A 57671-nucleotide genomic window follows, 5' to 3' on the forward strand; every position below is an offset into this window, starting at 1 on the left:
AGTTCGTCATGTACCTGCGCCTGCTGGACGCGTCGCTCAGCGAGCAGGCGGGGCAGGATTACGTGCGCACCGCCATCGCCCAGGGGCAGCGCCGCTCGACGGTGCTCTTCACTCGCATGCTGCCGAACGCGGCCCTGCCGGTGCTCGGCATGGCCGGCCTGAACCTGGGCGGGCTGCTCGGCGGCACCGTGGTGGTCGAGGTCGTGTTCGCGTGGCCGGGACTCGGCCAGCTCCTGACCGCTGCCGTGAGCCAGCGCGACTTCCCGATCGTCCAAGCGGGCCTCGTCTTCGTCGCGCTCGCCTTTGTCATCGTCAACACCGCGGTGGACGTGCTCGTCCGCCGAATCGACACGAGGACGGCCGCCGCATGACCGCTCAGGTAACCCCGATCACCCAACTCCCGACCGTCACCCCTGTACCCCGCCGCCCGCGACTGCGACCCGGCGCCGTGGTCGGGGCGATCATGATCGGCTCGGTGCTGCTCCTCACGGCCGCCGTGCCCCTGCTGCCCGGGTTCGACCCGATGGGGCAGGACCTGCGGGCAGCGATGCTGCCTCCCTTCACCGATTCCGCGCACCCCCTCGGCACGGACGCCCTCGGCCGAGACCTCCTCGACCGCATCGCGCTCGCTTCGGCGGTGACGCTCGGCATGACCGCGCTCATCGTGGTGATGAACGCGCTCATCGGCAGCACCATCGGCATCCTCGCGGGCTACTTCAGTGGGCGCCTCGAGGCGCTCGTGACCCTGCTCAGCAACGTGACGCTGGCCATGCCGGTCGTGCTGCTGCTCATCGCCATCTGCGCGGTCCTGCGTCCGAGCGCCGGGCTCACGATACTGGTGCTCGGCTGCACCTGGTGGGTCGGGTACGCACGGGTCACGCGCAACGTCGCCGCGTCGCTGCGTCGACAGGACTTCGTCGTCTCGCCGCTCACCCAGGGCGGTGACACCCTCTGGGTGCTGACCCGGCACATCGTGCCGAACATCTGGCCGCACACGCTCATCATCGCGGCCACCGACCTCGCGACGATCGTGCTCATCACCTCTTCCCTCGAGTACCTCGGGCTCGGCGTGCAGCCACCGGTGCCGAGCTGGGGCGGCATGATCTTCGACGGCCAGCGGCACCTCGGCAGCGACCCGTGGCTGTCGCTCCTGCCTGGCATCGTCATGCTGCTCGCCGTCGGCGGCGCGCAGTTCCTCAGCCAGCAGTTCACAGCGGAGACCCGCGGCTCGCTGCTGCGGAAGGGAGGCATGCGATGAAGTCGGTCCTGCGCATCGAGGATCTGCGGATCGAGACCACGGACGAGGCGCCACGCGCGCTGGTCGACGGCGTCTCACTCCAGGTCGACCGGGGCGAGTCGCTCGGGGTGGTGGGGGAGTCTGGCTCTGGCAAGAGCCTGACAGTGCTCGCCGCACTCGGGCTCCTCCCCGCCGGCACCCGAATCGCGGCCGGCCGCATCCTGCTCGACGACAAGGTCCTCGTCGACACGCAGGCCGACGTCTGGATGGGCGAGCGGGAGCTCCGAGGACTGCGCGGACGGACCGCCGCCATGGTGTTCCAAGACCCCATGTCGTCGCTCGACCCGCTGCGCGCGGTCGGCGCACAGGTCGCCGCCGCCGTGCGGGTCCACCAGCCCATGAGCCGCCGCGCGGCCCGCGAGCGCGCCGTGGAGCTGCTGACCGCCGTCGGCGTCCGGGATGCGGCGGGGCGTGCGGCCACCAGGCCCCACCAGTGGTCTGGCGGAATGCGACAGCGGGCCATGATCGCGATGGCGATCGCCCACGATCCGCTCCTCCTGATCGCCGACGAGCCCACCACGGCGCTCGACGTGACCGTGCAGGCGCAGGTCATGGACCTGCTCGCCGAAGTGCGTGAGCGCACGGGTTCCGCGCTCGTGCTGATCACCCACGACCTCGGCCTGGTCGCCGAGAACAGCGACCGGCTCGCCGTCATGCACCACGGCCGCGTCGTCGAGACCGGGGCGACGCGGTCGGTGCTCGACCACCCCGCCGAGGACTACACCAAGCGCCTCATGTCGGCCATCCCCGCCGAGAGCGAGCGCGCTGAGAGCGCCGTTCGTCCCGGTGAGCCGGACGCGCTGGTCGCCGACCGAGTCGTCGTCGAGTACCGCGTGCACGGCCGTCGGCAGCCCGTCCGAGCCGTCGACGGGGTCTCCCTGCGCATCGCCGCGGGCGAGACCGTCGCCGTCGTCGGGGAATCGGGATGCGGGAAGTCGTCGCTGGCCAAGGCCGTGCTCGGCGTGCAACCCGCCTCGGAGGGCACCATCGAGCTCGGCGGCGTCGCCGTCCACAACGAGCTCGCGGCGCGCAGCGCGGCGGAGCGCGAACGCGCGCAGATCGTCTTCCAGGACCCGTACTCAGCCCTCGACCCTCGACTCACCGTGCACGACCTGGTGGCCGAGCCCCTGCGCATCCGGCACGCCTACGACCGCAGCACAGTGAGCCGTCTGCTCGCCGACGTCGGCCTCGACGAACAGCACGCCGGACGCCTCCCCGCTCAGCTCTCCGGCGGCCAGCGCCAGCGCGTCGGCATCGCGCGCGCTCTGGCCCTGCGCCCACGGCTGCTGGTGCTCGACGAACCGGTCTCGGCGCTCGACGTGTCGATCCAGGCGCAGGTGCTCGAGCTGCTCGACGGACTGCAGCGCGAGCACGGACTGGGCTACCTCTTCATCTCGCACGACCTCGGCGTCGTGCGCAGCATCGCAGACCGTGTGGTCGTCATGCAGGAGGGGCGTGTGGTCGAAGAGGCCTCGACCGTCGAGATCTTCACCTCCCCGAAGCATCCGTTCACTCGCCAGCTCCTCGACGCTGTGCCTCGCCTCGACGGTGCGCGCCGTGGCGCGCACCCGCTCCCCGTCTCCTGACCTCTCCGCCTGACCCCTCCGCACCGCACCCCTTCCCCCCGAATCAGAGGAACCTCATGCCCAAGCACGCCCGCCGACGTCGCCTGCTCGCGACCGGTGCACTCGCCGCCACCGGCACCCTCCTGCTCACCAGCTGCGCCGGCGGCTTCGACGAAGCCAGCGCAGAAGGCGAGACGCCCACCAGGATCGTCGCCGCCATCCCCACCGACCCGACCTCGATGGACCCGATCCGCTCCGGCGCCCTCGTCGTGCTCTCCGTGTTCTTCCACACCTTCGACCAGCTCGTGGCGATCACCGCCGACGGCGAGCTGGCACCGAAGCTCGCCACCGAGTGGACACCCAACGACGACCTCACGCAGTGGGACTTCACCCTGCGCGAAGGGGTCACGGCAAGCAACGGCGAGGCGATCACCGCCGAGGACGTGGCCTTCTCCTACCAGACGATCCTCGATGACCCGACCGGTGAGAACTTCGCGTACCTCAGCTCCGTCTCGTCGGTCGAGGCCGTCGACGAGCTCACCGTGCGCTTCACCCTCAATTCCCCGTTCTCGGCGTTCCCGCGAAACACGTCGCTGATCTCGGTCGTACCCGCCGACACGTACCAGGAAGTCGGTGCCGACGCCTTCGCCCAGGATCCCATCGGGTCAGGCCCGTACGTGTTCGAGAGCATCCAGACCGGGGTCACCTACGACCTGGCGCGCAACGACGACTACTGGGGAGAGGCACCCGCCATCGAGCAGATCTCACTGCAGCCCGTCTCCTCGGACGAGTCGCGCGTCAACGGCGTGCTCTCCGGCAGCCTCGACGTCGCGCCCATCGGACCCACCCAGGTCTCCTCGGTCGATGGGCAGGGGGCGGCGCAGGTGTTCTCTGCCCTGTCGAACGGCGTCGTCTTCCTCGGCGTCAACTCCACGAGCGGCGTGCTCACCGACGTGCGCATCCGGGAGGCCATCGCCCTGGCCATCGACAAGGACGCCATCACCGGGGGCCTCCTCGGGGGCCTCGCTGAGCCAGCAAGCGCCATGCTCGCGCCCGCCGTCGAGGGCTACAGTGACGACGTGACCGACCCGGGCTTCAACCAGGAGCGGGCCCGCGAGCTGCTCGCGGAGGCCGGCTACGCCGGCGAGTCGATCCCCTTCGACTACGCGACCGACGGCCGCATCCCCCTCTCGTCAGAGGTCGCGCAGACCATTCAGGCGTCACTCGCCGAGGTCGGCATCACTGTCGAGCTGCGCGGCGCCGACCAGCAGGCCCACACGCTCAAGATCCGCAGCAAGGAGATGCAGGGCATCTACCTCAACACCTGGGCGCCCTCGACGGTCGACGGCGACCTGCCGCTGACCGACTTCTACGAGACCGCGGGCAACAACAACTACGCGCAGGACCCGCGCACGGCCGAGCTCGCGGCCGAACAGCGCGCGGTCACCGGTGATGAGCGCCTGGACGTCTTCGCCGAGCTCCTCAACTACAGCAACGAACAGGGATACTTCGTGCCGCTCTACGTGCCCATGAACAACTACGCCGCCGACCCCGACCTCGAGTGGACGCCCCGCGCCGACGGCCTCTTCGACTTCACGCAGACGAGCTTCCGTTGAGCGCCGCGCTGCTCCGAGACGTCCGCCCCTGGGGTGGGGAACCGGCCGACGTCCGGCTGAAGGAAGGGAAGATCGCCGCCATCCTGCCGACCGGCACGACGCCGGAGGCGGGCGAGACGGTGATCGACGGTCGCGGTCGCATCCTGCTCCCCTCCTTCGCTGACGTGCACGTGCACCTCGACTCCACCCGAATCGGCCTCCCGTTCCGGCCGCACACGGGCCGCCCCGGGGTGTGGGGCATGATGCTCAACGACCGAGTCAACTGGCGCGAGGCCGAAGTGCCCATGGAGGAGCGCACGAGCGGCACCCTGGCGCGCATGATCGCCCACGGCACCACAAGCGCACGGAGCTACGCGCAGGTGGATGTGGATGCGCGGCTCGAGCGGCTCGAGGCGGTGCTCGCCGCCAAGGAGCGGCACCGTGAACGCGCCACCGTCGAGGTGATCGCCTTCCCCCAGGCCGGTCTGCTTCGCGAGGAGGGCTCGTTCGAGCTCCTCGAGGAAGCCATGCGCTCCGGGGCGGACGTGGTCGGCGGCATCGATCCGTGCCAGCTCGACCGCGACCCGGCCAGGCACCTCGACCTGGTCTTCGGGCTCGCCGAGCGCTACGACGCGCCTATCGACATCCACCTGCACGAGCCCGACCAGCTGGCCCGGTTCTCGGCCGAGCTCATCGTGGAACGCACCCGCGCGCTCGGCATGACCGGGCGGGTGACCATCTCGCACGGATACGGGCTCGCCGAGCTGCCCCGCGAGCAGCTTCTTCCCCTGGTCGAGCAGTTCGCTGAGCTCGACATCGCCTGGGCGACGATCGCGCCGGCCAAGCCGCTGCCGACGCTGCTGCTGGCCGAGCACGGCATCCGGGTCGGCCTCGGCGAGGACGGCCAGCGCGACTACTGGTCGCCGTACGGCAACGCCGACATGCTGGATCGCACCTGGCAGCTGGCCTTCACGAACGGCTTCCGGCGTGACGAGGACATCGAGCACTGCATGGCCATCGCGACGGTCGGCGGCCGCTCCGTGCTGGGTACCTCCCCGGCGCTGCAGGGGTCCCTCGACCGCCCCGGCGTCTCGGTCGGCGACCGCGCAGACCTCCAGCTCATCGCGGGCGAGACCGTGACCAGTGCGGTCATGGACCGACTCCCGGACCGCACCGTCGTCTTCGGCGGGGTTGTCGTCGCCGACGCCCTCGAGCTCGTGGGTCCCGCGTGATCGTGCTGACCGCGTCGCAACTCGAGGAGCTGATCGACAGGTCGGCAACTGAGCTCGCGGTGGCGCGGATCTTCGCGGAGATCGCCCGCGGGGCCGCAGACCAGCCGCCACCCACCTCCATGAAGACGGATGCTGGCACCGGCCGCTACGTGCTCATGTCTGCGCTCTCGGAGGCCACCGGTACTGCCGCGGTGAAGCTGCTCGCCGACGTGCCCGACAACTTGGCCAGGGGGCTGCCCACGCAGCGTTCGATGATCACCGTGCTCGACCGGGAGATCGGCGCCCCGGTCGCGCTGCTGCACGGAGGGGTCCCCACTCGTGTGCGGACGGCCGCCGCGAGTGCGGTGGCGACTCGCGCGCTGGCCCGCGACGACAGCCGCGTCCTCGGCCTCGTGGGCGCGGGCGGGCTCGCTCGGGAGCACGTCGAGGCGCTTCGCGGCCTACGAGACTGGGATCGCCTCGTCATCTGGTCGCGGACCAGCGAGCGGGCCGTCGCGCTCGCGGAGACGCTCGACTGGCCGGGTGCCATCGAGGTCGTCGACGCGTGCGACAGGGTCTTCGAACAGGCGGACACGGTGTGCACGCTCACGCCATCGGTCAGCCCGATCGTGCGGGGCGAGTGGTTGCGCCCCGGGCAGCACCTCAACGTGGTCGGTGCCAGGCCGCGACCCGACGAGCGCGAGGTGGATGCGCTGACCATGTCGCGCGCGTCCGTGTGGGTGGATGACCTGGCGACCGCACGCACGAAGTCGGGAGACCTCATGCTCGCGGTGGCCGAGGGTGCGCTCACCCTCGACGACGTCGTCGGGACGCTCGGCGAGGTGCTGGCTGGGCTGCGACCGGGTCGGACGAGCGCCGAGCAGATCACGCTGTTCGACTCCGTCGGCATCGGCGCTCAGGACCTGGCGATCGCGGACCTCCTGGTGCGCGAGGCGCGCTCGCGGGGCGTGGGGATCGAGCTCGATCTCAACGCCTGAAGGCTGAGGCGGCTGGCTGGCTGTCAGCCGGTCGCCATCACGCCAGCGTGCCAGGCGTCCAGGAGGCGCGCGACCGTGCGCGTCTGCTCCCACGGCATGGCGCGTGACTCGAGGCGACCCTCGCTGAGGGCGCGCGAGACCGCATCCGCCTCGGCCGCGAAGGGGTGCACCTGCGCCACCTCGATGCGGTGCCTCTGCCCCTCGTGGATGTGGCTGAGCACGTTCGGCGACAGGTCGCGGTCGCCGAAGGCGTTCTCGAGGGTGATCCAGCCGCCATCTCCGACGATGTCGGCTCGCTTCGTGAGCTGGGTGTCGATGGAGCATTCGACGAAGGCGGCGAAACCGTGCGCCTCGATGCTGGCTGAGGAGTAGACGTCGACGTCGCCCTCGATGCGCCCGTGCGGGTTCGCGAGGTGCAGCTCCGGAAGCGCGATGCCGGCCGACGCTGCGGCGCCGACGGCGAAGGAGACGGGGTAGCCGCCCACGTCGAAGATCGCTCCGCCCGCGAGCTGCGGGTCGAAGAGGCGGCCGTCTCTGCTGCCAGCCGCGAAGCCGAACTGGGCGTGCACGTGCAGGGGCGCGGTGACCTGCCTCCACTTCAGTCGGCGGTCGATGGCACGGGCAAGCGGGCTGAAGCGGTGCTTGTAGGCCTCCACGACGGGCAGGCCGGCGCGTTCGGCAGCGGCGAGGACCCGCTCCGTCTCGGCGGCGCTCGGGGCCAGTGGCTTCTCGCACAGCACCGCCTTGCCGGCTTCGAGGGCGGCGATCGCGAGCTCCGCGTGGGTCGTGTGCACGGTGGCCACGTAGACGGCGTCGATGTCGTCGCGGGCCAGGACCTCGGCGTAGGTGCCCGAGACCGCCGCCCCGTAACGGGCAGCGAAGGCGGACGCCCGCTCGGCGTCGCGGCTCGCGACGGCCCGCAGCTCGCCGTGTTCCGAGCTGGGCAGCCAGGTCGCGAACGACTCCGCGATAGCGCCCGGCCCGAGGATGGCCCACCTGGTCTTCTGCATGACGCGAACCTACCCGAGCCGGTGCATCGCGGTGCGGTTCTGGATCGACCGGCCCGAGCGGGGCGGCATCGATCCCGCACTCGATGCCGCCGTTCTGGTGCAGGCGGGCCCGCACCTGCGCGTCACCCGCGCGGAAGAGTTGCGCTCGATGCCGGTGTCACCAGCACGTCCACACGGCAGAAGCATCTTCCTTGCGCCACGAACCGGCAGTTCTCGTGTGGATGGGGCGGTCGTTCAGGGAGGAGGACCGGCCTGTCACGCACGCGCTCACAACGTCGCGGCGAGGGCCAGCGTCGCGAGGGGCACGATGATCGCGACCCCCACGAGCCCGAGCGCCACGAAGCGCATCCAGGAGATCGTCACGCCGAGCGACACGAGACGCTCGTGCCAGAGCAGCGTCGCGAGCGAGGCCCATGGCGTGACGAGGGGGCCGAGGTTGACGCCGATGAGCAGCGCGACCAATCGAGCAGGACTGTCGGCGACTGGTTCGAGGGCGAGGTAGGCGGGCAGGTTGTTGATGCCGTTGGCGCTCGCGGCGCCGATCGCGGCCAGCTGCAGGAGGCTGAGCGGGTCGTCGCCGCGTCCCGAGACGGCGGCGAGTAGCTCGCTCAGCCCGTGCGCGTGGGCGGCCTCGACGAGCACGAACAGCGACCCGGCGATGCCGAGCGCCTGCCACGGCACGAGGCCGAAGCGCAGCGCATCCCGCCGACGCGTCGCGAACGCGGCGATGAGCAGCAGAGCGGCCGCGCCCGCGGGGATCGCCACCTCGACACCGGAGACGAGCAGCGGCAGCAGCAGGGCCGTGATGATCGACGAGAAGATGAGCAGCGGCCGATCCGGGATGCTCGCGGGCGTCGGCATGCGGTACCGGCGGTCGAGCTGGCGGCGGAAGACGAACGAGAGAATGGCGGCGCTCGCGACCACGCCGACGAGTGCCGGAGCCCATGTCAGCGCGAGGAACTGGAGCGGCCCGCCGTCGAACGACCGAGCGGCGAGCAGGCTCGTGAGGTTCGAGACGGGCAGGAAGAGGGATGCGGTGTTCGCGAGCCACACGGTCGCGAGCGCGAATGGGATGGGCGAGACTCCGACGTGCACGGCGAGCAGCACGACCACCGGGGTGACGAGCACCGCGGTCGTGTCGAGAGAGAGGAAGGCGGTGCTCACGACGGCGAGCAGGAGCACGAGCATCCACAGCATCCACAGACGCCCACGTCCGAGCCTCGCGAGCCGGTCGGCGAGCGCCGAGAAGACTCCGGCCTCGCTCGCCAGCTCCGCCACGATCGTGATGGCGACGACGAACGCGAGCACGGGCACCACCCGCTCGCCGAGCTCCAGCAGCTCTGGCGCCGGCAGCAGGCCGGTGGCCGCGACGACGACCGCCGCGATGACGAGCACGGCGGTGGCGATGAGAGGGACGACGCGGGACGCGGGGGACTCGGCCATGGCTGAGCAAGTTTAGGCCCGCGGCGCGGTGCGAATGTCGGCGCTCGCTCCTCGCGGACACCACCCGCCGGAGCTCTTCCGCGAGACGGGCGTTCGCGGTCGGCGCGCTGATCCTGGGCTCGCTCACCCTTCGCCGCCGAACCGGGTAGCAGCTACTTGGCGGCGACGCTGTCCAGGTGCTCGCGGAGCGCGATGATGATGTCGTCGCGTGTCGTGTCGCGGGCGTGGGCGAGCTCCTCGATGAGCCAGTCGAGGGTCATGTAGTTGGCGTGCAGCAGGTTCGACAGCTCGATGTTGACCTTCACCTGGTTGGGGCCGCCGTCAGCGGGAGGCTCGGCATCCGGGTCGCCGTCGGAGTCCAGCCCTTGCCCCTGCTCGACCTGCACGACAAAAGCGCCGACTTCGACGAGTCGCTCGTAGGCGAGCGCCGCTGCATCGGGCGACACCTCCGTGACGGAGACGGCGTCGAGCAGCACGTGCGCTGCCTCTCGGCTGGTAGCTGGAGTGGACATGCAACGAGGATAAGCGTGCACTTCGAACAGACAGTCAGGGTCCATCCATGCAAGGCACAATCGGGGACATGAGCAGCAAACCCACAGCGAAGGCCCGCCCCACCTCAGACGCGCCCGTTGTGGTCATCGGCGACGCCATCGTCACGGAACTGCAGGAGACGGAGGCGCGCGGCGGCCTCACGCGCCGCAGCTACGTGAGCGGTTCGGCGCTCAACGTCACCATGGCTCTCGCGCGGCTGCGCGTGCCAGTCGCCCTCATCGCGAGCATCGGCGACGACCCGGACGGGCTCCGCATCCGCGACCACCTGCGGAAGCGGGGCATCCAGTTCGCGCCGTCCGTGTCGCTCGCGGGCACGGGGCGAGCGATCGGCGAACCGGCTGACGGGGAGCCCCTCTACACATTCGACGACGCGGCCCGGGCCCGACGCATCCGCTTCGACGACGAGCAGGTTGCGCTCATCCGCGCGGCGCCGTTCGTCGCGATCTCCGGCTTCGCGTTCGACGACAAGAAGCAGCACAGGCGCCTCCTCGAGGCCGTGATCCGCCCACAGGAGCGCCTGCTCCTCGACCCGAACCCGCGCCTCGGGCTCGTCGAGGACCCAGCCGCGTTCCTCGACAACTTCGAGCGGCACGTGTCCAGCGCCCTCTTCGCGCACCTCTCCGACAACGACGCCGACCTGCTCTTCGAAGCGCCCCTCGACGAGGCGACCAGCGACATGCTCGACCTCGGAGCCACCCACGTGCTCGCCACCGAGGGCACGCGCGGCGGGAGATGGGTCAACCGGGCCGGCATCGACGTGGCCGAGCCGATCGTCGAGCTGCCAGGTGAGATCGTCGACACGATGGGGGCCGGTGACGCGGTCTTCGCGACCGCGGTCGCCTCCATCGCCCAGGGCGGGGTGCCGCACGAGGCGGCGGATGCGCGCCGAGTGCTGCAGCGGGCGATGACCGTCGCGGCCGCCACGGTGCGCGTCACGGGAAGCTTCCTCGCCGCGGACGACGACCTGCCGCCCGCCGTCGACGCGTAGCTCGGCCTCCCGGCGGCCTCGGGATGGAAAAGTCGCTTCGTGCTGGGGAACTTCCCGCAACGAAGCGACTATTCCATCCCGAGTCGCAAGAACCACGCGGCGGGCCGTTCCGGCCAATCCGGGCCGACCGCGTCGACTCGGGATGGGTTTCTCGCTTCGGGATGCCTAGCAACCCATCCCGAAGCGAGGAACCCATCCGGAAACCGGGGAGGGGGAGAAAACTACTTCGTCGAGGGTGTCGAAGTCGGATCGGAGCCGGGGGCCGGGGCCGTGGAAACCGTGCCCGTGCCCGTGCCCGTGCCCGTGCCTGACGCGGGAGCCACGGCCGCCGCCGCGCGCTCGCGCTTCTGCTTGCGCTGCACGACCACACCCGCGACGATCGAGATCCCCGCGATGATGAAGCTCGTCGTGACCTCGATGAGGCGCGTCTCGCCCGCGAAGAACATGTAGATGAGCAGCGCTGACAGGGCGACGATGACCACCCAGGTGAGCCACGGGAAGCCCCACATGCGGATGGCGCCCTTCGTGGTCGCGTTCGGGTCCTCGCCGGCGGCGACGGCGTCTTCCGCGAGGATGCGGCGCGAGCGCAGCTGGGAGACGGCGATGACGATCCACACGAAGATCGCGACGGCGCCGGTCGAGTTGACGAGGAACGAGAACACGTACTCGGGGGTCGTGTAGTTGAGCACGACCGAGAGCAGGCCGACGACGGCGGATGCGAGGATCGCGACGTACGGGGTGCCGCGCTTCGAGACCTTCCGGAACGCCTTCGGCGCCTCACCGCGGCGCGACAGGGAGAAGGCCATGCGGGACGCGGTGTAGAGCGACGCGTTGAGAGTGGAGAGCAGCGCGGAGAGCACGATGATGTCCATCGCAAGGGCTGCCCAGCCGATGCCGGCGGCGTTCAGCATCGTGACGAACGGGCTCACGCCTGCCGTGATCTGGTCCCAGGGCAGCACGATGAGGACCACGAGGATCGAGCCGATGTAGAAGAGCAGGATGCGCCACACGACCGAGTTCACGGCCTTGCGCACCGCCTGGGCTGGCTGCTCGGACTCGCCGGCCGCGATGGTCGCGACCTCGGCGCCGAACATCGAGAAGATGACGGGGAGGAGCGCGGCGAGGATGCCGGCGACGCCGAACGGGGCGAAGCCGCCGTCGGCAGGCGCGAGGTTGCCGAACGTGGCCGTGTTGTTGGGGATGACGTGCGCGATGAGGAGCGCGCCGACGATGATGAAGATGATGATCGAGACGATCTTGATCGACGCGAACCAGAACTCGAACTCGCCGAACGACTTCACGCTGATGAGGTTCGCGATGAGGAACACGAGGGTGATGATGAGCGCCGGGATCCACTGGGGAACCTCGGGCAGCCAGCCGCTGATGATGACGGCGGCGGCGGTGGCTTCGATGCCGACGACGACCACCCAGAACCACCAGTACAGCCAGCCGATGGAGAGGCCGGCCCATGGCCCGATGAAGCGCGTCGCGTAGGCGGAGAACGAGCCGGTCTCGGGCGAGATGGAGGCCATCTCGCCGAGCATCCGCATGACGAGCACGACGACGACCCCGGCGAGGGCGTAGGCGAGGATGACGGCGGGGCCTGCCGCGAGGATCGCGGTGCTTGAGGCGACGAGCAGGCCGGCGCCGATGACGCCGCCGAGGGCGATCATCGACAGGTGGCGCGGCTTGAGCGTGTTGGCGAGGGCCTCGCCCTGCTCGACGGCTGGGCCGCGGCGGGACTGGTGGCCGCGTTCGCTCAGGTCGCGGCCCTTCTCGGTGAAGACGGCCTCGGTGTGGGGTGCGGCGGCACCCTCTGGAATCTGGCCGTCAGCGCTTGGGGACGTCATGGATCACGTTTCTCCTGGTGAAGGGAACCCCGGGCGTCGCGCGTTCGCTGAAGAGTCAGCACGTGAGGGAGGAACGCGCTGGGCGCCTCGAGGTCGGTACCGAGCAAGGGTAGGGGGCGCCGCGGGTCCCGTTCGCCTTGTGTTCATAAGTGACACGGGACTGATGCGCTCAGCTTGCGGGGGAGTCTCCTGGGACGGTGTCCGGGTCGCTCGGTTCGACGCTGCCGCGCACATCCCGCTCGGCTGTCGTCTCGGTTTCGGCCGCGCTGCCGATGTCGACCGTGAACCAGCGGATCGTGACGCCGCAGAGGGGGCCGATGAGCAGCGCGAACGCGACGGTGCCGATGCCGACGTCGCCGCCGAGCATCCACCCGATGGCGAGCACGATGACTTCGAGGCTCGTGCGCACGATCCAGATGCGCCAGCCCGTGACGCGGTGCAGGCCCGTCATGAGGCCGTCGCGCGGCCCCGGCCCGAAGAGCGCGCCGATGTAGAGGCCCGTCGCGAGGCCCAGCGTCAGGATGCCCCCGGCCAGCAGGAGGATGCGCCACCAGAGATCGAGGCCCTCTGGAATGAGCCAGAGGCCCAGGTCGGCGCAGGGCCCGACGAAGAGCGCGTTGAAGAGCGTGCCGAACCCCGGCCGCTGACGGAGGGGGATCCAGATGAGGAGCACGACGACGCTGATGAGCACCGTGATGAGCCCGAACGGCAGCCCCGACTGCACCTGGATGCCGAGCGTCAGCACGTCCCAGGGGGAGACTCCGAGCTCGCCCCGCACGATCATCGCGATGGCGAGGCCGTAGAGGACGATGCCGACGACGAGCTGCGTGGCGCGACGGGGCAGGCGGACGATGGAGCGCATCCGCTTATCTAAGCCCTTCGCGTGCGGGGGCATCGCGGTCCACTCGGGAACAGTGGATGGGTGCGGCCGCGCCCGCGTTGCTCGCGGCTGGCGAAGCGGTTCTAGCTGACGGAGCGCACCGTCGAGCGGATCTCCTCGGCGGACGCGAGGAACTTCTCGAGCTCGCTCGGTGACATCGGGGTGTCGAGGATGCGCTCGACGCCGTTGGCGCCCACGATCACGGGCGTCGAGATGGCGACGTCGTCGATGCCCCACTGCCCCTGCAGGAGTGTGGAGACGGGCATGATGGCGTGCTCGTCGTTGACGATGGCCTCGGCGATGCGGGCTCCGGAGAGGCCGATCGCGTAGTTCGTGGCGCCCTTGCCCTCGATGACCTTGTAGGCGGCCGTGCGCACGTCGTTGGTGATGCTCTCGAGGGTCTCCTCGGTGAAGGGGCGCTCGCCGTCGCGCTCCCAGTCGAGGATGGGGATGGGGCCGATCGTGGCCTGCGACCACAGCGCGAACTCGCTGTCGCCGTGCTCGCCGACGATGGTGGCGTGCACGCTCGTCGGCGCGAGACCGCCCGCGAGCTTCGCGATGATCCAGCGCAGGCGGGAGGTGTCGAGCACCGTTCCGGAGGAGATGACGCGGCCGGGCGGGAGGCCGGAGATGCGCTGGGCGACGACCGTGAGCACGTCGCACGGGTTGGTGACGAGCACGAACACGGCGTTGGGGGCGAGCTCCACGAGCTGCGGCATGAGCGACTCGAGGATGCCGACGTTCACGCCGACCAGGTCGAGGCGGGTCTGCCCCGGCTTCTGCTTGGCGCCCGCCGTGATGATGACGACGTCGGCGCCCGCGACGGTCGTGATGTCGCTGGAGCCGGTCATGATGCTCGAACCCGTGAACTGGGTGCCGTGCGCGAGGTCGAGCACCTCCGCTTCGACCTTCTTCGTGTCGATGTCGTAGAGAGTGATCTCTCGGGCGACGCCACGGATGAGGCACGCGTACGCCAGCGAGGTGCCGACGCTGCCAGCCCCCACGATCGCGACCTTCGACTGCTTCTGCACGGGCATGGTGCTTCCTTTCGGGAAGATCAGCAACCCTCTGATCGTATGGGCGCTGGCCTGATCGCTGCGGCGTGTCGCGGCGCGGCTCGGGTTGCGCTGAAGGTGCGCTGGTTACGCTCGTTCGCATGCGCATCCCGTCGGAATCAAGTGAAGAATCACGGCACGACGGCGCGACTCCTCCAGCGAGCGGATCGGCCGGCGGCGCCGCCTCGACGGCTGGGGGCGCGGCTGGTGGCCGCGGTGGCACCGATCGGCGCGCGCGCGGACTCGAGGAGGTCGACGCGAGGCGAGTGCAGCGCGCTGACTTCGTGAAGCAGGTGCTCGCGAAGCGCGACGGCGGCGCGGATGCTGGCGATGCGGCAGACGATGCTGGCGATGCGACGGTCGACGGTGCTGCTGGCGACTCGGCTGCTGACGAAGCTGTTGCCGACGAAGCCGCTGCTGACGACGCTGTTCTCGACGGCTCTGCAGGCGAGATCGATGGCTCGACCGATGACGCTTCCGTCACTGATGCGGCAAACACTGATGCTGCAAACACTGGCGCTTCGGCTGCTGGCATGTCCGCAGATGCGAACGCGGGCGACGTCGAGACGCCGGCGGGCAGTGAGACGTCCCGCGAACCCTCGAACGAGACCGTCGCCGTCGACGACTCGATCGTGAGCGCGCTCCGAGCCGAGGGGCGAACGGCGACGGGAAACCGAGACGCCGGACGGGTCGCCGCCCCGCGTCCAGACCAGACCGTCGCCGTCGACGACTCCATCGTCGCGGCGCTCCGGGCGGAAGGCCGCACGGCGACCGGGGACCGCGACGCCGGGCCCGCCGGTCCTGGTCGCGACGGGGACGGCGCATCCGCACCGCAAGTGACAGCCTCCGGCGCGCAATCCGGCCAGACGACGCCCCGGGCTCCCGCCGACGCGGCCCCGCCGACCGCCGCGATGCCGGTCGTGACGCAGCTGCGGGACGTCCCCGTCTCCGAAGCGCTCCCCGCGGCGCTCGCCCTGCTCCGCGGCTGGCGCGAGCAGGTGGCCGACGCCGACGCGAAGCGGGCCGCCGCGGTCGAGGCCGCCTCGAGCTCCCGCGCGAAGCGGCGCGCCGACACGACCTCCGAACTCGACCGTGTGCTCAGCGGGCCGGACGGCGAGGTGTTCCTCCGCTCCCTCATCGACGAGGTCATCCGCCCGGACGACGCGATCGCGGCCGGCAACGGCCTCGGCGACCTCGCCCCCAAGCTCCCCGCGAGCCTCTCGACCGGCACGAAGCGCGTGTTCCAGCTGGGCGCCTTCGCCGGCCCGGGAGTGCCGTGGCTCGCGGTGCCCCTCATGCGCCGGGCGACGGCAGCGTTCTTCGGTGAGGACACCGTCAGGAACGCGCCAGCCGACATCTCGGCCGCAGTCGAGCGGGCCGCGTCCCGAGGGGCCGTCCCCCGCATCCGCCTGCTCGGCGACGAGGTCCTCGGGGAGCGCGCCTCCAACGCGCGGCTCGAGACCTACACGCAGCTGCTCGCCGCCGGCCAGATCCGCGAGGTCGAGCTGCGCGTCGTCGACATCGAAGCGCAGCCAGCCCTCTGGGACTTCGACGGAACGCTCGAGCGCGTCGTCTTCAAGCTCTCCGCACTCGGCCGGGCGGCCCTCACCGCGCAGACGCCGCCACTGCTCATGCTGCGAGCTCAGTCGTCAACCGACCTCGAGCTTACCGTGCAGGCCTTCATGCGCGCCTTCGAGCAGGAGGAGCTGCGCGGCCTCCACGTCGGCATCTCGCTGCCAGCCCAGTTCCCTGAGACGACCGGCCTGCTCCGCCGCATCGGCGGATGGGCGCACATGCGCCGCGAGGACCTCGGCTCCGACATCACGGTCGCGATCACCCGCGACGCGAACCACGAGCTCGAGCGCGCCGACGCCGTCATCAACGGCTGGCGCCTCGCGACCTACGCATCCGACGCCGACGTCGACGCCAACTTCGCGCGCCTCCTCGACGAGGCGCTCGCGATCGACCACGTCGCCGCGTTCCGGGTCGAGGTCGAGGCGGATGCGCGCCGAGACGTGGCACTCGCCGCCGCCATCGCGAACGCGCGAGGACTGCCGAAACCGGTCAGGGTCGTCGTTCCTCGCTCGGCAGACGACGCGACCCTCGCGCGCATCCGCTCGGCCGGCGTCGAACTCGTCGAACGCACCCCCGTCGTCGACGGAACCACGCAGCGCCACGCGGCCAGCTACCTGCAGCATCGGGTCGACGTGCGGGCCAGGCAGCTCGGCGCGGAGCCGGCCGACGCGGCATCCGCGACGGCCGCCGTCACGCCAGGCGTGGGCGCCGACGCCGTGCATCCAGACGACGAACGACTCCTCAGCGCCACCGCCCGCATGCGGCAGATCGACTCGGGCCCGAACCGCGAGCAGGACCGCGTGCTCGCCGACGACGCCGCCACCGTGACCGCGAGCATCCAGCTCGAGCTCTTCCCCGATGGCCTCTTCGAGGACGAGGAGCCCGCGGCGGAACGGCCGGCGCGCGTGAAGAAGCTGAAGCCGGCCTCGAAGCCCGTCATCGACGACGAAGAAGAGGTCACCGAGAACCCGGCGGACACCGGGCCGAGCCCACGCCTCACCGAAGTCGTGCTCGGGCTGAAGCGCGGCCGCCTGCTGCGCAACACGTTCCGCAACGCGCCAGGCACCGATCCGTCGCTCGCCAGCAACCGCGACTGGCTCCTCTCCATCCAGCGACGAGTGCCTCGCAGCGAACTCGGCATCGACGAGGTCGAGCGGCACCTGCTGCACGAACCGGACGACGTGGACGCGCTGCTCTCGCGCGCCGAGCGCGCAGCCGAACCCTGGGCGCAGAAGCCGGGCTGGGAGCGGGCGGCCGTGCTCGAGAAGGTGGCGAAGGCGCTCGAAGCGAACCGGGCGCGCCTCATCGAGGTGGCCGTCTCCGAGACGGGGACCCCACTCCCCGACGTGGATGCCGACGTGAGCCGCTGCATCGACCTCGCCAACTACTACGCGCACCTCGCTCGCCAGCTCGACCGCATGCAGGGCGCCGACTTCGAACCCGTCGCCGTGACCGTCGTCACCCCATCCTGGGTGCCCGCCGTCGCCGGCAGCGCGGGGCACACGGCGCAGGCGCTCGCGGCCGGCAGCGCGGTCGTCCTGAAGCCCTCCCCCCGAACGCGCCGCACGGCGGCCGTCTTCGCCGAGGTGCTGTGGGATGCGGACATCCCGCGCGACCTCGTGCAGCTCGCGATCTGCGACGAGAGCCTCCTCTCGGACGAGCAGCTCGGACAGATGCTCATCACCGACGACCGCGTGCAGCGGGTGCTGCTCAGCGGCAACTGGGAGACGGCGCGATCGTTCCTGCGGTGGCGCCCCGACCTGCCGCTCATCGCCGCGACGAGCGGCAAGAACTCCATGATCATCACGCCGAGCGCTGATCTCGACCGGGCCGCCCTCGATGTCGCCCGCAGCGCGTTCCTCAGCGCGGGGCAGCGCCCCGGTCACGCCGGCACGGTCATCCTCGTCGGCTCCGTGGCACGCTCGAAGCGCTTCCACGAGCAGCTCGCCGACGCCGTCGCATCGCTGCGCATCGGCTACCCGAGCGACCCGGGTGCCGTCGTCGGCCCGCTCGTGTCCCCGCCCGACTCGCAGCTGCGCTTCGCGCTCACCTCCCTCGGCGAGGGCGAATCGTGGCTCGTCGAGCCGCGCCAGCTTGACGACACCGGTCGCCTCTGGTCGCCCGGCATCCGCGTCGGCGTCAAGCCGGGCAGCTACCAGCACGTCACCGAGTTCTTCGGCCCAGTGCTGAGCGTCATGCACACGCACACCCTCGACGAGGCCATCCGCCTGCAGAACTCGACCCAGTACGGGCTGACAGCTGGCATCCACTCGCTCGACCGCACCGAGATCGCCGAATGGCTGCGGCGCGTCGAGGCCGGCAACCTCTACGTGAACCGGGACATCCTCGGCAACACGCCTCAGCGGCAGCCGTTCGGCGGCTGGCTCCGCTCCATGGTCGGAACTGCCACGAAGTTCGGGGGCCCCAACTCGCTGCTCTCCCTCGGCGCGTGGCGCCCGAACCATGGCGAGCAGTCCCAGACCCTCCACCTGCGCGGCATCGACGAGCAGGCGACGGCGCTCATCGAGTCGGCGGCACCCTTCATGGACTACGAGACCTTCGACCGCCTCCGCCGCGCATCCCTCAGCGACCAGATCGCCTGGAACGAGGAGTTCGGCGAGGTCTCCGACGTCTCCAACCTGAAGTTCGAGCGCAACCTCATGCGGTACATCCCAGCGCGCGCGACGATCCGCGCGGCCGAGGACGCAACGCTCGCCGACCTCATCCGCGTCATCGTCGCCGCCCGCATCGTGCGTTCGAAACCGCTCGTCACCTCAGGCGTCGAGGTGCCGGATGCGGTGCTCGCCGAGCTGCACGCGCAGGGCCTGACCGTGCAGCGTGAGACCGACGCGGAGTTCGCCGAGCGCGCCCGCACCGGCGGCATCGAGACGCTGCGCGTGCGCCTCATCGGCGGCAAGCGGCGCGAGTTCTGCGACGCCCTCCAGGGTGACCCGGACATCTCCATCTGGTCGGACGAGGTCACGCCCGCCGGTCGCATCGAGGCGCTCCCGTTCCTGCGCGAACAGGCGATCTCCATCACCGCACACCGGAACGGGCACCCCGATCCGCGCATGCAGCAGCTCTTCCCGTACGAGCAGACCATCGACCCGGACGCGCCCATCACGCAGGGGCCTATCAAGTCCCGCGGGTAGTGCACTCAGGAGCCCCGGGAGTGCTGTCCAACATCAGTGCGATTTCGAGCAGGAATTGCGGTTGGAAGGTTTCAGCAGAGGATTCTGCACTGATGTTGGTCAGGAGATGGGCGGATGGCGCAGAAGCAGCGCCGAGGCAGCGCTTCGTGTGATGAGGGCACGCCGGCAGTGGCGTGCAGAGCATGTGCGCGCACCGACCGTGCGGACTTCTTGCGAGGCTGATGGGTTTTTACCCGTCACCGGTCAGAGAAACCCAGCACGCGTGTCCGCAGAACCCATCACCGTCGGAGAATCCCCGCACGTGGCGGCACCGCGCGGGGGAGGGGTGCTGCGGCCTCGGTCATCAGGGGGCTGAGCGAGTGGATGCGGGTGTCCTCTGTGCTCCGAGGCCGGTCGCCTACGATCGAGCGCATGACTGTCGACGCCGCCGGAACCCCCGACTCCCCGCGAACGCCTGACCTCGCGCGAGCCTTGGAGGCATTGTCCCGCGAGCTGCCTGGCAGGGTGGTCACCGACCCGGAGGCTCTTGAGCCGCTGCGCGTCGATCGCTCCGGTGTGGTCGCCGCCGGCGTTCCGCTCGTGCTGGTCGAGGCGGAGTCGGTCGAGGATGTGCAGGTGGTGTGCCGCGTCGCGAGCGAGTTCGGCGTCCCCATCGTCACGCGCGGAGCCGGCACTGGCCTAGCGGGAGGTGGCGCGGGCGGCGAGGGTGAGATCGTGCTGTCGACGCTGCGCATGAACCGGGTCCTCGAGATCTCCCCGGCGAACCAGCTCGCGGTCGTGCAGCCGGGAATCCTGAACGGCGCCCTCAACGAGCAGCTCGAGGGGCACGGCTTCTGGTGGGCGCCCGACCCGGCCTCCAAGCACATCTCGACGGTGGGTGGCAACATCGCGACGAACGCCGGTGGCCTGCTGTGCGCGAAGTACGGGGTGACGCGCGAGGCGGTGCTCGGGCTCAAGGTCGTGCTCATCGACGGCTCGGTCATCGAGGTCGGCCACCGCACGGTCAAGGGGGTCACTGGCCTCGACCTGTGCGCGCTCATGGTCGGCTCGGAGGGCACGCTCGGCGTGATCGTCGAGTGCACGCTCAAGCTGCGTCCGCTCGTGGCCGGGGTCGTGCCGACCATCGGCGCGTACTTCACGGATGTGCGGCGGGCGGCCCGTGCATCCGCCGCCGTCACCGCGTCTGGCATCCAGCCGGCGATCATGGAGCTCATGGACAAGGGCGTGCTGGCCGCCGTCTCCGCGTACACGGGCGTCGACCTCGCCTCGCACGGCGACTCGTATCTGCTGATCCAGACCGACGGCGCGAACGCGGTCGCCGAGGCCGAGGGCATCGTCGAGGTGCTGAGCGCGAACGGCGGCACGGTCGAGATGACCACGGATCCGCAGTCGGCGCTGACGCTCGTGGATGTGCGGCGGCAGGCGTACGCGGCGAAGGAGGCGCTCGGGAACGTGCTGGTCGAGGACGTCTCCGTGCCCCGCGACCGGCTGCCGGATATGTTCGCGAAGATCGACGAGGTCGCGGCGCGCACCGGCACGACGATCGTCACGGTCGCGCACGCCGGAGACGGCAACCTGCATCCGACGTTCATCTACGACCGCGCGGAGACCGTCGTGCCGCGGGCGGTGTGGGATGCGGCTGATGAGCTCTTCACGTACGCCATCTCGATCGGCGGCACGCTCACGGGCGAGCACGGCGTGGGCCTGCTCAAGCGCCAATGGCTGGGTGAGGAGCTCGGCGAGCGTCAGTACGAGCTGCAGCGCGGCATCAAGCGACTCTTCGACCCGCAGGGCCTGCTCAACCCGGGCAAGGTCTTCGCCGAGTAGGCCGCGCCGCCGCTCGGTCGCGTTCCCAATTGACGGGAAATTTTGCGGGACGTCGGGCGTGCCGTTCAGGAGGATCGTCCGCGAAACAAGGGCGTCACATTCCGTCCACTAGTCTCGGGACATGGGTGACCTCTTCGACGGCTACAGCCAGGCTCTGACCAGGCAATCCCAAGCGGCGCTGTCGCCGCCATTCGACGAGATGTTCATGGGGGAGGCGCCTGAGGGCGAGCTGGATCCGCGGCGCACGTACCGAGATCTCTACGACGTCCTCTCGGGGATGACGCAGGAGCAGATCCGCCACCGCTCCGATTCGCTCGCCGACTCGTACCTCGCGCAGGGCGTCACGTTCGACTTCGCCGGCGAGGAGCGTCCGTTCCCGCTCGACGTGGTCCCGCGCGTCATCGAGCGCGCCGAGTGGCAGAAGACGGAAGCGGGCATCAAGCAGCGCGTGCGCGCGCTCGAGGCGTTTCTCGACGACGTGTACGGCGACCAGCGGGCCATCGCCGACGGCGTGATCCCGGCGAGCCTCATCGCCTCCTCGGTGCACTACCACCGGGTCGCGAAGGGCATCCGCACGGCGAACGGGGTGCGCATCCACGTCTCCGGCATCGACCTGATCCGGGATGAGCACGGCGAGATGCGCGTGCTGGAAGACAACGTGCGCGTGCCGTCGGGCGTCTCCTACGTCATCTCCAACCGCCGCGCCATGGCGCAGACGCTGCCGGAGCTCTTCTCCCGCATGCGCGTCCGCCCCGTCGGCGACTACCCGAACCGCCTGCTGGGCGCGCTTCGTGCATCCGCGCCGGACGGCATCGAGGACCCGACGGTGGTCGTCCTCACGCCAGGCGTCTACAACTCGGCGTACTTCGAGCACACCCTGCTCGCGCGCCTCATGGGCGTCGAGCTCGTCGAGGGCCGTGACCTGTTCTGCTCCGGCGGCCGGGTGTGGATGCGCACGACGGCTGGCCCCCAGCGCGTGGACGTCATCTACCGCCGCGTCGACGACGACTACCTCGACCCGCTGCAGTTCCGCCGCGACTCGATGCTCGGCTCGCCCGGCCTCATGATGGCGGCGCGTCTCGGCAACGTGACGATCGCGAACGCCGTCGGCAACGGCGTCGCCGACGACAAGCTCGTCTACACGTACATGCCCGACCTCATCCGCTACTACCTGTCGGAAGAGGCGATCCTGCCGAACGTCGACACGTGGCGTCTGGAGGAGCCGGACGCGCTCGAGGAGGTGCTCGACCGCCTCGACGAGCTCGTCGTGAAGCCGGTCGACGGCTCCGGCGGCAAGGGCCTCATGATCGGCCCGAGCGCCAGCAAGCAGGAGCTGGACGAGATGCGGGTGCGGCTGCTCGCCGACCCGCGCGGCTGGATCGCGCAGCCGGTCGTGCAGCTGTCGACGATCCCGACGCTCGTGGACGACGGGATGCGGCCGCGTCACGCCGACCTGCGTCCGTTCGCCATCAACGACGGCCACGACGTGTGGGTGCTGCCTGGCGGCCTCACGCGCGTCGCGCTGCCCGAGGGCCAGCTCGTCGTGAACTCGAGCCAGGGCGGCGGGTCGAAGGACACGTGGGTGGTCGGTGCCGAGCGCAGCTTCTCCAAGCCCGTGCCGCACGGCGTCGAGGAACTGCTCGACGACCAGGCCGACGTGTCGGAGACGCCGCACCCCGTGACGGGTGTGCTGCGCGTCATCCCGCACCGTCAGGACCACATGCCGCAGGATGCCCCGAAGCGCAGCGACCAGCAGCAGACGCAGCAGCAGACGCAGGGTCGGGCCTCGCAGGCCCAGTCGCATTCGCACGCTCAGTCAGAGCAGATCCAGCAACAGCAGCAGGCACGCGGTACAGCGCCGGCTGCGGCTGGAGCAGCCGACACGAACCAGAAGGGAACGGACGCATGCTGAGCCGTATCGCCGAGTCGCTCTTCTGGATCGGCCGCTATGTGGAGCGGGCCGACGGCACCGCCCGCATCCTGGATGTGCACCTGCAGCTGCTGCTCGAAGACCCGTGGGTTGACGAGGCGACGGCCTGCCGCTCGCTCCTGAGCGTCATGGGCGCTGCGGATGTGCAGCCGGACGCCGAGCTGACCCGCTCGGACGTGCTGAACCTCATGGCCGTCGACCGCTCGCAGCCCGCTTCGATCGCCTACTCGGTGAACGCGGCCCGCGAGAACGCCCGCCGCGCTCGCGAGATCGTGTCGACGGAGCTGTGGGAGTGCCTCAACGCCACCTACTCGCGCATGCCGTTCAGCGTGCGCCAGGAGAAGGTGCACGACCTGTTCGCGTGGGTTCGCGAGCGGTCGGCGCTCGCGGTCGGTGTCGTCAACTCGGCGGCGAGCCGCGACGACGCGTACCAGTTCATGATGCTCGGCCGCTCGCTCGAGCGCGCCGACATGACGGCACGCCTCCTCGCGACGCGCTCGCTCACCGAGGCGTCCGGCGCATCCTGGACGACGATCCTCCGCTCGTGCGGCGCGTACGAGTCGTACCTGCGCACGTACCACGGCATGCCGTCCGCAGCGAACGCGGCGGAGTTCCTGCTCCTCGACCGGCTCTTCCCGCGGTCGATCCAGTACTCGGTGTCGACGGCGCTCTCCTGCCTCTACGACATCCAGCCCCGCCACGAGCGCGGCGGCCGCGTGGGAGTCACCGACCAGGCGCAGCGCCTGCTCGGCCAGATCTCCTCCGACCTCGAGTACCGGCCCATCCACGACACCCTCGCTGACCTGCCCCGCTACATGGATGGCGTGCAGGATGCGGTGTCCCGGGCTTCCGAGGCGATCCGCCAGCGCTACTTCCCGTCGATCACAGCCCCGAGCTGGGTGGGAGACAACTCATGAGCCGCATCCGCATCCGCCACTCCACGGGTTTCCGGTACGAGGGCGACGTCACGACCTCGTACAACGAGGCCCGCATGCTGCCGATGGCGAACAACGGCCAGTTCGTGCTGTTCGGGCACCTCGATGTCACGCCGCATTCGTCGACGCACAACTACTCCGACTACTGGGGGACGAAGGTGACGGCGTTCGAGGTGCTGAACCCGCACTCCGAGCTGTCGCTGACGGCGTCGAGCCTCGTGGAGGTGCGGCAGCGGCCCGAGGCCGGGCAGCTGTCGCTGAGCTGGGATGAGCTTGCCCGTGAGCGGCTCCGCAGCGTGGAGCTCGTCGAGCAGACGGCGCAGACGCGCCTCACGATGCCGCCGGAGGATGTGAAGGCGCTCGCGGCCGAGGTGAAGGGCGCGAACACGGGGCCCGCATCGACCGCGATGGAGATCCTGCACCTCGTCTACGAGGCGGTCGCCTACGAGGGCGGCGTGACGGGCGTCCGCACGACGGCCGCCGAGGCGTGGGAGCACAAGCGCGGCGTCTGCCAGGACATCTCCCACATCGCGCTCGGTGCGCTTCGCGCCGCCGGCATTCCTGCCATCTACGTGTCGGGCTACCTGCACCCTCGCCCGAACGCGGAGATCGGTGAGACCGTGAGCGGCGAGTCGCACGCGTGGATCGAGTACTGGGACGGCGAGTGGCGCGGCTGGGATCCGACGAACGACATCCCGATCGGCGAGCGCCACGTGCTCGTCGGCCGGGGCCGCGACTACAACGACGTGCCTCCGCTGCGCGGCGTGTACGCGGGCCCGTTCTCCTCGCAGCTGTTCGTGAAGGTCGACATCACTCGAGAGGCGTAGCCGTGCCGGGGTCGGGTTCCGGGCAGCAAGGCGGGTCTGCCGGCGGTTCGCATGGCGGCTCGCAGGGGCGTGCGGATGCGCGCGGTCCGGCGGGACCGCATCCCGACCCGACCGGTGCGCCTGCGGCGTTCGTGGTCCCGACCGGCCATGGCGTGGACGTGCACGTCTACGAGTGGGCGTGCGCGTCGCCGCGGGGTGTGATCCACCTGTCGCACGGCTCGGGTGAGCACGCGAAGCGCTACGACGCGTACGCGCGCGAACTGGTCGCGGCCGGGTACTCGGTCGTCGCGCACGACCAGCTCGGGCATGGGCAGACCGGGCTCGGCTCGCACGGGCTCTCCGTGCTGCCGGCGACCGAGAATCGGGCGGCGCTCGAGGCGCTCGAGGACATCTCGGCGTGGGTGCGCGACCGCTACCCGAAGCTGCCCCTGATCTTGCAGGGACACTCCTGGGGGGCGTTCCTCGCGCAGCAGCTCCTCGCCCGCGATTCTGCGTTCTTCTCGGCGTGCATCCTGACGGGCACCGCCCTCGCGATGCCCGGTTACACGAACCCGGGGAACCTCAACAAGCGGTTCGAGCCAGACGAATCCGGTCTGCAGTGGATGTCTCGCGATCCCGAACAACGTCGGAGGTTCGCCGACGACGACCTGTGCTTCCGGATCTCCGAGCAGCCGGTGTGGGGTGTGCGGGGCGCGGTGCAGCTGATGCACCTCCCGCCCAGGGCGGCGTCGGGGAAGCTCGACGACATTCCCGTGCTCATCATGGCCGGCTCGGAGGACTCGGTCGGCTACGGCGAGCGCGGGCCGCGTGCCCTCGCGCGGTTGTATCGGAAGCGCTCGAAGCTGAGCGACGTGACCCTCGAGATCTACCAGGGGGCGCGGCACGAGCTGTTCTTCGAGCTGAACCGCGACGAGGTCATCGCCGACATCGTCGCGTGGCTGGATACGCGCATCCCGCCGCTCTTGTAGCGGAGCGCCGTAGAGTGCTTCCATGCACGGTGAGTACAAGGTTCCTGGCGGGAAGCTCGTCACGGTCGACCTCGAGGTGGAGGGCGGTCGGATCGTCGACGCGCACCTCGCGGGCGATTTCTTCCTCGAGCCGGACGAGGCTCTGGATGACATCAACGGCGCGCTGAACGGGTTGCCTGCGGACGCGAGCGCAGAGGAGATCACGGCCGCGGTGCGCGGTGGTCTTCGGGATGATGCGCAGCTGCTCGGCGTCACGCCTGAGGCCGTCGGCGTGGTGGTCCGTCGGGCCGTGCTCGGCGCCCGCGACTGGCGCGCGTACGACTGGCAGATCCTGCATCCGGGGCCCCTGTCGCCTCGCGAGCATGTCGCTCTCGACCAGGTGCTGACCGAGGAGGTCGGCGCGGGCCGACGCCCCGCGACGCTGCGCCTGTGGGAGTGGGACGAGACGGCCGTCGTGCTCGGCTCGTTCCAGTCGGTGAAGAACGAGGTCGACCAGGAGAACCTCGACAAGTACGGGGTGCAGCTCGTGCGGCGCATCACGGGTGGCGGCGCGATGTTCATGGAGGCCGGCTCGGTGGTGACGTACTCGCTGTACGTGCCGAGCGATCTTGTGCACGGCATGTCGTTCGCGGAGTCGTACGCGTTCCTCGACTCGTGGGTGCTGGATGCGCTGCACGGCCTCGGCATCAACGCCAGGTACGAGCCGCTCAACGACATCGCGAGCCCGTCTGGCAAGATCGGCGGGGCCGCGCAGAAGCGCCTCGGCTCCGGCGCGGTGCTGCACCACGCGACGCTCAGCTACGACATCGACGGCGACCGTATGACGGAGGTGCTGCGCATCGGCCGCGAGAAGCTGAGCGACAAGGGCACGCAGTCCGCGAACAAGCGCGTGAGCCCCCTGCGGTCGCAGACGGGGATGGAGCGCTCGGCCATCATCGACCACTTCAAGGCGACGTTCGTGGAGCACTACGGCGGGACGCCAGGCGAGGTGACGGACGAGGAGATGGCGAGGGCCCGCGAGCTGGCGCAGTCGAAGTTCGCGTCGCGGGAATGGACGCACCGGGTTCCATAGGCAGCGGATGCGCGTGGCCGGGGGACACAGCAAGAGGGGAGAAGTACCCATCGCGTGACGCGGGATGCGTGGTTACGCTGGCGATTCATCCGCGAATTCTCCGGAGGATCCCCGTGCCGCACATGTGCAATCCTGCTCCCGTCTCCCAGGAGGCGGCTTCGTGACCGCGTTCATCGACCCGCTCTCCGACGAGCGCGGCCCTGATGGCGCGGGCGGCGGATACACCGTCTACTGGGCATCCGCCGAGCGGGTCTCCCTTTCGAAGCCCCTGCAGCGGTTCCTCATCGACGCGCAGTTCTCGCGCCTCCGCCCGATCCTGGTCACGACAGATCAGGCGCACGTCTCAAGTTTCGTTGCGGATGCGTTCCAGGCGGCAGGCGGGTACTGGGCCGTGTCGCACGGCGGCGCGATGTTCGACGCGTTCCGGGGAACGCGCATCCGCAGCTTCGGCGACTTCTGGGCGCCGAGGTCCGACGCGGTGTCCGAGGCGCATCCCTCGCTGTCGCGCCTGCGCGAGCACACGACGCCGTCGTTCGTCTTCGATGTGTACGTGCGCGACCGCGCCGATGACCGCACCCTCATCGGCGGCACGGCCGACCTCCTCGTAGCGGGCCTGGGCGGGGGCGCCCTCGAGCGCTGGGGTCTCGTCGAGCCGCTCGCACAGCGCTGGTCGCACGCCGCCGTCACCGAGTCGATGCGCCGGCAGATGCCCGTCACCGAACGCCACTTCGCGGCGGGCGGCGACGGTTCGGCCGTCAGCCTTGCGGTCTCGCGGACGAAGTCGGGGATCCTCGAGCACGTGCGCGGTACCGTCCCCGTCCGTGACGCCGAGCTCGCGGCGCTGGCTCGCGATCCCCGCGGTTCTCTCGCCGCACACCCGCGCGTGATCGACACCCTGCGCGAGCTCGCCGAGACGAGCCGCGTCAACGTCGCCCTGCTCTCGTGCGGCGAGGTCGAAGAGCGCCAGGGGTCGTTCGGTCGCCTGCCCGGCGTGCGCCGCCCAGAGCAGCCGCTCGCCGTGCTCCTCGGCGCACGCGCGGTGCGCGACCTCGCGATCGACGTGGACGCGCTCGCCGAGCAGCACGACGTCACCACCGTCGGACTCCGCCGTGCCCCGGCCCTCATCGTCCGGCTCACGGGCGACGACCCGCTCTGGTACCAGCTGCGCGCGTTCGCGACGGACCTCGACCAGGAGCGTCTCGCCTCCGCCCTCGCCGTGGAGTTCGCCACGGGTGACGCACACGTCGGGAGGAGCTGACCGTGCCCATCGAACTGGTCCTGCTGAGCGAGGTCGCACCCAGCGACGAGGCCATCGCGCGCGCCATCGCCGAAACCCACCCCGAGGGGCAGCTCGTCTCCTTCGAAGACGGCGTCGTGCGCCACGCCGTCGACGCGGCGGGAGCGTCCCTGCTGACGGTGTTCGAGAGCCAGCCGATCGCCGACCCGACGAGCGCGGTCGCCGCCATCGCGCATCCACCCACAGCGTTCGGGTTGTGGACAGACATGACCGTGCCGAGGAGCGAGCCGCAGCGTGGCCGTGCCCTGGCCGAGCAGATCGCCGCCGCTGTCGGCGGAACCGTGACAGAGAGGGTGTGACGTGTCGGATTGGAAGATCGACCCCACCGGGGTGCAGACGGTGCTCACGAGCGTGCAGACCACGCAGGGCGAGCTCGCGACCGTCATCACGGAAGCGGGCATGAACGGCGTGATGGCCGGCGTCGCGTGGGGCGGCGGCATCACGGTCGGCGTCTCCGAGGCCCTCGCCGGCCTGCTCACCGAGCAGCAGTCGAACGTCACGGCCGTCGGCAACACCGTCAACGCGAGTGTCACGGGTGTCGCCAACGCCGTCTACGCCTACAACAACGGGCAGGAGCAGATGGCCCTCGAGTTCCAGGGCGCCATCGCGGACGGCTCCGACGGCGACTTCAGCTTCTTCGAGCAGCACGGCTACCGGGGGGACGCATGACCATCGAAGTCTGCACGGGAGACGGTCTCATCGACCCGTCGGCGTTCGTCCTGAAGAGCGCCGATCTGGACACGTCGCTGATCGAGGGATCGGCCACGGCCCTCCAGGGCATGGGGTCTGGTCTCGTCGAGAAGGTGTCGACGATCAGCACGACGTGGTCTGGCATCGGCGCCTCCTACCAGGCACCCGAGCAGGAGTCCGTCTATGCAGCGATCACGCCCGCGACGAACGCGGCCGCGGATGTGGAGACCAGCTTCTCCAGTGCGGCCGGCTACCTGAACACCTACGCCGAGGCGCTGGAAGCGGTGAAACCGACGCTCAAGGACCTCGAGGACCGCGCGGCGGCGTTCCGTCAGGAGGCGCTGGCCGGCTACAACGTGACGGTGTGGGATGCGCACGGCCTGTCGATGGAGTGGATGACCACTTCCTTCAGCGATATGGACAAGAAGTCCGAGCACATCCCTTGGGGTGAGCACGGCCCGGCGAAGGAGAAGAACACCGAGCTGCTCGCCGAGTACGCGGCGATCGTCGAGACCGTCTCACAGGCCGCGACGACGTGCGCGGCTGGCCTCGAGACGCTCAGCACCGCGCAGTACGTGACCGAGGACGAGGCCATCACCGCCGAGGCGATCATGGCGTCGACGGAGCTGCCGTGGGGCTACCCGTCGGAAGAGGACCGCAACTGCTCGGAGTCGGTCGCGCATGGGGCCGGCAACTTCTGGCACGGCACGTGGACGGGCGCGGCGTCGCTCATCGGCCGGGACCCCGTCACCGGCGACTGGGGCTGGGACAATGCGGGGGCCGCGTGGGGCGGGCTCGGCAACTTCGCCCTCTCGACGGCCGTCGTGCTGTCCCCGACAACGTGGGCCGTGAAGCTCGTCGCGCCCGGCTCTGAGGCTGACCAGTGGTTCGACGACCGCGTCAACGTCGCCGCGACCGGCTGGGGCAGCCTCATCGGCTACGACCACCAGGCCGCGCTCGCCGGTGAGAACGGCTTCCACGCGTGGGAGGAGGACGCGGTCGCGACGGGCACCGAGACGCTCGCGAACATCGTCACCTTCTTCATCCCAGGCGCGAACGTCGCGAAGGGCGTCTCGACGGCCGGCAAGGTCGGCTCGATCGTGACGCGTGTCGGCGGGGCCGCCGCTGACTTCGCGATTCCCGGCGGCTCGCTCGCGGTCGGCCTCGCGACCAAGGGCATCAAGTTCTCGCCGGACGGCCTGAAGATCACGCCGTACGTGGGCGCGACCGGGGTCGTGGATGCGCTCTCGCCGTCCGGCGGGGTGCCGCCGGTCTCGAACGCGTTCGGGTTGGAGACGCCCGGGTCGGTGCCGACCGCTCCCGCGGGCGGAGCGCCGGGGGTGCCGACAGGGTCTGGCGCGCCGGGAGCCGCGCCGTCCGGAGCCGGGACTCCAGGGGCTGGGAGCTCCGGAGCCGGGACTCCAGGGGCTGGGACTCCAGGGGCTGGCGGACCTGCCATCACCGCGCCAGAAGCGCCGAGTACGTCGGGTGCGCAGGGCACCTCCGGTGCGCAGGGCACCTCCGGTACGCCGGGCGCGCCCGATGCGCCGGGCGCGCCTCGCACGCCCGATGAGGCGACCGGGCCTACTGGACCGGCCGCGCCTCCAACCTCTCCGACCGGGCCGGCTGCACCGGCCGGGCCTCCAACCTCTCCAGGCGGGCCTGCTGGTGGCGGAGGCGCTGTCGATGGCAACGCCAGCGGGGGAACAGGCGGCAAGCCGGACGGCGACTCCGTCGTCAACCAGAAGGACGCTCCCCGCAAGCCGACCCCCGACGACTACGAGAACGCGTACGACAACGCGCCGAAGAACGCCGACGGCGTGCCGACGGACCCGAGAACGGGTGAACCCCTCCGAGTGGATCCGGAGACGGGGAAGCAGGGCTGGCAGCTCAAGTACGACACGGAGACGGACACGTTCGTTGCTCGGAACCCCGGCCAGGGGTACTTTGCGCCGAACCCGCCGGCAGCGGCGCTGGACTTCGATCCGGCGGTCGGCTCGTCCTACTCGTCCGGCGACGCGCACCTGCCTGGTGGGCACCCGCCGACGACTCCTGAAGCGACCTGGGACCCGAAGTCTGGTGAAGCGGGGTACGCCCACGTCACGCCGACCTCGCCGAAGGGCATCGACTACCAGGCGCAGATCAGCGGCCTCGAGGTGCTCCCGGACGGGCGCCAGCCTGAGTACGTCGTGCCGAGCGACACTCCCAGCGGCGCCGTGAAGTTCGACGGGCACACGATGCGAGGCGACCCGCCCGTCGAGGTCTTCCTTGAAGCGAAGGACGGCTACGGCATCCTGGGCAACGCCCCGTACACGCACAAGGCGATGGAGATGGCCCAGAGCATCGAGGACCAGATCACGAGGCAGCTCGACGCGATGCCGGAGGGCGCCGTCCTAGAGTGGCACGTGTCCGACCCGGTCGGTGCGGCAGCGATCCAGGCGATCGTCGACGCGAAGAAGTTCTCCGACGTGCACGTGTTCTACACCCCGAAGGTATGAGTGGCTATGACGACCTGGCTTGATGGTTCAGAGTTCGCAGTGAGCGCCGTGTGGGCTCGGCTGGGAGCTTCACCCGAGTGGATCGCGCAGCGCACCGATGTGCTCGTTCAGCGCTTGAGCGAGTCGTTGCGCCTGACGGGGTGGCAGGTGGTCGGCGGTGGCGACTGGGAGGGCACCGAGGAGCAGAAGGTGGCCGTCGTCGCGGCTCACGTGAACTCCGGCTCAGGCCAGGCGCAGCTCGGCGACGGCTACTCGTTCTCGCTGTTCGCTTCGAACGCCGCGGTGCACGTGAGGCTGCACACCCAGGCCGGCAGCGACCGGGTGGGGCGTCGGCTGCCGTCGCATTCCTCGATGCTCCACGTCTCGCCGACGGGGCCCGGCGCGGTCTCCGGCGAGCAGGGCGGGGCGATGGTCGAGGCGATGGTCGAGGCCTGGTCCCCGCTGCAGGTCGACCTCTCGATTCCGGACCTCTTCAAGATCGCGCGGCGCGGAGGGTGGAAGATCCCGCCCGCGAACCGACTGTGGCTTGCAGCGGAGGTCGGCGCGGCTGACGAGGCGGCCGAGGGGGTCGCCGTCTCCCGTCTCGGCGACGGGACGCTGTTCTCGGCACCGGATGACTGGGATGCGCAGCGCGTCGTTGACGCCATGGCGGAGACCCGGGAGCGCAACGGCCTCGACGTGCTGCCGCATTGACGCTGCGGATGGCAGCGACCTGGACGAGATGAGAGAAGGAGTCGAGTGAGCGACTACCGCACGCAGATCACGGGTCTGCTGCCGACCGCGGACGGCCGAATTCCGCAGTGGAACGTCCCGGATCCGCTCACCGATGGCGGCTTCGTGCCGTTCGATGGTCGCACGCTGCGAGGTCCGGAGCGTCACGAGGTCCTGCTGCAGGCGTTCGCGGCCGATCGCGTGCCGGAGCTGCGGCAGTGGCCCGACACCGAAGAGGCTGTGGAGACGGGGCGACGCGTCTTGGGGCTCGCTGCGGCCCAGTTGCGCGTGAAGCCCCCTGAATCCATTGTGGAGTGGCATTTCGAAGACGCCCCCACCGGGGACGCGGTGAACCGCCTCTTCGTCGACGCCGGTCTCACAGGTATCGACGTCCGCTACACGCCTGCAGTCGTCGGCGAGTGAGCTGACCCGGCATCCGCCTGGCCCGTGACCGGCGAGCACGAACGAGCGGCGGCGAGCATCCGCTTCGGGATGCTCGCCGCCGCTCGTATGCGCGTGCCTGTGCCTAGCCGGGGATCGACGCGCGTGCCGCGGACAGTGCGCGGCGGGCCACGTCGTCGTTCTCGACAAGCGAGTTGCGGATGGCGGCGATGACGTCGCGAACCTGCTGGCCTGCTGAGTTCCACTGCTGCTCGAGGTGCGCGTACTCCTCCGAGACGCCGTCGGCCTGGTAGTCGGCCATGGCCGACTTGACGTCGGCGTCGCGGCGGTCGAGCGCCGACTCGAGTCGGGCGGCGACCTGCTCGAAGTTCGCCTGCGTCGCCTCGGACGAGCCGATGTTGTAGTCGTTGCGATCCATCTGGTTCGTGAACATGCGTGTTCTCCTCGTTCTCGTCGCGTCGGTGTCTGAGCGCTAGGCCTGCGGGCGGATGCGCGTCAGGAAGGACTCGGAGCTGAAGTCGGTCGATCCGGCCGCGGCCTCGTGCGTCGCGGCTCCGTCGTCGGCGGCGGCGACGAAGGCCTTGTTCTGGCCGCTGATGGAGGTGACGATGCCGACGAGCGCCGAGTTGAGGGCGTTCGAGATCTCGTCGGTCTTCGACTTGAAGTTGTTGAAGCTGGCCTTCGCGGGCCCGTTGAAGGTAGAGGAGAGCGGCTCGGCGGCGTCGAAGAGCTGCTTCACGAGCTCGCCGAGGTCGTCCGATTCGGTCTGCGACTTGTTGCCGAGCGTGACCAGGGTCTGGTCTTCCATTGCGAACTTCATGGCATCCTCTCCAGCACCGCGATCGGCGCGCGTTCTTATCCGGAGACGCCAGTCCAGCACGGGATGCCCGCCGTCGTCCAACTTTTTACCGGGGAGTTCTCCCCTCCCGGCGTCAGGTTTGGCCGACTAGCCTTGCGACTCGTGTGGAAAACGGCCGAGCTCCCAGCGGCGACCGCCCAGCTCGCCTGGTCGATCGCGCTCGACGTGGCGCTCGCGCTCGTGGTGATTGCTGGCCTCTCGCTGCTCGCCGCGGGCCACAGCCTCGCGTTGGCGGTGCTCGTCGGGGGGTTCGTGGCGCTCGTCCTGCTCGCGGTCTGGTGGTGGATGCGCGCTGCGCTCGGCACGAGCGCGGGCCACGCGCTGCTGGGGCTCCGGACCGTCGCCCGTTCGACGGGCATGCCCGCGCATCCGTTCACGGGCGCACGCGCGACGCTGAACGTGCGGAAGGCGAGTGACCCGCTGCGGCTGGTGCCGGCCGTGATCGAGCTCGCCCCGCCCACTCGCGTGCCCCAGCGGTTCTCGAGTCCAGACCTCGAACTGCACTTCGATGACGGGTCGCGTCACATCGTCCGCGGCGTGATCGTCGTCGGCCGCGCCCCGCAGGTCTCGTCGAGGAGCCAGCGGCCGGTCGCCGTGCCCGACTTCTCGCGCAGCCTCGCCCCGACGCACGTGCGCCTCGAGCCGAACTTCGAGGGCGTGCTCGTCACCGATCTCGGCAGTGTCGCCGGCACGTGGGCGTTCGCGGGCGGCGACCCGCAGCGCTTGCAGGCGGAGACCGCCGTCACCGTTCCCTTCGGAACGGTGCTTGCCCTCGGTTCGAGGCGCGTGCGCCTCGGCCGGCCCGGCGCGACAGGAACGGGGGTGGCCGCGTGAGTGAGACGGACCGCACGCTCATCGACACGACGCGAGCGCACCGCGAGCGGATGCTCGGCGCGCTCGCGCATGGACCGCAGGCGACGAGACGCACCGTCAACACCAACGTGGGTCGTCTGCTCGGCTCGGTGATCCTCGGCGCCGTCATCTGCTGCGCATGCCTCGGCACGAGCTTCGTCGTGAACCTGCTCGAGGACCGCAAGCAGCAGGAGGCGATCTCCGCGTTCCAGGCGGCGGCCGCAGCGAACCCCGTGCAGCCGGGTGGCACGGTCGTGAAGGACGAGGCGACCGGCTTCCTGCTCGACCAGGCGACGGGCCAGTACACCGACCCGCGTACGGGGTTCGTCGTCGACCCGGCCACCGGCTACGCGACGGACCCGGCCGGCAAGCTCATCGACACGAGGATCGGCTGGTACATCGACCCGGCTACGGGGTACTACACCAACCCGACGAGCGGCATCACGGTCGACCCGCAGACGCTGACGGTGGTCGAGTGAGCAGCGCCAGCCCTGGCATTCGGCGAGCGAACCCCGACGCCCGGCGACAGAACCCTGAGGAGCACTGAGTGTCGTACACGCGACTCACCGTCATCGGCAGCGAGCGGAAGGCAGAGCTCGCGCTGCCGAGCACCGAGCCCGTCGGAGTGCTCCTTCCTCACGTCCTCGAGCTGCTCGAGGAGCAGCCCCGCGGCGGTGACGTGCTGATCCTGACGACGCTCACCGGCGCGTCCCTCGACTTCGACGCGACCCTCGAGGAGCAGGGGGTGCGGCCGGGCGCCATGCTGCGCGTGACGACCGCCGACGACGCCCCGCAGGCGCCAGAGGTCATCGACATCACCGACGCCATCACGGAGGCCGGCGCCACGAGGCGGGACGCCTGGGGAGAGGCGCACACGCGCACGACGCTGGCCGTCACCGCCGGGGTCGCCGCAGCGGGTGCTGCCATGTGGGCCATGGGCGCGTTCGCGCTTCCGGCGCAGTGGATGCTCGCCGCCGTGGCACTGCTCGCGGCCGTTGGAGCGGGACTCGCGCGGTCGGGCCAGCGGGTCGCTGCGGTCGCCGTCGCGAGCGCAGCGATCGGGATCGCGCTGCCCGCCGCGTTCGGGCTCGCCGCGGAGGTCGGCGGCACCGGCGGCACCGGCGGCACGGAGGCTCTGGTGCCGAACACGGTGCTCGTCGCCGCCATGTCCGCCTGGTTCGTGCTCGGACTCGTGTGGGGCATCGGGTTCCAACGGGGGTCTGCGAGGTACGGCGCCGCAGTCGGGCTGCTCGCCAGCAGCATCCTCTTCTTCCTGAGCCTTGCGGGCTTCGATCGCGGCGGCGTCGCGGTCATCGTGTCCGTGCTGAGCGTCGCGGCCCTCGGCGTGCTCCCTGGCGCGGCCCTCTCCCTCAGCGGCCTCACGTCCTACGACGACCGCATCATGCGCGGTGAGCGCGCCTCGACGGTTGACGTGCGCGCTGCCATCAGCGAGTCGTTCGCGCAGCTCACCTGGACGGTCATCGCCGTGTCGGTCGTCGCCGCGCTGTCGCTCACCGAGCTGCTGCTCTCGGCCGACCCGTGGCGGCAGGGGCTCGCGGGGGCCCTCGCCATCGTCGCGCTCCTGCGCATGCGCACGTTCCCACTCGCACCTCCCCGTCTCGCGCTGCTGGCCGCCGCCGTCGTGCCCGGCATCCTGTGGCTGCTCTCGACGCCGCTCCTCGGCGACGGCGAGAAGGCCCTCGCCGCGGGCGTCGCGGCGCTGGTCGCGGTCGCCACCGCCGCGTGGAGCCCGAGCGGGGTCGTCGCCGCCAAGCTCAGGCGCTGGGCCGACATCGTCGAGCTGCTCGTGGTGCTCACTGTCGTGCCCCTCGCGCTCGGTTCGTTCGGGATCTTCGCCGACCTCCTCGAGGCGTTCCGTTGAGCCGAACGAGCGCCCTGAACCTCGCCTGGCCGCACGCGCTCACGGCGCGCGGGGCGGCCGAGCTGCGCGAGCTTCGAGAGCACGCCACCGTGCCGCTGGCCCTCCGCCGCCGTGTCGGGGTCGCCTCGCTCGCGGTCGGCGCCGGATGCACGACGGTCGCTGTGGAGCTCGCCCGCTTCCTCTCGTCGGTGCGACGTGACCGGGTGCGCTTCGTCAGCGCGCAGGGCGGGAGCCCCCGCCCCGAGCGCGGCCTCGATGGCACGGCCGTCGAGGCGCTCGAGCTGTCACCGGCGGAGTGGCCCGCCGACGTCGACGCCTGGTGGCGACTGCACCGCGCATCCAGCGACGCCTACGACCTCACGGTCACGGACTGGGGCGCGACTCCCCTGGAGCGCATCTGCGACCTCGCCGAGCACTCGCACGTGCTGTGCCTCGTGGCCCCGGCCGACCGGTCGAGCGTCCAGCAGGCGCTCGACGTCGCCGCCGCCATCGGCGCGCACACCAGGGTCGTGCTCGTCGCGGTCGACGTGCAGCGCGTCGCCGGCGTCGCGACCGAGATGCTCGTCGACAACCTCCCCTTCCCGTCCGTGCTCCTGCGACACGACCGGAAGCTGCGCGAGGGCGCGGGGCGGGGACTCGACGGCGTGCGGATGCTGCGCCTCGGCGCCAGGGTCATCGATGCGGCCGCGGGGGTGGCGGCGCCGCCGGTGCCCACGCCGGTCGCGCAGTCGGTCCCTGGTCAGGCTGCGACTCCGGTCTCGCCCTCGGCTGCAGTTCCCGCGCCGCCTTCGGCACCCGAGCCGCCCGCGCAGGCGCCGGTGTTCCCCCCAGCACCCAGCCGACCCGCACCCACCCCCGACCGATCAGGGAGGCGACCGTGAGCATCCGCGACGCACACCGGCCCACCCGGACCGTCTTCCCGGCCCAGAGACCAGAGCCCCGCCAGCTCGCCTCGCCGCCCACGCTGAGCGACGAGGCCAGCGCGACGCCATTCCAGTTCCTGCTGCCGGTCGCCGGCGCGCTCACATCCGTCACGATGATGGTCGTCATGCGCAACGGCCAGCCGCTGTTCCTCTTCATCGCCGGCATCGTGTTCGTCGTCGCCATCGTCTCGGGCGTCGGCTTCGCGATCTCGGCCAGGGGACGCGCCGGCCGGGCGCTGCGCATCCGCCGCAAGCGCTACCTCGACTACCTCGAACGGCAGCGCACCGAGCTACGCGATGAGGCGACCAGGGCGGCGCGGGCCGCGAGGCTCGTGCACCCCGACCGCAGCGGCCTGGCGTCCCTGGTGCAGGATCCGGCTCGCCTCTGGGACCGTCGCCGCGGCGACCCCGACCACCTGCAGGCGCGTGTCGGCACGGCGACCGTGCCATGGTTCCAGCTCGGGGTCTCCGCTGAGGACTCTCCGACCGAACCCGCCGACCCCATCCTGCTCCGCGAGGCGCAGCTGCTCGCCGAGACGCACAGCGAGGTGCCCGGGATGCCCGCGGTCGCGGAGCTACGGGGCGCATCCGTCGTCGCGATCATCGGCCCGCGGGAGCGCACCGTGCCGCTCGCGAGGGGACTCGTCGCCCAGCTGGCGAGCCACCAGCTCCCGGACGACGTGCAGCTCGCCGCGGCCTTCGCTCCGGACCGCAGCGAGGACTGGCGTGGCTTCGACCTGCTGCCGCATGCCCAGAACCCGCGCCTCTTCGACGGTCCGATGCCGGCTCGCCGCGTCGCACCCGACCTCCGCCAGCTCGCCGCCGTCATCGGGAGCGAGCTCCTCGACCGCACCCAGACGGCCGCCGCGGCGAGGCGTCGCGGTGGCACGGCGACAACGCTGACCAGTCTCGTCGTGGTCGACGACCGCCACGGCGAGCCCGCCCGCCCGCTGCAGCTCCCCGACCGCAGCTACACGCCGAGCGAGATCGGCGTGACCATCGTCCACCTCGTCGACGAGCGGCTCCACGAGCCTGACGACGTCGACGTGCGCATCGAGCTCGCTGCCGACGGCGGCGCGGCGCTCACGCACAACGCGGGCGGCAGCGAACAGCACACGCTCGCGTTCGACGCCGACGAGGTGACATCGACCGCCTTCGAGGGCCTCGCCCGCGCCCTGGCCGCACGGCGCACCTTCGCCACCGCGGGGGCCCGCGACGACGAGGGGCCAGCAGCCGACATCGCCGAGATCCTCGGCGTGCCCCTCGACAAGCCAGTTGCCCTCGACCGCGTCTGGGCGCCGCGGCAGCCCTCGGAGTTCCTCCGCGTCGCGTTCGGCGTCAACGACCAGGGCCGCCCAGTGCACCTCGACCTCAAGGAGAGCGCCCAGCAGGGCATGGGCCCGCACGGCATCTGCATCGGCGCGACCGGCTCCGGAAAGTCGGAGATGCTGCGCACCCTCATCCTCTCGCTCGCCGTGTCCCACCCGCCGGAAGACCTCGCGATGATCCTCGTCGACTACAAGGGCGGGGCGGCCTTCGCGCCGTTCGAGGGACTGCCGCATCTCGCGGGCCTCATCGACAACCTCGCCGACGACCCGCAGCTGACGGTGCGAGCGAAGGCCTCGCTCCAGGGTGAGGTCGTGCGACGACAGCAGCTGCTGAAGTCCGCCGACTCATCGCCGTCCATCTCGCACTACCGCGAGCTGCGCCGCACCCGCCCCGAGCTTGCACCCATGCCGCACCTGTTCGTCGTCATCGACGAGTTCGGCGAGCTGCTCACGGCGGAACCCGACTTCATCGACCTGTTCCTGCAGATCGGTCGCATCGGCCGGTCCATCGGCGTGCACCTGCTGCTCTCGAGCCAGCGCATCGAGGGCGGCAAGCTGCGCGGCCTCGACACCTACCTGTCCTACCGCCTCGGTCTGCGCACGTTCAGCGAGGCCGAGTCGCAGGTCGTGCTCGGGTCGGGCGACGCCTTCCACCTGCCGCCGATCCCCGGCTACGGCTACCTGAAGGTCGACACGAGCGTCTACCAGCGCTTCCACGCCGGCTACGTCTCCGGTCCGATCGACGAGGTCGCTGAGGCGCGCCCAGTCACGGACGACGAGCAGCCGCGCATCGTCGAGGTCCCCCTCTTCAACGGCATCGACAGCGGGGGAGACCCTGACGCGCCGCTCGTGCTGCGCGCCCCGGAGACCCGCCGCACCCTCATCGACGACCTCGTCGCCCAGCTGGACCGGCCGAAGAAGGTCAGGCCGGTCTGGCTGCCCCCGCTCGCCGAGCGCATCTCGCTCGGCGAGGCGTTCGCCGCCGGCGCGGACAACTCGGCGGACCCCAGCGATTCCGGCGAACACCACCACGGCCCTTCTGCCCCAGGGGGAGCGCATCCGCTCCGCTTCGTCATCGGAGTCGAGGACGAACCCGGGAACCAGCGGCAGGAGCCGTGGGTGCTCGACCTCACGAAGTCGGGTGGCCACGTCGCCATCATCGGTGGCCCGCAGTCGGGGCGGAGCACGGCGCTGCGCACGATCGCCGCATCGCTGGCCCTCAGCGGCGCGCCGGGCGCCGTCGGCATCTACGGCATGGACCTGACGGGCGGCGGTCTCCGCAGGCTCGAAGCGTTCCCGCACGTCGGCGGCGTCGCCACGCGAGGAGACGACTCCAGGCTCGTGCGCCTCGTCGAGGAGCTCACCGCGATGCTGCGGATGCGCGAGGAGCTCTTCAAACGTCACAGCATCGACAGCACGGCGCAGCTCCGCGCCATGCACGCCGCGGGGAAGCTGCCCGGGCTGCCGACCGCCGACATCGTGCTCCTCGTCGACGGCTACGGCGCGCTCCGCCAGGACTTCGAGCACCTCGACGGGCCGTTCACGAAACTCATGCTGCAGGCGTCCAGCTACGGCATCCACCTCATCGTGACGCTCGGCCGCTGGAGCGAGCTGCGCATGGCGCACCAGTCGCTGTTCGGGACGCGCATCGAACTGCGCCTCAACGACCCCTCCGACTCGGCCATCGACCGCAAGCTCGCCAAGTCGGTGCCACCCGACTCCAGGGGGCGCGCCCTCACCGACGCGAAGACCCTGGCCCAGTTCGCGCTCCCGACCCTCGAAGCCGTCGACCCCGACCAGGTCGGCGACGCCCTCGAGGAACTCGCGGCCCGAGCGGCGGAATCGTGGAGCGGGCCGGCCGCAGCGCCCATCCGCCTCCTGCCGAGCGTCGTCGACCCATCGAGCCTGCCGGATGCAGCCGACGAACCCGCCGCCGTGCCCCTCGGCCTGCGCCAGGACACGATGGACACCGCGCTGTGGGACTTCCTCGACTCCGACCAGCACCTGGTCGTGCTCGGGGATGCGAAGAGCGGCAAGTCGACGGCGCTGCGCGTCATCGCCAAGGGGCTCGTCGATCGGTTCACTCCCGACGAGCTCGCGATCGCCGTCGTCGACCCGCGCGGCAAGGTGCCCGGCGTGATCCCCGAGGAGTACCTCGCGGCACACGCCAAGTCGGCGGCGCAGGCGAGCGGGCTCGCGGCGTCCATCGCAAGCGAACTCGCCGAGCGGCCAGGCCGTACCGCCGAGGAGCTCCGGAAGACGCCACGGGTCGTGCTCCTCGTCGACGACTACGACATCGTCGCCGCCGGCGGCACCGACCCGCTCGGAGCGCTCGTCCCTCACCTGCCTGCAGCTCGCGACCTGGGCATCCACATCGTCGTCACGAGGCCCGTCGCCGGGTCGACCAGGGCCATGTACGCGCCGTTCCTGCAGAGCACTCGGGATACAGGCGGGGCGCTGCTGCTGCTCTCCGGCGACCGCAGCGAGGGGCAGATCGCGCCGCGCCTCTACGCCGAGCGGATGCCCCCGGGACGCGGCAAGTACGTGCGACGCGGAGAAGCTCCCGCGGTCGTGCAGCTCGCGAACCTCCCGGAGCGCGCCTGACGGCTCGGCTCTTCCTCGGCGGGCGCCTGGCCTGCTGCGTCGCTCAGCGGGTGGTGAGCGGCTGGAACTCGGGATGCTTGCGGATGAACGCCGCCACGTACGGGCATTGCGGGACGATGGTGAGCGCCGACTGCTCGCCGAGCGTCGTCAGCGCCGCATCGGTCAGGACCGCGGCGAGTCCCTGCCCCTGGTAGGCGGGGTCGACGACGGTGTGATCGATGACGATCGCGTCGGCGGTCGTGACGTAGCTCAGGAATCCGATCTCGGTGCCGTCGCCGTCGTTGAGGGCGAACCGCGAGCGATCGTGCTGGTGCTGGACGGAATTTGACATGCGCAGAGGCTACGCCGTCCCACCGACAGAAGACTCAGTGGTTCCGCCGACGATGCCGAACGCGAGCATCAGTGTCCGCACCCCTCGGCCAGTCCCGGACGACCCCGCCAGCGCCTGTGCGAGGGTTGACCGGTGACTGAGGAGCAGCAGGACCACACGCCGGACGGCCAGGCACCTGGCGGCGGGGCGTCGGATGACCGGACGACGGATGTTCAGGCGCCGGGCGACCAGGGCCGGCGCGCCGAGCGTGCCGGACGGACCAAGCGCAGGGCCTCAGCGCGCGTGCGCCGGAACCGGAAGATCGCCGCGGCGGGCCTCGCGGTTGTCGTGCTCCTGGGAGGCGGCTTCATCTACTGGGCCGTGACGGCGGCATCGAACGGTGACGCGAGCGTGCCGACCATCGCATCCACCTCGACGCCAGCGACGCCAACGCTCACCCCGACTCCCACCGCCACCCCGACCCCGGAGCCGACCGCCACGGCCGAACCGACTCCGACCGAGACCCAGCCACCGGCCTCCGCGCTCAACACCACGGACCCCAACAGCATCACGGTGCTCGTGAACAAGCAGACACCGCTGGTCCCCGCCGACTACGCGCCCGCGGACCTCGTCGCCATGTCGGAGATCGGCGTCCCGTCCGCCAACGGCCACTCGCTCCGCTCGGAAGCGGCGACCGCGGTGCAGACGATGTTCGCGGCGGCCAGCGCCGAGGCGGGGCTCACCCTGGACATGACCAGCGGATACCGCGACTACGGGCTGCAGACCGAGCTCTACACCGGGTACGTCGCCGACCTCGGCCAGGAGGCGGCCGACCTCACGTCGGCTCGTCCCGGGTACAGCGAGCATCAGACGGGGCTCGCCGCCGACATCTCATCGCAGGGTGAGGGATGCGTGCTCGAGCAGTGCTTCTCGACGACGGCGGGCGGTCAGTGGCTCGCCGCGAACGCCCACCGCTTCGGCTTCATCCTGCGCTTCCCGGACGGGGCGACCGCGACCACCGGGTACGAGTTCGAACCCTGGCACTACCGCTACGTCGGCACGGAGACGTCCGCCGCGATGCAGGCGGCTGGCACCACCACGTACGAGGAATTCCTGGGCGCTCCCGCGGCGCCAGGCTACTGAAGAGGCCAGGCTCGGTAGAGTTCTGCCAGAGCTTTGGAAGCAGAAGCACTCCAAGACCAGGAGGTCGAGATGGCAACGTGCCCCACGTGTGGTGCCGAAGCGCAGGTCGGACAGAGATTCTGCGCCGAGTGCGGTACCAAGCTGACGGCCGTGCGCCCTCGCGCCGCCGAGAGCGACGGCAGCAACGCTGCTCCGCGCCGACCCGCTGATATCGGTGCGGGCGGGTTCCGCTGGAACGCCTCGGCCCCCACTCCTCCCTCCGAGGTCGTGGGCCGCGCTCGCGAGGAGGCGGAGCAGAAGACGCCGACCAACGACGGTGACGACTTCTTCGCACGGTACCGCCCGAAGACCTCGTCGCCGAGCGCGCCAGAGACGGACGACGCCGGTAGCGAACCGGAGCCCGTTGTTCCGGAGCCCCCGTCGTTCCTCCGCTCGCGCCGCCGCTTCAACCCCGACCTGCGCGCGACAGGTGAGCGAGGAATCGTCACGCCCGAGACGGTCATCCCTCCCACTCCGGCACGCCCACGCACCCCCGCGCCAGCTGAGCCGCCCGTCGCGGCACCGACCGCCGAGGACGCCGCGGCCCCGCAGATCCCGGAGGCGCCGCGGGCTCCTGCGGCGTCCACGCCGAACACGACGGGTCCAGTGCGGGACGCCTTCGCGTTCGAGCCGCCGACAACCGAGTTCGACGTGCTCCCCATGAACACCCCGCCGGCACGGGCGTCCTCCCAGCCGGGCGTGCCCGGCGCAGACGACAGCGAGCCGCGCGGACAGGTGCCGAGCTGGTTCTCCGACCTCGACGGCACGGGCGACCCCGCGCCCGTGGAGCCGGCCGCATCCGCCCCGTCCGCGCCAGCTCCATCGGCCCCCGCATCCGCACCGCGTGGCGTGACGCCGGCGAGCGCCGAGCCAGCCAGTGCCGCACCGCAGTTCGGCAGGCCGCCTGAGCGACCGGCGGCGGCAGCCGGTTCCGACGAGCCACGAGACGCCCGCGGCTCAGCAGCTGGCGCCGCGGCGTCGGCCGATGCCGGCATCGAGGATGCCGGTGCGCAGCCTGGCCCCGGCGGCGACGCCCCACGCATTCCCGCGTTCCGCGCCGAGCCGCCGGCGCTCCCGACGCCGCGCGTCGTCCCCTCTCCGCCGCCGATGCCCGCAACGGGAGACCCGTTCCGCGGCGCATCCGCTGCCCCCGTCTTCCCGAGCGGGCCGGCGGTCGTTCCCGGTGAGCCGCCCCGCGCGGCACCTGCCGGGACGAGCGCCTTCGATGAGCTCCTTGCCGGCGAGCGCAGCGACGGCAGCGTCCTCGACGACTCCGACCGCCCGATCGTGTCGCGCGACTTCGAGCAGACCGGCATCGTGCCGCTGCCGTCTCGCAAGCGCGAGAGCTTCGGTGAGGCGCGCGACTCCGAGCGACAGGATGCGGCCGAGCTGTTCGGCGCTTCCAGCGCCCCGGCGGCGCAGACCCCGCACATGCCGGAGGCTGCAGCCCACGAGCCGAACGCCGCGCAGGCGCCCAGCGCGCCGGAGGTGGAGCCATCGACGCGCGCGCTGCCGAAGCAGCACACCGGACCCGCTTTCGGCGAGGACGTCAACCAGGGCCAGGGGTTCGCGCAGGAACAGGATTCCGCGCAGGGCCAGGGCTTCGCGCAGGATCGCGACAGCGAGCGGAATGCGCGCATCGCCCCAGCCGAGGCGCCTCGGGGAGGCCAGCGCGAGCAGGACCCTGCCAAGGAGCTGCTCTCCAGCTGGTTCGACGAGGACGAGGCGGACGACTCGTCGTCCGCACCGGCGTCCGCCGGCGTGCGAGCGCCTCGGGCGCCTCGACGCCCCGGGCCCGCGGCTCGCGCGACTGGTGCCCCTGCTGCCGCCCCGCCGCGGTCGACGGGGCCCGTCTCCTCGGGGCCGGTCAGTGACGAGCCAGACGTCCAGCCGTCTGATCGGAACCCGTTCGACCGAGTCGGTGCCGCGCTCGGCGGCGGAAGCGGTGGAGGCGGTGGACGCGTCGGTGCGGCCGTGCGTGGCCTCGACAACCGCAACCGTCGACGACTCGGCATCATCGCCCTCTCGGTGGTCGGCTCGATCCTGCTGATCCTCTCGGCCATCATGATCGGCAACGTCGTCGGAGCGAACCGAGACGACCCCATCGCTGGCGGCGACCCCTCCGCGAGCGAGACCGCCGCTGAGCAGCCCGCGACGGAGGAACCGGCACCGCCCGCCGGACCGGCCGCCGTCGCCGACCCCAACTTCGCGCCGGTCACCTTCACGAGCGAGACCGGCAACATCCGCTGCCAGATCACCCCGGAGACGGGCGTCGCCTGCCAGCAGTACACGGTCGACTTCCCGGTTCCGGAACAGGCGTGCGAGGCTGGCGCGACGGGCGTCGTCGTCGGGCTCGACTCCAACGGCTACACGTTCCCGTGCCTCACGGCCGACATTCCGCTCGAGGGTGCCGTCGTGCAGCCCTACAACTCGCCCGTGGTGCTTGGCGAGTTCGTGTGCGAGATCACCTTCGAAACCGGCGTGACCTGCTTCAACGCGTCGGGGGACATCGTGAGCGTCGAATTCTCGGCCGGTGTCGGACAGGCCGGCCGCCTCAGCGCGACCAACCCGACGCCCGCCGAAGGCCAGTAGCCGCGCGTCATCGCAGCGCGAAGACTTCGACGAAGCAGAACGCTGCCTGCGTTGCCAACCTCTCGAGTTCGTCGAGGAGCTGGAAACGCAGGCAGCGTCGCTGCGGCGGGTGGTGCGCTGCGGTGCGCGGTCAGGAACCGAGCGCCGCGTCGACGATCGCCTTGGCCTCCGCCTGCACGAGCTTCAGGTGCTCGGGGCCCTTGAACGACTCGGCGTAGATCTTGTAGACGTCCTCGGTACCGGACGGGCGGGCGGCGAACCATGCGTTCTCGGTGGTGACCTTCACTCCGCCGATTGCCGCACCGTTGCCAGGGGCATGGCTGAGGCGTGCCGTGATGGGGTCGCCGGCCACCTCGACCGCGGAGATCGCGTCGCCGTCGAGCTTGCCGAGCACCGCCTTCTGGGCGGGGGTGGCCGGTGCGTCGACGCGCTCGTAGGCGGGGCGACCGAACTCGGCGACGAGCTCCTCGTACCGCTGCGACGGCGTCTTGCCGGTGACGGCGATGATCTCCGCGGCGAGGAGGGCGAGGAGGATGCCGTCCTTGTCGGTGGTCCAGACGGTGCCGTCCTTGCGGAGGAACGAGGCTCCTGCTGATTCTTCGCCGCCGAACACGATGGAGCCGTCGATGAGGCCCGGCACGAACCACTTGAAGCCGACGGGCACCTCGACGAGCGTGCGGCCGAGCGATGCTGCGACGAAGTCGATCATGGTGCTCGACACGAGCGTCTTGCCGATGCCGGCCGACTCGGACCACTCAGGGCGGTTCGCGCACAGGTAGTCGATGGCGACGGCGAGGTAGTGGTTGGGGTTCATGAGCCCCGCGTCTGGGGTGACGATGCCGTGGCGGTCGGCGTCGGCGTCGTTGCCCGTGAGGATGTCGTAGTCGTGGCGGCGTGCGAGCACGGAGGCCATAGCGGACTGCGACGACGGGTCCATGCGGATCTTGCCGTCCCAGTCGAGCGTCATGAACGGCCAGCGCGCGTCCACGTCCGGGTTCACGACCGTGAGGTCGAGGCCGTACTCGTCGGCGATGGCCTGCCAGTAGCGCACGCTGGCGCCTCCGAGCGGGTCGGCGCCGATGCGCACACCCTCGCGCTTGATGGCGTCGACGTCGATGATGTTCTTCAGGTCGCGCACGTAGTCGCCCTTGAAGTCGTGGCGGCCCACGTTGCTCGTGTCCGGGGTGCCGCGCTTCACGCCTTCGAGGCCGGCCTCGATGAGCTCGTTGGCGCGGTTCGCGATCCACCCGGTCGCGTCGCTGTCCGCCGGCCCGCCGTGAGGGGGGTTGTACTTGAAGCCGCCGTCTTGCGGGGGGTTGTGGCTCGGGGTGACGACGATGCCGTCTGCCTGCTCGGTGTTGGCCGGGTCGGCGTTGTAGCGGATGATCGCGTGCGAGAGCGCGGGGGTCGGCACCCATTCGTCGTCGAGGTCGGCGAGCACGGTGACGCCGTTGCCGACGAGCACCTCGAGGGCGCTGCGCTCGGCCGGTTCGCTGAGTCCGTGCGTGTCACGTCCGATGAAGAGCGGGCCGGTGATGCCCTGAGTCGCTCGGTACTCGACGATGGCCTGCGTGATGGCGAGGATGTGCGTCTCGTTGAACGAGGAGTTCAGGCTCGAGCCGCGGTGGCCGCTCGTGCCGAAGGCGACGCGCTGCGTCGACACGGCGGGGTCGGGGATCTTCTCGGCGTACGCAGCGATGAGTGCGTCGAGATCGATGAGGTCAGTTTCAAGGGCGAGGCTGCCAGCGCGATCGTGCATGCCCTCAGTCTGGCACCGCGCGGTGTCTCGTGGGGAGGAACTCATGCATCGGCATAGGCTGAACCCCATGACCGATGCCAGCACCGTGCCAGATGAGCGAGAGACGTACTCCTACCTCGGGCCGGCTGGCACGTTCACGGAGGCGGCGCTCAGTCAGGTCGAGGCTGCCGAGGAGCAGATCTGGCGTCCGGTGAGCAACGTCGGCGAGGCGCTCGCCGATGTCACCTCCGGGCGCAGCGTGGCGGCCATGATCGCGATCGAGAACAGCATCGAGGGTGGCGTCACGGCGTCGCAGGATGCGCTCGCGACGATCCCGGGGCTCCGTATCGCGGGCGAGTACGAGGTGGCGATCTCGTTCAGCCTCGTCGTGCGGCCGGGAACGCGTCTCGAGGATGTGCGCACGGTGTCGGCGCATCCGGTTGCGTACGGACAGTGCCGCAGGTGGTTGCACGTCAACGTGCCGGGTCATGAGCACGTCGTCGCGAACTCGAACATCTCGAGCGTCAACGCGCTCTTCGACGAGCGAGGCGACATCGACGCCGCGATCGCGCCGCGAGGGGTCGAGGACCGCTTCGACGTGTCCGTGCTTGGCGAGAGCATCCAGGACAACAAGACGGCGCGCACACGGTTCGCGCTCGTGAGCCTCAGCCGTGAGCTTCCGGCTCGGACTGGGGCTGACAAGACGAGTCTCATCGTGGAGCTTCCAGAGGAGTTCCCGGGGTCGCTCATGGTCATGCTCGAGCAGTTCGCGACTCGCGGCGTGAACCTGTCGATGATCACGTCGCGGCCATTGCCGGACCGCATCGGCTCGTACCGATTCGTGCTCGATCTCGATGGTCATATCGACGACGCGAGGGTCGCGGATGCGCTGCTCGGCCTTCGCCGATTCAGCCCGCACGTCATCTTCCTCGGGTCGTACCCGAGAGCGGACCGCAAGCCTGTCGTCGTCGACCCCAAGTGGGGCGACGAGCACTTCGGCGAGGCGGTCGACTGGCTGAGCTCGCTGCGCGGCTGACGCTCATCGCGCGCTGGCGTCGGCGAGGTTGGCGCCGAGACGGCGTGCGCTGTCGGCCGTGAGATCGAGCACCGGGCCGCCGCGCAGCAGGATCGCGACCCAAGGAACGCGTTCGTGGTGTTCCTGATGCTGGACGAGCACCAGCGTGTCGAGGGCGAACGCGTGCTGACGTTCGCGATGGGGCGCCGGGGCTCGCGTGACCACGGAGACCTCTCTGCTGGCGCCATAGTGCAGCGTCTCATCGGCGTCGAGGTGCAGGGCGATGCACCACGCTGGGCAGAGCGGGGTGCCGGATCGCGTGATCATGCGCGTTCTCCTCTGGTGTGCACGCGGCAGGCTGCCCCGGTCCGGCACAGCCGGGGCGGCTGCCGCGCGGAGCGGTTGCTGGGCTGTCCGGACACCGTAGAAGTGACCGCCGACATTCTGTGCCGTCTGGCACCGGGCCGGTCTCGCGTGCCCTCCGCTCTGGGCTGCATAGCGCACCGCGTATCCCGGCGCCAGGGGGAGAAGTACCCGAAATTCGCCCCTTGCAAAAGGTCACGGTCCTGTTACGTTGGTCAAGCACTTTGCTGACTCCCACCTTCGCGTGCTAGCCAACCCCGGTTCCGGGACGGCTCCGGTGGGATGGCGGGACACCGCCTCAGCGACGCAGAGTGAGAGCATGACCACCACGCGGGTGGCCGCCCCTTGCGAAGCGGCGCCTCGCAGCACCGACACGACCCGCAACCAACGAAGGGGCCCACGCTTGAAGAAGCAGCTCGAACAGCTTGAGTCGGAGACGGGCTCGCGCTCGATGTCGGCTCGCGGCGGCGTCCGCAAGACGCTCGCATCCATCGGACTCATCGGCGGCATCGTCGCGATCTCCGCCGGCCTCGGCTCGGCCCCTGCGCTCGCCGACACCCCGAGCGAGGACCTCACCGGATCTCGCACGGAGCCGGTCGCGGCACCGTCGCGCCACGGAGACGACACCCGCTCGCACCTCTCGCGCTCGACGGAGCCCGTGCGCAACTACGTCATTCAGCCTGGAGCGGAGCTCCCAGCTGGCGTCACGCCCGACGAGGCCGCCATCTGGGAGATCTACGTCAAGATCGCGACGCCTGCCTTCATCAACGAGCACATGTCGACGTACGAGACCTACAACAACCCGAGCAGCAACACCGCCGCTTCGGTCAACCAGGACAGCACCGACCCCTCCAAGTGGCAGCTGAAGGTCAACCTCGCCTACGCGGACGATCAGGCGATCCTCACCGAGACCCTCATCCACGAGTTCGCCCACGTGCTCTCGCTCAACACGGACGAGGTCGACCTCACCTACGCGTCCTGCGAGAAGCTCGAGCTCTGGGAAGGCTGCCCGCAGCCCGACTCGCAGATCCTCGGCTTCCACGAGAACTTCTGGGAGCCCTACGGCGACGCCGCGCCCCCGCAGGACAACTACGACTGGAACGTCGCCAACGCCTGGTACGCGACCCACGAGTCGGACTACGTCAGCAACTACGCGGCGATGAACATCGTCGAGGACTACGCCGAGACCTGGGCGGCGTTCGTCGTCACCGACGTCCAGCCCACGGGTGACACGGTGCTCGCCGACAAGTTCGAGTTCCTGTGGAGCGACGCGGAGCAGCTCGAGCTGCGCAAGAACATCCGCATCGCCCTCGGCTTCGACGTGGCCCCGACTCCGACGGCGACGCCGACGGCAACCCCCACGGCTACGGCGACGCCGACCGCGACGGCAACCCCGACGCCCACGGCAACCGCAACGACGGAGCCAACGGCGACGGCGACGACGGAGCCCACGGCTACGGCGACGACCGAGCCGACGGCAACCACGGAGCCCACGGCTACGGCGACGACCGAGCCCACGGCCACGGCCACGACCGAGCCGACGGCAACCACGGAGCCCACGGCTACCGCGACGACCGAGCCCACGGCCACGGCGACCACGGAGCCGACCGCGACGCCGGGCACGACCATCACGGTCACGCCTTCGCCTTCGGAATCCACGTCGGCGACCCCGACTGAGACTGCGGCGGCCGCTGGCGGCGACGACACGCTCGCAACCACGGGTGGCGAGTTTGACGCGACGCTCGCATTCGGCATCGCCGGTTCGGTGCTGCTCGCCGGTACCGTGCTCCTCCTCGCGCAGAAGAAGCGCAAGCAGGACGCCTAGGCGCCAGCAGGTCCAGGTCCGGCGCACGCCGGTCTGAGAGACTGGGCGGCCTACCCCGACACGGGGTGGGCCGCCCTTTTTCGCGCACGGAAGGACGCAGCCGTGTCTCCGGATGCGCGCGTCCTGGCGTCCGCAGTCGCACTTGAGAAGAGACAGACGTGTCGTCAGCTACTCGCCGCAGCCCTCGCCACACCCCTCCCCACACCCCGCATCGACGCGTTCGTCACGTCGGGCTCGCCATCATCGCCGCCCTCCTCGGCGCGGCAGTGTTCTTCTGGGGGGCCGTGCAGGCACAGGCCGTCGAGGTGGCTTCGGGTGCCGCGGAGCAGTCTGTTCCCCGGGCTGCGGTGGTCACGATCGCCGTGCTCTCCGGGGTGATCGTCGTGCTGCTCGTCGCCTTCGTCGTGTGGATGCGGCGGCACGCGCGCTCCGAGCGGGATGAGGTCGACGAGCCGGGCGGGGGAGCGGCCCGTTCCGACTGACGACCGAGGCTGTTCGCGGCGTTCAGCGACGCGTGTCGGCCGCGAGGTCGCGGAGCGCCGAGGCGAGGTGCTCGGCGCTCAGCGTGGTGAGGTCGAGGACGGCCGCGCCCTCGTGGAGGACCGCGATCCACGGCCCAGGCTCACCCGCCTCTTGATGGGCGACGAGCTCGAGCGTGATCGGCGTCGCGGGCAGCTCCGGTCGGAACAGGCGCTCACCGGGACTGGGGCGCCGCATGACCGCGAGCTCGATGCTCGCTCCGTGGTGCAGGGTGTCGCCGTCGAGGTGCAGCGCGATGCACCAGGTCGGGCAGGTGTTCGTGCCGGTGGCGTGCGTCATCGATCGCTCCAGGTGTCGGCGGATCAGCGGGAGGGAAGCGAGGGGACCCGGCACAGTCTGTTCTCGTTGCCCTGCACCGACAAGCTACGGCTTGCCACCGACATTGTTGAGGTGGGGCTGCGAGGGTCAGGCGCTGGGGGTCGCGCCCGGTTGCGCTGAGGTGTCGTCGTCGAGGAGTTCCATAGCGGCCACGCCCAGGAGCTCTGCCATGCCTTCGAGTGTCTGGAGCGTGATATTCCGCTCGCCGCGCTCGACGGAGCCGATGTAGGTGCGGTGCAACCCCACGACCGCGCCGAGGGCCTCTTGGCTGATGCCGCGCGAGAGACGAATTCGACGGATGTTCTTGCCCACGCTTCGCTGGAGTTCACCGACCATGTCCCAAATGATGGAGGAATGCTACTCATGAGTCTACAGAGTTATAAGTAGCATTCTGGCCCCGTGCTCCGCGAAGCTGCAAGCTGTCGGGCGACCCCGGTGTGAAAGTTAGGCATGCGACCGGGGGAGCCGCCCGTCTCGAGCGTGCTCCCCGGGCGCGCCGCCTCAGCTGAGCCCAGGCTCCTTCGGGGAGTTTTCGGCCGCGGCGAGGCCGAGCCGTCGCGCGAGCGTGCGCAGACCCTCGTTCTCGGGGATGGGCTTCGGGGTGCGCACGGTGAGGCTCGCGGGCTCGATCCAGATGCGCGCAGCCGTGATCCGGCCGGCCGCGTCCCCGTCGACCTCGAACTCCTCCGGCCCCGAGTCGAGGCGGAAGGTGACCTCCTCGACCTGCGCGTACGTGAGCGCACGCACGTGCTTGCGACCTTCCAGCAGGATGCGCCGGCCGACGTCGGTGCGGCGCATGATGCCGGACTGCACGACGATGCGCCCGTAGATCTGCAGCCAGCCGAGGAGTCCGTTCGGGCGCATGATGGCGAGGTCGAGTCGTCCGTCGTCGATCTCGGCGTCAGGGAGCAGGTGGAGTCCGCCGGGCATCAGGCCGCAGTTGCCGACCATCACGGTGGCGGCGCGCAGCGTGCTGGCATGCGACTTGCCGTCGACGCGCAGTCGCAGGTGGAAGTTGGGCCCGTTGGCCACGGAGCGCAGGATGCCCCCCAGGTATGCGACCCAACCGACCTTCTTCTTGAGGTCCTCTGAGGTGTTCGCGATCATGCCGGCGTCGATCCCGACGCCGCCCATGACGGTGAAGGCCATGCGCTCGCGGGTCTTGTCCTCGCGTTCGACGGCGGCCCAGCCGAGGTCGATGCGAGCATCCACTCCGCCGAAGGCAACTTCCACGGCGCGAGCGACGGTGGTCATGGGCAGCGAGGAGGGCTTCGCGCCCGGCAGGATGGTCGAGGCGCTCTGCACCATCTCGGAGACCGTGTCGGTCACGCCCCCGGCGACCTCGATGCCGATGTTGCGGGCGAGCAGGTTGCCGGTCCCGCCTGGTACGACACCGAGTGCGACGTCGGTGCCGGCGAGCGTCTCGGCGACGAGCCGAACGGTTCCGTCGCCTCCGGCGGCGATGATCATGGTCGCACCGGCGGCGATGGCCTCCTTCGTCTGCCCGGCACCGGGATCCTCGACGGTCGTCTCGAACCAGAGCGGCTCTGGCCAGTCGTACCGCTCGGCGCTCTCGGCGGCAGCTGCGCGCAGCGCCTTCGTGTCGACTTTCACTGGGTTGACGACGATGGCGGCGAGCTTGTCTGAACCCTGTTGGGCGGTATGCGGCATGCAGTGAGCCTAAGACAGCCATGGTGTGCGTGAGCGCCGAGCTTCGCTCGTGCTCGCGTCACCTGCGCCAGCTAGGCTTGGCGCGTGATCGACGCCCAGCTTCTCCGTGACCAGCCAGACCTTCTCAAGCGCTCGCAGCTCTCGCGCGGCAACGACCCGGCGACGGTCGACGCGGCCCTTGAGGCGGATGCGGCTCGCCGGTCGGCGATCTCCGAGTTCGAGCGCCTGCGGGCCGAGCAGAACGCGGCGTCCAAGCTGGTCGCGAAGGCCAGCAAGGAGGAGAAGCCGGCGATCCTCGCCTCGGTGAAGGAGCTCGCCGCGAGCGTCAAGGCCGCGAGCCAGACCGCCAACGAGGCGAGCGCGGCTGCGGATGCTGCGATGGGGCGCATCCAGAACCTCGTCATCGAGGGGGTCCCCGCCGGGGGCGAGGAGAACTTCGAGGTGCTCAAGACCGTCGGGGAGCGGCCGAGCTTCGACTTCGAGCCGCGCGACCACCTCGAGCTGGGCGAGATGCTCGGCGCGATCGACATGCAGCGCGGCGCGAAGGTCTCCGGTGCGCGCTTCTACTTCCTCCGCGGCATCGGCGCGCGCCTGGAGCTGGCCCTCATGTCGTACGCGCTCGACGTCGCGATCCGCAACGGCTTCGTGATGCTCACGACGCCGACGCTCGTGAAGCCCGAGATCATGCGCGGCACCGGATTCCTCGGCGAGCACGCCGACGAGGTGTACCACCTGCAGGACGACGACCTGTACCTGACGGGCACCAGCGAGGTCGCGCTCGCGGGGTACCACTCAGATGAGATCCTCGACCTCGAAGGCGGCCCGCTTCGCTACGCCGGCTGGTCGACCTGCTACCGCCGCGAGGCCGGCTCGCACGGCAAGGACACTCGCGGCATCATCCGCGTGCACCAGTTCAACAAGCTCGAGATGTTCGTCTACGCGAAGCCAGAGGAGGCGGAGGCGGAGCACGAGCGGCTCCTCGGCTGGCAGGAGGAGGTGCTGCAGTCGCTCGGCCTGAGCTACCGCGTCATCGACACTGCCGCTGGCGACCTCGGCTCCTCGGCTGCCCGCAAGTTCGACGTGGAGGCCTGGGTGCCGACGCAGGACGCATACCGCGAGCTCACGTCGACGTCGAACTGCACGACCTACCAGGCACGGCGTCTGTCGACGCGTCACCGCACCGAGTCGGGGAAGACCACGCCGGTCGCGACGCTCAACGGAACGCTGGCGACGACTCGCTGGCTCGTCGCCCTGTTCGAGACGCATCAGCGCGCGGACGGCTCGGTGCTCATCCCGGAGCCCCTGCGCCCGTACCTCGGCGGCCTCGAGGTCATGGAGCCCGTCGCGTGAGCGCGGAGAGCCTGACGGGCTTGGGCGCCTCGAACGAGCCGGGTGCCGCAGGCGAGCGGATGCTCGTGGCGCTCGACATCGACGGAACGATCCTGGGCATCGACGGCGCGATCCCAGACGCCACGTTCGAGCAGGTCCGTCGCCTGCGGGCGGCAGGCCACGAGGTCATGCTCGCGACGGGCCGCAGCTGGGCGGACACGCGCCCCATCGCGGAGCGGCTCGGCCTCGACTCCCGGTTCCATGTCTCTGCGAACGGGGCCATGACGCTCGAGCGGGATGCCGTCGCTCAGGGCGGCTACGCGACCCGGTGGATCGAGACCTTCGACCCCACCGAGGTGCTCGTGAGCCTGCGCGGCGCCCTCGAGAACGCCATGTTCGCGGTCGAGGACCCGCACGGCGTGTTCAAGTACAGCGGGCACTTCCCCGACGGCAGCTTCGAGGCGCGGGGGCAGGAAGTCCCCTTCGAGCAGCTGCTCGACGCCGAGGCGACGCGTCTCGTCGTCATCTCGCCCGACCACTCGATCGAGGAGTTCACGGCGGTCATCGAACGACTCGGGTTGCACGAGGTGAGCTACTCGGTGGGGTGGACGGCGTGGCTCGACATCGCGCCGGACGGCGTCAACAAGGGCACCGCGCTCGAGCGTGTGCGTCGTGAGCTCGGCATCCCGATGGAGCGGGTCGTCGTCGCCGGCGACGGGCGCAACGACATCGAGATGCTGCAGTGGGCGGCCGACGGGGGAACTGCCATCGCGATGGGCGACGCACCTCAGGAGGTCATCGACGCCGGCAACGTGCTGGCGCCGGACTTCGCCCACGACGGCCTCGGCACGGCGCTGAGCAAGCTCGGCTAGGCACGAGTATGACCGTCGACGTGCCACGGAGGCGGAAGCACCCGCTCGCCGCCATCGGGCAGGGCCTCGACGGCTTCTTCTTCGTGTTCGCGGGGCTGGCCGCGATCTGGCTCGCCTTCCTCGTCGCCGACGACTCCCTGCAGGTCGGCTGGTGGGGGATCCTGCTCCTGGTCATCTTCTGGGCGCTCCTCGCCTACCTGGTGCTGCCGCGCATGCACCGCATCCTGACGACCGTGTACGTGCCCGACTACTTCATCGGCAGGGCCCGCACGAGCGATGGCCTGCTGGGCGACCCCATCAACCTGGGCCTGCTCGGTCACGAGGCCGAGCTGCATGAGGCGATGCGAGGCGCGGGCTGGACTCGGGCCGACGACATCTCGCTGCGCACGAGCCTCGGGATCATCTCCTCGACCGTCACTCGGCGCAGCTACGACGAGGCGCCGGTGAGCCCCCTGTTCCTCTTCGGGCGACAGCAGGATTTCGCGTACCAGCAGGAAGTCGCCGGGAACCCGGCGAAGCGGCACCACGTGCGGTTCTGGAAGTGTCCGGATGGGTGGCTCCTCCCAGGCGGCACGCGCGTCGACTGGCTCGCGGCCGGCACGTTCGACCGCGCCGTCGGCTTCTCCCTCTTCACGCTGCAGGTCACGCACAAGATCGACGCGGACACCGATGTCGAGCGAGACCACATCGTCGCGACGGTGCTCGAGGGCACGCCGCGGGCGTCGGTCGCGATCCTGAAGGACTTCTCCACCGGCTACCACTCGCGCAACGGGGGCGGCGACTCGATTCGCACCGACGGCAACCTTCCGGTGCTCCAGCTCCCGAGCGCTGCGGATGCTGCGACGGGCGTCTCGTCCCCGGTGCTCGAGCCGCTGGCGAACGCCGCGTTCGAGCGCCGGGCCACGGTCGCACCCGCACCCGCACCCGACGCCGCGACCCCGGGGCCCGCGTCCGTTCACGCTCGTCCGGAGCGCTCGGCGAGGAAGCGGGCGGCGTTCGAGCCCCTCAGCTCATCGAATCCGGTCGAGGCCTCCGTCGGCGAGGCCGTGCGGAGGCACGGGCGTCCGATCACGACGACGTTCGGCGCCATCGTCGTCTTCGGGCGAGGGGTGCTCGCCCTGCTCTTCTTCGGGGCGCTGGCCCTGCTCGGGCCGGACGGCATGCGGGTGGTGCTCGCGGATGCGGACCTCGCCGGTGCGGACGCGGCGACGCTCGCGGAGCCCGCGTGGATCGTGACGATGATCGCGGGCGCCATCATCGTCATCACGTCGCTGCTGCTCGGCGTGCTCGTCTTGCGCGGCGTCAACTGGGCCCGCATCACACTGCTGCTCTACGCGGCGGCGTCGATCGCGCTGCAGTTCGGCAGCTGGTGGGCCGGCGACGAGGAAATCAGGTTCAGCACTACCCTCGCGTTCACGGCTCTGGATATCCTGTCCCTGCTGGCTCTGTCAGGGAAGCCAGCGCGTCAGTACTCGCGGCAGCGTTCGTGAGGTCGCGGGTCCTCGCCGTGTAACCAGACATTTCACTTTCGGTTACCATGGACACGCGACAAGCTCGAAAACGATACTGAATCGTTGTGAGCAATCCTGGAGGGCTGTCCGAGCGGCCGATGGAGCTGGTCTTGAAAACCAGTGGGCAGCAATGTCTCGTGGGTTCGAATCCCACGCCCTCCGCCACCAAGCCCCTGACGTGAGGAACCCCGCCTGTGACGCACTCCGGACCTTCCCGCGCACGGCGCGGCTTCGTCCCGGGCCAGGGCGTCAAGGATGAAGTGCCGAAGGTCACCTCGGCACGCCACGGCAAGCTGCACGTGACGACGCCGACGAACTCGGTGGTGAAGACGGGGACGATCGCCCTGTGCGTCGCGCTCGTCAGCGTCATGTTCGTCGGGGCGCTCGCCTGGATCAACCTGCAGGCGAAGGTCACGACCTTCGACATCGCCGACCCGTCGGGTTCGGAGGAGCCCGCGAGCTTCGCCGAGATCGAGGGCGGCATCAACGTGCTGCTCGTCGGCAGCGATGACCGCACGGGGCAGGGCGCCGAGTTCGGCGAGGGCGAAGCGGATGCGGACGGCGTGCTGAACGACGTCAACATGCTCCTGCACATCGCGGAGGACCGCTCGAGCGCATCCGTCGTCAGCATCCCGCGAGACACGATCGTGAACAAGCCGGCTTGCACCAACGACCAGGGCGTTGCCATGGAAGAGGCCTACGAGGTCCCCATGAACAGCATCCTCGGCGAGGGCGGCATGAACTGCGTCGTCTCCACGGTCGAGGCGATGAGCGGCATCGAGATCCCGTACGCGGCCATGGTGAAGTTCCGCGGCGTCATCGAGATGTCCAACGCCGTCGGCGGCGTCGACGTCTGCGTGGCGAACGAGATCAACGACGACTACGTCGGCCTGTACCTTCAGCCGGGCGACTACACGCTGCAGGGCGAGGATGCGCTCAAGTTCCTCCGCACCCGCCACGGCGTCGGCGACGGCAGCGACCTCACCCGCATCGCGAACCAGCAGGTGTTCCTGTCCTCCCTCATCCGCGAGGTGAAGAGCGCGGGCACGCTCACGAACCCCGTCAAGCTCTACGGCCTCGGTGTCGCGGCGACGCAGAACATGACCATGTCGAGCTCGCTCACCGACCCCAACACGCTCGTCAGCATGGCCATGGCGCTTTCGCAGGTGCCGCTCGACAAGATCACGTTCGTGCAGCTGCCGACGGGCGAGTACGACTCGGCGCGCGTGCAGCCGCTCGAGCCGGACGCGACGGCCATGTGGGAGCTGCTGCGCACCGACCAGTCGCTCGAGGTCGCTGGTGCTCCAGAGGCGACGGAGACGCCCGCGGATCCGAACGCGACGGTCAACATCGATCCGGAGACGGGCTGGGTCATCGACCCCACCACCGGCTTCCCGATCGACCCGGCCACGGGCATCCCCGTCGACCCGGCAACCGGTCTTCCGGTCGAGACGGCGCCGACGACAGCGGTGCCGCAGCCGACGCTCGCCGGTCAGCGCGCCGACGAGGAGTCGTGCTCCAACGCGAGCACGTCGCTCTTCTGAGCTCATCGCGCCGCGCCGCGCGCCGCTCGGGCGTGGTCAGGTGATCCACGTTCGCGCGGCCTATGCTGACGAACTCCACGTACGC

48 protein-coding genes and 1 tRNA gene (1 of these 49 running past the window's edge) are annotated in these 57671 nt (G+C 70.4%); 35 read left to right on the forward strand and 14 right to left on the reverse strand.

Features of this window, described 5'->3' with window-relative positions; all coding sequences use genetic code 11:
- The 6 genes in view from F8O03_RS11595 to F8O03_RS11620 are tightly spaced (at most 56 nt apart) and all read left to right on the forward strand, a layout consistent with a single transcriptional unit that may run on beyond the window.
- Positions 1-371, forward strand: the end of a protein-coding gene (locus F8O03_RS11595; protein WP_167516552.1) for an ABC transporter permease. Its footprint begins 547 nt before the window's first position; only the last 371 of its 918 coding nucleotides appear in the window; its start codon lies beyond the left edge, outside the window; it ends in the stop codon at positions 369-371.
- Positions 368-1258: an ABC transporter permease gene (locus F8O03_RS11600; RefSeq protein WP_151423974.1), complete on the forward strand. Its 891-nt coding sequence runs from the start codon at positions 368-370 to the stop codon at positions 1256-1258. The genes F8O03_RS11595 and F8O03_RS11600 overlap by 4 nt, the downstream gene beginning before the upstream one ends.
- A complete protein-coding gene (locus F8O03_RS11605; RefSeq protein WP_151423975.1) occupies positions 1255-2883 on the forward strand; it encodes a dipeptide ABC transporter ATP-binding protein in 1629 nt (542 codons plus the stop codon). The genes F8O03_RS11600 and F8O03_RS11605 overlap by 4 nt, the downstream gene beginning before the upstream one ends.
- Positions 2884-2939: 56 nt before the next feature.
- Positions 2940-4478, forward strand: a complete 1539-nt coding sequence (locus F8O03_RS11610) for an ABC transporter substrate-binding protein (RefSeq protein ID WP_151423976.1) — start codon at positions 2940-2942, stop codon at positions 4476-4478.
- Positions 4475-5689 (forward strand): amidohydrolase family protein, encoded by a 1215-nt coding sequence (locus F8O03_RS11615; protein WP_244296210.1) that lies wholly within the window; start codon positions 4475-4477, stop codon positions 5687-5689. Before F8O03_RS11610 ends, F8O03_RS11615 begins: the two co-directional genes overlap by 4 nt.
- Positions 5686-6666, forward strand: a complete 981-nt coding sequence (locus F8O03_RS11620; protein WP_151423977.1) for an ornithine cyclodeaminase family protein — start codon at positions 5686-5688, stop codon at positions 6664-6666. Before F8O03_RS11615 ends, F8O03_RS11620 begins: the two co-directional genes overlap by 4 nt.
- A 23-nt stretch (positions 6667-6689) precedes the next feature.
- Here F8O03_RS11620 and F8O03_RS11625 read toward each other — a convergent pair whose 3' ends face one another.
- From F8O03_RS11625 to F8O03_RS11635, 3 genes are all read right to left on the reverse strand, one after another.
- Positions 6690-7676 (reverse strand): Gfo/Idh/MocA family protein, encoded by a 987-nt coding sequence (locus tag F8O03_RS11625; protein ID WP_151423978.1) that lies wholly within the window; start codon positions 7674-7676, stop codon positions 6690-6692.
- Positions 7677-7943: 267 nt separating this feature from the next.
- Positions 7944-9119, reverse strand: coding sequence for an SLC13 family permease (locus F8O03_RS11630; RefSeq protein WP_151423979.1), 1176 nt, complete (start codon positions 9117-9119; stop codon positions 7944-7946).
- A 152-nt stretch (positions 9120-9271) separates the two neighbouring features.
- Positions 9272-9631: a hypothetical protein gene (locus F8O03_RS11635; protein WP_151423980.1), complete on the reverse strand. Its 360-nt coding sequence runs from the start codon at positions 9629-9631 to the stop codon at positions 9272-9274.
- A 68-nt stretch (positions 9632-9699) separates the two neighbouring features.
- Between F8O03_RS11635 and F8O03_RS11640 the strand changes: the two genes are divergently transcribed.
- Entirely contained in the window at positions 9700-10659 is a 960-nt protein-coding gene (locus tag F8O03_RS11640) for a carbohydrate kinase family protein (protein WP_167516553.1), read from the forward strand.
- Positions 10660-10880: 221 nt separating this feature from the next.
- Here the strand turns inward: F8O03_RS11640 and F8O03_RS11645 are convergent, their stop codons facing one another.
- The 3 genes from F8O03_RS11645 to F8O03_RS11655 form a co-directional block, all read right to left on the reverse strand.
- A complete protein-coding gene (locus tag F8O03_RS11645; RefSeq protein ID WP_151423981.1) occupies positions 10881-12509 on the reverse strand; it encodes an amino acid permease in 1629 nt (542 codons plus the stop codon).
- A 169-nt stretch (positions 12510-12678) separates the two neighbouring features.
- Positions 12679-13371 (reverse strand): membrane protein YczE, encoded by a 693-nt coding sequence (gene yczE, locus F8O03_RS11650; RefSeq protein WP_208851853.1) that lies wholly within the window; start codon positions 13369-13371, stop codon positions 12679-12681.
- Positions 13372-13472: 101 nt separating this feature from the next.
- Positions 13473-14426: an L-lactate dehydrogenase gene (locus F8O03_RS11655; RefSeq protein ID WP_151423982.1), complete on the reverse strand. Its 954-nt coding sequence runs from the start codon at positions 14424-14426 to the stop codon at positions 13473-13475.
- Positions 14427-14545: 119 nt separating this feature from the next.
- Here F8O03_RS11655 and F8O03_RS11660 point away from each other — a divergent pair, with 119 nt between their 5' ends.
- From F8O03_RS11660 to F8O03_RS11720, 13 genes are all read left to right on the forward strand, one after another.
- A complete protein-coding gene (locus F8O03_RS11660) occupies positions 14546-19171 on the forward strand; it encodes a proline dehydrogenase family protein (RefSeq protein WP_151423983.1) in 4626 nt (1541 codons plus the stop codon).
- Positions 19172-19582: 411 nt separating this feature from the next.
- Entirely contained in the window at positions 19583-20998 is a 1416-nt protein-coding gene (locus tag F8O03_RS11665; protein ID WP_151423984.1) for an FAD-binding oxidoreductase, read from the forward strand.
- 121 nt (positions 20999-21119) lie between these two features.
- On the forward strand, positions 21120-22910 hold the full coding sequence (locus F8O03_RS11670; protein ID WP_151423985.1) for a circularly permuted type 2 ATP-grasp protein: 1791 nt from the start codon (positions 21120-21122) through the stop codon (positions 22908-22910).
- A complete protein-coding gene (locus F8O03_RS11675) occupies positions 22904-23845 on the forward strand; it encodes an alpha-E domain-containing protein (RefSeq protein ID WP_068478330.1) in 942 nt (313 codons plus the stop codon). Before F8O03_RS11670 ends, F8O03_RS11675 begins: the two co-directional genes overlap by 7 nt.
- Positions 23842-24690: a transglutaminase family protein gene (locus F8O03_RS11680; protein WP_104254567.1), complete on the forward strand. Its 849-nt coding sequence runs from the start codon at positions 23842-23844 to the stop codon at positions 24688-24690. Before F8O03_RS11675 ends, F8O03_RS11680 begins: the two co-directional genes overlap by 4 nt.
- Positions 24691-24692: 2 nt before the next feature.
- Positions 24693-25658 (forward strand): alpha/beta fold hydrolase, encoded by a 966-nt coding sequence (locus F8O03_RS11685; RefSeq protein ID WP_151423986.1) that lies wholly within the window; start codon positions 24693-24695, stop codon positions 25656-25658.
- 22 nt (positions 25659-25680) lie between these two features.
- Positions 25681-26730, forward strand: a complete 1050-nt coding sequence (lplAB, locus tag F8O03_RS11690) for a lipoate-protein ligase LplAB (protein ID WP_151423987.1) — start codon at positions 25681-25683, stop codon at positions 26728-26730.
- 160 nt (positions 26731-26890) lie between these two features.
- Complete coding sequence (locus F8O03_RS11695) at positions 26891-27988, forward strand: DUF6177 family protein (protein WP_151423988.1); 1098 nt, start codon at positions 26891-26893, stop codon at positions 27986-27988.
- A gap of 2 nt (positions 27989-27990) precedes the next feature.
- Positions 27991-28326 (forward strand): hypothetical protein, encoded by a 336-nt coding sequence (locus F8O03_RS11700; protein ID WP_151423989.1) that lies wholly within the window; start codon positions 27991-27993, stop codon positions 28324-28326.
- A gap of 1 nt (position 28327) precedes the next feature.
- A complete protein-coding gene (locus tag F8O03_RS11705) occupies positions 28328-28696 on the forward strand; it encodes a DUF6507 family protein (protein ID WP_104286865.1) in 369 nt (122 codons plus the stop codon).
- On the forward strand, positions 28693-31215 hold the full coding sequence (locus tag F8O03_RS11710; protein ID WP_151423990.1) for a Tox-REase-5 domain-containing protein: 2523 nt from the start codon (positions 28693-28695) through the stop codon (positions 31213-31215). Before F8O03_RS11705 ends, F8O03_RS11710 begins: the two co-directional genes overlap by 4 nt.
- A gap of 6 nt (positions 31216-31221) precedes the next feature.
- On the forward strand, positions 31222-31908 hold the full coding sequence (locus F8O03_RS18260; protein WP_208851854.1) for a hypothetical protein: 687 nt from the start codon (positions 31222-31224) through the stop codon (positions 31906-31908).
- Positions 31909-31953: 45 nt separating this feature from the next.
- Positions 31954-32349, forward strand: a complete 396-nt coding sequence (locus F8O03_RS11720) for a hypothetical protein (RefSeq protein WP_151423991.1) — start codon at positions 31954-31956, stop codon at positions 32347-32349.
- Between the two features lie 103 nt (positions 32350-32452).
- On the opposite strand, the gene F8O03_RS11725 is transcribed toward F8O03_RS11720, so the two are convergent.
- Positions 32453-32761: a hypothetical protein gene (locus F8O03_RS11725; protein ID WP_151423992.1), complete on the reverse strand. Its 309-nt coding sequence runs from the start codon at positions 32759-32761 to the stop codon at positions 32453-32455.
- Between the two features lie 39 nt (positions 32762-32800).
- On the reverse strand, positions 32801-33148 hold the full coding sequence (locus F8O03_RS11730; protein WP_104254576.1) for a hypothetical protein: 348 nt from the start codon (positions 33146-33148) through the stop codon (positions 32801-32803).
- Positions 33149-33289: 141 nt separating this feature from the next.
- Between F8O03_RS11730 and F8O03_RS11735 the strand changes: the two genes are divergently transcribed.
- From F8O03_RS11735 to eccCa, 5 genes are all read left to right on the forward strand, one after another.
- Positions 33290-34021, forward strand: a complete 732-nt coding sequence (locus F8O03_RS11735) for an FHA domain-containing protein (RefSeq protein WP_151423993.1) — start codon at positions 33290-33292, stop codon at positions 34019-34021.
- Positions 34018-34518: an OCRE domain-containing protein gene (locus F8O03_RS11740; protein WP_151423994.1), complete on the forward strand. Its 501-nt coding sequence runs from the start codon at positions 34018-34020 to the stop codon at positions 34516-34518. The genes F8O03_RS11735 and F8O03_RS11740 overlap by 4 nt, the downstream gene beginning before the upstream one ends.
- A 68-nt stretch (positions 34519-34586) precedes the next feature.
- Positions 34587-35921, forward strand: coding sequence for an EsaB/YukD family protein (locus F8O03_RS11745; RefSeq protein ID WP_151423995.1), 1335 nt, complete (start codon positions 34587-34589; stop codon positions 35919-35921).
- On the forward strand, positions 35918-36802 hold the full coding sequence (locus F8O03_RS11750; RefSeq protein ID WP_151423996.1) for a hypothetical protein: 885 nt from the start codon (positions 35918-35920) through the stop codon (positions 36800-36802). The genes F8O03_RS11745 and F8O03_RS11750 overlap by 4 nt, the downstream gene beginning before the upstream one ends.
- On the forward strand, positions 36799-40776 hold the full coding sequence (gene eccCa / locus F8O03_RS11755) for a type VII secretion protein EccCa (RefSeq protein WP_151423997.1): 3978 nt from the start codon (positions 36799-36801) through the stop codon (positions 40774-40776). Before F8O03_RS11750 ends, eccCa begins: the two co-directional genes overlap by 4 nt.
- Positions 40777-40819: 43 nt before the next feature.
- Here eccCa and F8O03_RS11760 read toward each other — a convergent pair whose 3' ends face one another.
- On the reverse strand, positions 40820-41107 hold the full coding sequence (locus F8O03_RS11760) for a GNAT family N-acetyltransferase (RefSeq protein WP_151423998.1): 288 nt from the start codon (positions 41105-41107) through the stop codon (positions 40820-40822).
- A gap of 132 nt (positions 41108-41239) precedes the next feature.
- Between F8O03_RS11760 and F8O03_RS18085 the strand changes: the two genes are divergently transcribed.
- Entirely contained in the window at positions 41240-42229 is a 990-nt protein-coding gene (locus F8O03_RS18085; RefSeq protein ID WP_167516554.1) for a M15 family metallopeptidase, read from the forward strand.
- 150 nt (positions 42230-42379) lie between these two features.
- Complete coding sequence (locus F8O03_RS11775; protein ID WP_244296212.1) at positions 42380-44860, forward strand: hypothetical protein; 2481 nt, start codon at positions 42380-42382, stop codon at positions 44858-44860.
- 130 nt (positions 44861-44990) lie between these two features.
- Here F8O03_RS11775 and pgm read toward each other — a convergent pair whose 3' ends face one another.
- On the reverse strand, positions 44991-46619 hold the full coding sequence (pgm, locus tag F8O03_RS11780) for a phosphoglucomutase (alpha-D-glucose-1,6-bisphosphate-dependent) (RefSeq protein WP_151424002.1): 1629 nt from the start codon (positions 46617-46619) through the stop codon (positions 44991-44993).
- Positions 46620-46686: 67 nt separating this feature from the next.
- Between pgm and pheA the strand changes: the two genes are divergently transcribed.
- On the forward strand, positions 46687-47634 hold the full coding sequence (gene pheA, locus F8O03_RS11785; protein ID WP_151424003.1) for a prephenate dehydratase: 948 nt from the start codon (positions 46687-46689) through the stop codon (positions 47632-47634).
- 3 nt (positions 47635-47637) lie between these two features.
- On the opposite strand, the gene F8O03_RS11790 is transcribed toward pheA, so the two are convergent.
- Complete coding sequence (locus F8O03_RS11790; protein ID WP_151424004.1) at positions 47638-47940, reverse strand: DUF6907 domain-containing protein; 303 nt, start codon at positions 47938-47940, stop codon at positions 47638-47640.
- A 439-nt stretch (positions 47941-48379) separates the two neighbouring features.
- Between F8O03_RS11790 and F8O03_RS11795 the strand changes: the two genes are divergently transcribed.
- Both F8O03_RS11795 and F8O03_RS11800 read left to right on the forward strand, forming a co-directional pair.
- Positions 48380-49801 (forward strand): hypothetical protein, encoded by a 1422-nt coding sequence (locus F8O03_RS11795; protein ID WP_151424005.1) that lies wholly within the window; start codon positions 48380-48382, stop codon positions 49799-49801.
- Positions 49802-49959: 158 nt separating this feature from the next.
- The gene (locus F8O03_RS11800; RefSeq protein WP_151424006.1) at positions 49960-50283 is read left to right on the forward strand and encodes a LapA family protein; all 324 of its coding nucleotides are present in this window, start codon (positions 49960-49962) and stop codon (positions 50281-50283) included.
- Positions 50284-50305: 22 nt separating this feature from the next.
- Here the strand turns inward: F8O03_RS11800 and F8O03_RS11805 are convergent, their stop codons facing one another.
- From F8O03_RS11805 to F8O03_RS11815, 3 genes are all read right to left on the reverse strand, one after another.
- On the reverse strand, positions 50306-50620 hold the full coding sequence (locus F8O03_RS11805) for a DUF6907 domain-containing protein (protein ID WP_151424007.1): 315 nt from the start codon (positions 50618-50620) through the stop codon (positions 50306-50308).
- 126 nt (positions 50621-50746) lie between these two features.
- Positions 50747-50995, reverse strand: a complete 249-nt coding sequence (locus F8O03_RS11810; RefSeq protein WP_151424008.1) for a helix-turn-helix domain-containing protein — start codon at positions 50993-50995, stop codon at positions 50747-50749.
- Between the two features lie 165 nt (positions 50996-51160).
- Positions 51161-52330, reverse strand: a complete 1170-nt coding sequence (locus tag F8O03_RS11815) for a diacylglycerol/lipid kinase family protein (RefSeq protein WP_151424009.1) — start codon at positions 52328-52330, stop codon at positions 51161-51163.
- Between the two features lie 84 nt (positions 52331-52414).
- Between F8O03_RS11815 and serS the strand changes: the two genes are divergently transcribed.
- From serS to F8O03_RS11840, 5 genes are all read left to right on the forward strand, one after another.
- Positions 52415-53680, forward strand: a complete 1266-nt coding sequence (serS, locus tag F8O03_RS11820; RefSeq protein ID WP_151424010.1) for a serine--tRNA ligase — start codon at positions 52415-52417, stop codon at positions 53678-53680.
- Positions 53677-54531, forward strand: a complete 855-nt coding sequence (locus F8O03_RS11825) for an HAD family hydrolase (RefSeq protein ID WP_244296214.1) — start codon at positions 53677-53679, stop codon at positions 54529-54531. The genes serS and F8O03_RS11825 overlap by 4 nt, the downstream gene beginning before the upstream one ends.
- A gap of 8 nt (positions 54532-54539) precedes the next feature.
- Positions 54540-56021 carry an LssY C-terminal domain-containing protein gene (locus F8O03_RS18265; protein ID WP_208851855.1) on the forward strand — a complete coding sequence of 494 codons (1482 nt, stop codon included), beginning with the start codon at positions 54540-54542 and terminating at the stop codon, positions 56019-56021.
- A 98-nt stretch (positions 56022-56119) separates the two neighbouring features.
- Positions 56120-56207, forward strand: a tRNA-Ser gene (locus tag F8O03_RS11835).
- A gap of 29 nt (positions 56208-56236) precedes the next feature.
- Positions 56237-57586: an LCP family protein gene (locus tag F8O03_RS11840; RefSeq protein ID WP_151424011.1), complete on the forward strand. Its 1350-nt coding sequence runs from the start codon at positions 56237-56239 to the stop codon at positions 57584-57586.
- The last annotated feature ends 85 nt before the right edge of the window (positions 57587-57671 follow it).

Source organism: Pseudoclavibacter terrae (assembly GCF_008831075.1).
GTDB lineage: Bacteria > Actinomycetota > Actinomycetes > Actinomycetales > Microbacteriaceae > Pseudoclavibacter > Pseudoclavibacter terrae.

What these genes read in the sequence shown, in the direction of transcription:
- F8O03_RS11600 (WP_151423974.1), top strand. Translation starts at nt 368, where the DNA reads ATGACCGCTCAGGTAACCCCGATCACCCAACTCCCGACCGTCACCCCT.
- F8O03_RS11605 (WP_151423975.1), top strand. Translation starts at nt 1,255, where the DNA reads ATGAAGTCGGTCCTGCGCATCGAGGATCTGCGGATCGAGACCACGGAC.
- F8O03_RS11610 (WP_151423976.1), top strand. Translation starts at nt 2,940, where the DNA reads ATGCCCAAGCACGCCCGCCGACGTCGCCTGCTCGCGACCGGTGCACTC.
- F8O03_RS11625 (WP_151423978.1), bottom strand. Translation starts at nt 7,676, where the DNA reads ATGCAGAAGACCAGGTGGGCCATCCTCGGGCCGGGCGCTATCGCGGAG.
- F8O03_RS11630 (WP_151423979.1), bottom strand. Translation starts at nt 9,119, where the DNA reads ATGGCCGAGTCCCCCGCGTCCCGCGTCGTCCCTCTCATCGCCACCGCC.
- F8O03_RS11635 (WP_151423980.1), bottom strand. Translation starts at nt 9,631, where the DNA reads ATGTCCACTCCAGCTACCAGCCGAGAGGCAGCGCACGTGCTGCTCGAC.
- F8O03_RS11640 (WP_167516553.1), top strand. Translation starts at nt 9,700, where the DNA reads ATGAGCAGCAAACCCACAGCGAAGGCCCGCCCCACCTCAGACGCGCCC.
- F8O03_RS11645 (WP_151423981.1), bottom strand. Translation starts at nt 12,509, where the DNA reads ATGACGTCCCCAAGCGCTGACGGCCAGATTCCAGAGGGTGCCGCCGCA.
- yczE (WP_208851853.1), bottom strand. Translation starts at nt 13,371, where the DNA reads ATGCGCTCCATCGTCCGCCTGCCCCGTCGCGCCACGCAGCTCGTCGTC.
- F8O03_RS11655 (WP_151423982.1), bottom strand. Translation starts at nt 14,426, where the DNA reads ATGCCCGTGCAGAAGCAGTCGAAGGTCGCGATCGTGGGGGCTGGCAGC.
- F8O03_RS11660 (WP_151423983.1), top strand. Translation starts at nt 14,546, where the DNA reads ATGCGCATCCCGTCGGAATCAAGTGAAGAATCACGGCACGACGGCGCG.
- F8O03_RS11665 (WP_151423984.1), top strand. Translation starts at nt 19,583, where the DNA reads ATGACTGTCGACGCCGCCGGAACCCCCGACTCCCCGCGAACGCCTGAC.
- F8O03_RS11670 (WP_151423985.1), top strand. Translation starts at nt 21,120, where the DNA reads ATGGGTGACCTCTTCGACGGCTACAGCCAGGCTCTGACCAGGCAATCC.
- F8O03_RS11675 (WP_068478330.1), top strand. Translation starts at nt 22,904, where the DNA reads ATGCTGAGCCGTATCGCCGAGTCGCTCTTCTGGATCGGCCGCTATGTG.
- F8O03_RS11680 (WP_104254567.1), top strand. Translation starts at nt 23,842, where the DNA reads ATGAGCCGCATCCGCATCCGCCACTCCACGGGTTTCCGGTACGAGGGC.
- lplAB (WP_151423987.1), top strand. Translation starts at nt 25,681, where the DNA reads ATGCACGGTGAGTACAAGGTTCCTGGCGGGAAGCTCGTCACGGTCGAC.
- F8O03_RS11710 (WP_151423990.1), top strand. Translation starts at nt 28,693, where the DNA reads ATGACCATCGAAGTCTGCACGGGAGACGGTCTCATCGACCCGTCGGCG.
- F8O03_RS18260 (WP_208851854.1), top strand. Translation starts at nt 31,222, where the DNA reads ATGACGACCTGGCTTGATGGTTCAGAGTTCGCAGTGAGCGCCGTGTGG.
- F8O03_RS11725 (WP_151423992.1), bottom strand. Translation starts at nt 32,761, where the DNA reads ATGTTCACGAACCAGATGGATCGCAACGACTACAACATCGGCTCGTCC.
- F8O03_RS11730 (WP_104254576.1), bottom strand. Translation starts at nt 33,148, where the DNA reads ATGAAGTTCGCAATGGAAGACCAGACCCTGGTCACGCTCGGCAACAAG.
- F8O03_RS11760 (WP_151423998.1), bottom strand. Translation starts at nt 41,107, where the DNA reads ATGTCAAATTCCGTCCAGCACCAGCACGATCGCTCGCGGTTCGCCCTC.
- pgm (WP_151424002.1), bottom strand. Translation starts at nt 46,619, where the DNA reads ATGCACGATCGCGCTGGCAGCCTCGCCCTTGAAACTGACCTCATCGAT.
- pheA (WP_151424003.1), top strand. Translation starts at nt 46,687, where the DNA reads ATGACCGATGCCAGCACCGTGCCAGATGAGCGAGAGACGTACTCCTAC.
- F8O03_RS11790 (WP_151424004.1), bottom strand. Translation starts at nt 47,940, where the DNA reads ATGATCACGCGATCCGGCACCCCGCTCTGCCCAGCGTGGTGCATCGCC.
- F8O03_RS11805 (WP_151424007.1), bottom strand. Translation starts at nt 50,620, where the DNA reads ATGACGCACGCCACCGGCACGAACACCTGCCCGACCTGGTGCATCGCG.
- F8O03_RS11810 (WP_151424008.1), bottom strand. Translation starts at nt 50,995, where the DNA reads ATGGTCGGTGAACTCCAGCGAAGCGTGGGCAAGAACATCCGTCGAATT.
- F8O03_RS11815 (WP_151424009.1), bottom strand. Translation starts at nt 52,330, where the DNA reads ATGCCGCATACCGCCCAACAGGGTTCAGACAAGCTCGCCGCCATCGTC.
- F8O03_RS18265 (WP_208851855.1), top strand. Translation starts at nt 54,540, where the DNA reads ATGACCGTCGACGTGCCACGGAGGCGGAAGCACCCGCTCGCCGCCATC.